This window comes from Marinovum algicola (assembly GCF_900109145.1).
Taxonomy (GTDB): domain Bacteria; phylum Pseudomonadota; class Alphaproteobacteria; order Rhodobacterales; family Rhodobacteraceae; genus Marinovum; species Marinovum algicola.
This window is the reverse complement of record NZ_FNYY01000013.1, coordinates 57,672-113,915: the sequence shown is the minus strand read 5'-3', so window position 1 is coordinate 113,915 and position 56,244 is coordinate 57,672. Positions and strand designations below refer to the sequence as shown.

At 63.8% G+C, this 56,244-nt stretch carries 54 protein-coding genes and 1 pseudogene (2 of these 55 running past the window's edge); 21 read left to right on the top strand and 34 right to left on the bottom strand.

What is annotated here, in order from left to right:
• The 6 genes from BMW90_RS17055 to BMW90_RS17030 form a co-directional block, all read right to left on the bottom strand.
• A protein-coding gene (locus BMW90_RS17055; RefSeq protein WP_074837612.1) for a hypothetical protein crosses the window boundary here: on the bottom strand, nt 1–90 show its beginning. It extends 204 nt beyond the left edge of the window; the window shows 90 of its 294 coding nt (coding positions 1–90); it begins with the start codon at nt 88–90; the stop codon falls past the left edge of the window.
• Complete coding sequence (locus BMW90_RS17050) at nt 87–404, bottom strand: hypothetical protein (RefSeq protein WP_074837611.1); 318 nt, start codon at nt 402–404, stop codon at nt 87–89. The genes BMW90_RS17055 and BMW90_RS17050 overlap by 4 nt, the downstream gene beginning before the upstream one ends.
• A gap of 10 nt (nt 405–414) precedes the next feature.
• Entirely contained in the window at nt 415–702 is a 288-nt protein-coding gene (locus tag BMW90_RS17045; protein WP_074837610.1) for a hypothetical protein, read from the bottom strand.
• Between the two features lie 4 nt (nt 703–706).
• A complete protein-coding gene (locus BMW90_RS17040; RefSeq protein WP_074837609.1) occupies nt 707–1,960 on the bottom strand; it encodes an NADH-quinone oxidoreductase subunit B family protein in 1,254 nt (417 codons plus the stop codon).
• Nucleotides 1,961–2,033: 73 nt separating this feature from the next.
• On the bottom strand, nt 2,034–2,453 hold the full coding sequence (locus BMW90_RS17035; protein ID WP_074837608.1) for a MerR family transcriptional regulator: 420 nt from the start codon (nt 2,451–2,453) through the stop codon (nt 2,034–2,036).
• 7 nt (nt 2,454–2,460) lie between these two features.
• Nucleotides 2,461–3,288, bottom strand: a complete 828-nt coding sequence (locus BMW90_RS17030) for an ATP-binding protein (protein ID WP_074837607.1) — start codon at nt 3,286–3,288, stop codon at nt 2,461–2,463.
• Between the two features lie 176 nt (nt 3,289–3,464).
• Between BMW90_RS17030 and BMW90_RS17025 the strand changes: the two genes are divergently transcribed.
• The 3 genes from BMW90_RS17025 (at nt 3,465) to BMW90_RS17015 (ending at nt 5,848) form a co-directional block, all read left to right on the top strand.
• The gene (locus BMW90_RS17025; protein WP_211568922.1) at nt 3,465–3,680 is read left to right on the top strand and encodes a substrate-binding domain-containing protein; all 216 of its coding nucleotides are present in this window, start codon (nt 3,465–3,467) and stop codon (nt 3,678–3,680) included.
• Between the two features lie 99 nt (nt 3,681–3,779).
• Entirely contained in the window at nt 3,780–5,075 is a 1,296-nt protein-coding gene (locus BMW90_RS17020; RefSeq protein WP_074837605.1) for a sulfite oxidase, read from the top strand.
• Nucleotides 5,076–5,131: 56 nt separating this feature from the next.
• Nucleotides 5,132–5,848, top strand: a complete 717-nt coding sequence (locus BMW90_RS17015) for a c-type cytochrome (RefSeq protein WP_074837604.1) — start codon at nt 5,132–5,134, stop codon at nt 5,846–5,848.
• 495 nt (nt 5,849–6,343) lie between these two features.
• On the opposite strand, the pseudogene BMW90_RS17010 reads toward BMW90_RS17015, so the two are convergent.
• Nucleotides 6,344–7,201, bottom strand: a pseudogene (locus BMW90_RS17010) (IS701 family transposase); the annotation flags it as partial.
• Between the two features lie 70 nt (nt 7,202–7,271).
• On the opposite strand from BMW90_RS17010, the gene BMW90_RS17005 reads away from it, so the two are divergent.
• From BMW90_RS17005 to BMW90_RS26745, 4 genes are read left to right on the top strand one after another with little or no spacing between them, the layout of a single operon-like run.
• Nucleotides 7,272–8,243 (top strand): IS1595 family transposase, encoded by a 972-nt coding sequence (locus BMW90_RS17005; RefSeq protein ID WP_074837603.1) that lies wholly within the window; start codon nt 7,272–7,274, stop codon nt 8,241–8,243.
• Nucleotides 8,240–8,914, top strand: coding sequence for a DUF433 domain-containing protein (locus BMW90_RS17000; protein ID WP_139211434.1), 675 nt, complete (start codon nt 8,240–8,242; stop codon nt 8,912–8,914). The genes BMW90_RS17005 and BMW90_RS17000 overlap by 4 nt, the downstream gene beginning before the upstream one ends.
• Nucleotides 8,911–9,369, top strand: a complete 459-nt coding sequence (locus BMW90_RS26430) for a DUF5615 family PIN-like protein (protein ID WP_139211432.1) — start codon at nt 8,911–8,913, stop codon at nt 9,367–9,369. Before BMW90_RS17000 ends, BMW90_RS26430 begins: the two co-directional genes overlap by 4 nt.
• Nucleotides 9,323–9,496: a hypothetical protein gene (locus BMW90_RS26745; RefSeq protein ID WP_170850573.1), complete on the top strand. Its 174-nt coding sequence runs from the start codon at nt 9,323–9,325 to the stop codon at nt 9,494–9,496. The genes BMW90_RS26430 and BMW90_RS26745 overlap by 47 nt, the downstream gene beginning before the upstream one ends.
• A gap of 145 nt (nt 9,497–9,641) precedes the next feature.
• On the opposite strand, the gene BMW90_RS16995 is transcribed toward BMW90_RS26745, so the two are convergent.
• The 6 genes from BMW90_RS16995 to BMW90_RS16970 form a co-directional block, all read right to left on the bottom strand.
• Nucleotides 9,642–9,905: a hypothetical protein gene (locus BMW90_RS16995; RefSeq protein ID WP_074837601.1), complete on the bottom strand. Its 264-nt coding sequence runs from the start codon at nt 9,903–9,905 to the stop codon at nt 9,642–9,644.
• 334 nt (nt 9,906–10,239) lie between these two features.
• A complete protein-coding gene (locus BMW90_RS16990) occupies nt 10,240–11,703 on the bottom strand; it encodes an amidase (RefSeq protein WP_074837600.1) in 1,464 nt (487 codons plus the stop codon).
• Between the two features lie 117 nt (nt 11,704–11,820).
• The gene (locus BMW90_RS16985; RefSeq protein ID WP_048534439.1) at nt 11,821–13,137 is read right to left on the bottom strand and encodes a short-chain fatty acid transporter; all 1,317 of its coding nucleotides are present in this window, start codon (nt 13,135–13,137) and stop codon (nt 11,821–11,823) included.
• Nucleotides 13,138–13,171: 34 nt separating this feature from the next.
• Nucleotides 13,172–14,632 carry an amidase gene (locus tag BMW90_RS16980; protein ID WP_074837599.1) on the bottom strand — a complete coding sequence of 487 codons (1,461 nt, stop codon included), beginning with the start codon at nt 14,630–14,632 and terminating at the stop codon, nt 13,172–13,174.
• Nucleotides 14,633–14,692: 60 nt separating this feature from the next.
• The gene (locus BMW90_RS16975; protein WP_074837598.1) at nt 14,693–16,213 is read right to left on the bottom strand and encodes a malonate--CoA ligase; all 1,521 of its coding nucleotides are present in this window, start codon (nt 16,211–16,213) and stop codon (nt 14,693–14,695) included.
• A gap of 38 nt (nt 16,214–16,251) precedes the next feature.
• Nucleotides 16,252–17,580 (bottom strand): malonyl-CoA decarboxylase, encoded by a 1,329-nt coding sequence (locus BMW90_RS16970; protein WP_074837597.1) that lies wholly within the window; start codon nt 17,578–17,580, stop codon nt 16,252–16,254.
• A 132-nt stretch (nt 17,581–17,712) separates the two neighbouring features.
• Here BMW90_RS16970 and BMW90_RS16965 point away from each other — a divergent pair, with 132 nt between their 5' ends.
• The gene (locus tag BMW90_RS16965; RefSeq protein WP_048534444.1) at nt 17,713–18,390 is read left to right on the top strand and encodes a GntR family transcriptional regulator; all 678 of its coding nucleotides are present in this window, start codon (nt 17,713–17,715) and stop codon (nt 18,388–18,390) included.
• Nucleotides 18,391–18,596: 206 nt separating this feature from the next.
• Here BMW90_RS16965 and BMW90_RS16960 read toward each other — a convergent pair whose 3' ends face one another.
• Together BMW90_RS16960 and BMW90_RS26170 are read right to left on the bottom strand one after the other, a co-directional pair.
• Entirely contained in the window at nt 18,597–20,093 is a 1,497-nt protein-coding gene (locus tag BMW90_RS16960; RefSeq protein WP_048534445.1) for a tripartite tricarboxylate transporter permease, read from the bottom strand.
• A 1-nt stretch (nt 20,094) separates the two neighbouring features.
• Nucleotides 20,095–20,370: a tripartite tricarboxylate transporter TctB family protein gene (locus tag BMW90_RS26170; RefSeq protein ID WP_074837596.1), complete on the bottom strand. Its 276-nt coding sequence runs from the start codon at nt 20,368–20,370 to the stop codon at nt 20,095–20,097.
• Between BMW90_RS26170 and BMW90_RS27020 the strand changes: the two genes are divergently transcribed.
• Nucleotides 20,369–20,638 carry a DUF2798 domain-containing protein gene (locus BMW90_RS27020; protein WP_074837595.1) on the top strand — a complete coding sequence of 90 codons (270 nt, stop codon included), beginning with the start codon at nt 20,369–20,371 and terminating at the stop codon, nt 20,636–20,638. The genes BMW90_RS26170 and BMW90_RS27020 overlap by 2 nt on opposite strands.
• Here the strand turns inward: BMW90_RS27020 and BMW90_RS16945 are convergent.
• Both BMW90_RS16945 and BMW90_RS16940 read right to left on the bottom strand, forming a co-directional pair.
• On the bottom strand, nt 20,604–20,858 hold the full coding sequence (locus tag BMW90_RS16945; protein ID WP_244526538.1) for a hypothetical protein: 255 nt from the start codon (nt 20,856–20,858) through the stop codon (nt 20,604–20,606). The genes BMW90_RS27020 and BMW90_RS16945 overlap by 35 nt on opposite strands.
• Nucleotides 20,859–21,221: 363 nt before the next feature.
• Nucleotides 21,222–21,917 carry a GntR family transcriptional regulator gene (locus BMW90_RS16940; protein ID WP_074837593.1) on the bottom strand — a complete coding sequence of 232 codons (696 nt, stop codon included), beginning with the start codon at nt 21,915–21,917 and terminating at the stop codon, nt 21,222–21,224.
• A 208-nt stretch (nt 21,918–22,125) separates the two neighbouring features.
• Between BMW90_RS16940 and BMW90_RS16935 the strand changes: the two genes are divergently transcribed.
• From BMW90_RS16935 to BMW90_RS16910, 7 genes are all read left to right on the top strand, one after another.
• A complete protein-coding gene (locus tag BMW90_RS16935; RefSeq protein WP_048534456.1) occupies nt 22,126–23,139 on the top strand; it encodes a transporter substrate-binding domain-containing protein in 1,014 nt (337 codons plus the stop codon).
• A 67-nt stretch (nt 23,140–23,206) separates the two neighbouring features.
• Nucleotides 23,207–24,376, top strand: coding sequence for an amino acid ABC transporter permease (locus tag BMW90_RS16930; RefSeq protein ID WP_083416096.1), 1,170 nt, complete (start codon nt 23,207–23,209; stop codon nt 24,374–24,376).
• A gap of 3 nt (nt 24,377–24,379) precedes the next feature.
• Nucleotides 24,380–25,450, top strand: a complete 1,071-nt coding sequence (locus BMW90_RS26420; protein ID WP_085851828.1) for an amino acid ABC transporter permease — start codon at nt 24,380–24,382, stop codon at nt 25,448–25,450.
• A gap of 12 nt (nt 25,451–25,462) precedes the next feature.
• Nucleotides 25,463–26,209, top strand: a complete 747-nt coding sequence (locus BMW90_RS26415; protein WP_048534462.1) for an amino acid ABC transporter ATP-binding protein — start codon at nt 25,463–25,465, stop codon at nt 26,207–26,209.
• A 1-nt stretch (nt 26,210) separates the two neighbouring features.
• Nucleotides 26,211–27,140: an aminotransferase class IV gene (locus tag BMW90_RS16920; protein WP_074837592.1), complete on the top strand. Its 930-nt coding sequence runs from the start codon at nt 26,211–26,213 to the stop codon at nt 27,138–27,140.
• A 32-nt stretch (nt 27,141–27,172) separates the two neighbouring features.
• A complete protein-coding gene (locus BMW90_RS26410; RefSeq protein WP_139211430.1) occupies nt 27,173–27,607 on the top strand; it encodes a hypothetical protein in 435 nt (144 codons plus the stop codon).
• A 4-nt stretch (nt 27,608–27,611) separates the two neighbouring features.
• Nucleotides 27,612–28,883 (top strand): NAD(P)/FAD-dependent oxidoreductase, encoded by a 1,272-nt coding sequence (locus BMW90_RS16910; RefSeq protein WP_085851829.1) that lies wholly within the window; start codon nt 27,612–27,614, stop codon nt 28,881–28,883.
• Between the two features lie 323 nt (nt 28,884–29,206).
• Here the strand turns inward: BMW90_RS16910 and BMW90_RS16905 are convergent, their stop codons facing one another.
• The 10 genes from BMW90_RS16905 to BMW90_RS16860 form a co-directional block, all read right to left on the bottom strand.
• A complete protein-coding gene (locus BMW90_RS16905; protein ID WP_074837590.1) occupies nt 29,207–30,157 on the bottom strand; it encodes an ABC transporter substrate-binding protein in 951 nt (316 codons plus the stop codon).
• Nucleotides 30,158–30,186: 29 nt separating this feature from the next.
• Nucleotides 30,187–31,188 (bottom strand): ABC transporter permease, encoded by a 1,002-nt coding sequence (locus tag BMW90_RS16900; RefSeq protein WP_074837589.1) that lies wholly within the window; start codon nt 31,186–31,188, stop codon nt 30,187–30,189.
• Nucleotides 31,188–32,702, bottom strand: coding sequence for a sugar ABC transporter ATP-binding protein (locus BMW90_RS16895; RefSeq protein ID WP_074837588.1), 1,515 nt, complete (start codon nt 32,700–32,702; stop codon nt 31,188–31,190). The genes BMW90_RS16900 and BMW90_RS16895 overlap by 1 nt, the downstream gene beginning before the upstream one ends.
• On the bottom strand, nt 32,699–33,841 hold the full coding sequence (locus BMW90_RS16890) for a Gfo/Idh/MocA family protein (RefSeq protein WP_048534471.1): 1,143 nt from the start codon (nt 33,839–33,841) through the stop codon (nt 32,699–32,701). Before BMW90_RS16890 ends, BMW90_RS16895 begins: the two co-directional genes overlap by 4 nt.
• A complete protein-coding gene (locus BMW90_RS16885; protein WP_048534473.1) occupies nt 33,841–34,893 on the bottom strand; it encodes a sugar phosphate isomerase/epimerase family protein in 1,053 nt (350 codons plus the stop codon). Before BMW90_RS16885 ends, BMW90_RS16890 begins: the two co-directional genes overlap by 1 nt.
• Nucleotides 34,894–34,909: 16 nt before the next feature.
• Nucleotides 34,910–36,205: a xylose isomerase gene (xylA, locus tag BMW90_RS16880; protein ID WP_074837587.1), complete on the bottom strand. Its 1,296-nt coding sequence runs from the start codon at nt 36,203–36,205 to the stop codon at nt 34,910–34,912.
• Nucleotides 36,198–37,268, bottom strand: coding sequence for a LacI family DNA-binding transcriptional regulator (locus BMW90_RS16875; protein WP_074837586.1), 1,071 nt, complete (start codon nt 37,266–37,268; stop codon nt 36,198–36,200). Before BMW90_RS16875 ends, xylA begins: the two co-directional genes overlap by 8 nt.
• 178 nt (nt 37,269–37,446) lie before the next feature.
• Entirely contained in the window at nt 37,447–38,124 is a 678-nt protein-coding gene (locus tag BMW90_RS16870; protein ID WP_074837585.1) for a GntR family transcriptional regulator, read from the bottom strand.
• Nucleotides 38,121–39,155, bottom strand: a complete 1,035-nt coding sequence (locus tag BMW90_RS16865; protein ID WP_074837584.1) for a Gfo/Idh/MocA family protein — start codon at nt 39,153–39,155, stop codon at nt 38,121–38,123. The genes BMW90_RS16870 and BMW90_RS16865 overlap by 4 nt, the downstream gene beginning before the upstream one ends.
• Nucleotides 39,152–40,252, bottom strand: coding sequence for an isocitrate/isopropylmalate dehydrogenase family protein (locus tag BMW90_RS16860; RefSeq protein WP_074837583.1), 1,101 nt, complete (start codon nt 40,250–40,252; stop codon nt 39,152–39,154). Before BMW90_RS16860 ends, BMW90_RS16865 begins: the two co-directional genes overlap by 4 nt.
• Before the next feature lie 129 nt (nt 40,253–40,381).
• Here BMW90_RS16860 and BMW90_RS16855 point away from each other — a divergent pair, with 129 nt between their 5' ends.
• From BMW90_RS16855 to BMW90_RS16835, 5 genes are all read left to right on the top strand, one after another.
• On the top strand, nt 40,382–41,389 hold the full coding sequence (locus BMW90_RS16855; protein WP_074837582.1) for a Bug family tripartite tricarboxylate transporter substrate binding protein: 1,008 nt from the start codon (nt 40,382–40,384) through the stop codon (nt 41,387–41,389).
• 80 nt (nt 41,390–41,469) lie between these two features.
• Nucleotides 41,470–42,234, top strand: coding sequence for a hypothetical protein (locus BMW90_RS16850; protein WP_074837581.1), 765 nt, complete (start codon nt 41,470–41,472; stop codon nt 42,232–42,234).
• A 1-nt stretch (nt 42,235) separates the two neighbouring features.
• Nucleotides 42,236–43,747 carry a tripartite tricarboxylate transporter permease gene (locus BMW90_RS16845; protein WP_074837580.1) on the top strand — a complete coding sequence of 504 codons (1,512 nt, stop codon included), beginning with the start codon at nt 42,236–42,238 and terminating at the stop codon, nt 43,745–43,747.
• Nucleotides 43,747–44,031 (top strand): putative quinol monooxygenase, encoded by a 285-nt coding sequence (locus tag BMW90_RS16840; protein WP_074837579.1) that lies wholly within the window; start codon nt 43,747–43,749, stop codon nt 44,029–44,031. Before BMW90_RS16845 ends, BMW90_RS16840 begins: the two co-directional genes overlap by 1 nt.
• Nucleotides 44,028–44,843, top strand: coding sequence for an N-acyl homoserine lactonase family protein (locus BMW90_RS16835; protein ID WP_074837578.1), 816 nt, complete (start codon nt 44,028–44,030; stop codon nt 44,841–44,843). The genes BMW90_RS16840 and BMW90_RS16835 overlap by 4 nt, the downstream gene beginning before the upstream one ends.
• Nucleotides 44,844–44,909: 66 nt before the next feature.
• Here the strand turns inward: BMW90_RS16835 and BMW90_RS16830 are convergent, their stop codons facing one another.
• From BMW90_RS16830 to BMW90_RS16800, 7 genes are all read right to left on the bottom strand, one after another.
• On the bottom strand, nt 44,910–47,240 hold the full coding sequence (locus tag BMW90_RS16830) for a Tex family protein (protein WP_074837577.1): 2,331 nt from the start codon (nt 47,238–47,240) through the stop codon (nt 44,910–44,912).
• A gap of 258 nt (nt 47,241–47,498) precedes the next feature.
• On the bottom strand, nt 47,499–48,830 hold the full coding sequence (locus tag BMW90_RS16825; RefSeq protein ID WP_074837576.1) for an esterase-like activity of phytase family protein: 1,332 nt from the start codon (nt 48,828–48,830) through the stop codon (nt 47,499–47,501).
• A 98-nt stretch (nt 48,831–48,928) separates the two neighbouring features.
• The gene (locus BMW90_RS16820; protein ID WP_074837642.1) at nt 48,929–50,806 is read right to left on the bottom strand and encodes a DUF2264 domain-containing protein; all 1,878 of its coding nucleotides are present in this window, start codon (nt 50,804–50,806) and stop codon (nt 48,929–48,931) included.
• On the bottom strand, nt 50,806–52,476 hold the full coding sequence (locus tag BMW90_RS16815; RefSeq protein WP_083416095.1) for a dipeptide ABC transporter ATP-binding protein: 1,671 nt from the start codon (nt 52,474–52,476) through the stop codon (nt 50,806–50,808). The genes BMW90_RS16820 and BMW90_RS16815 overlap by 1 nt, the downstream gene beginning before the upstream one ends.
• Nucleotides 52,477–52,486: 10 nt before the next feature.
• A complete protein-coding gene (locus BMW90_RS16810; RefSeq protein WP_083416094.1) occupies nt 52,487–53,677 on the bottom strand; it encodes an ABC transporter permease in 1,191 nt (396 codons plus the stop codon).
• On the bottom strand, nt 53,677–54,675 hold the full coding sequence (locus BMW90_RS16805; protein WP_048534496.1) for an ABC transporter permease: 999 nt from the start codon (nt 54,673–54,675) through the stop codon (nt 53,677–53,679). The genes BMW90_RS16810 and BMW90_RS16805 overlap by 1 nt, the downstream gene beginning before the upstream one ends.
• 66 nt (nt 54,676–54,741) lie before the next feature.
• Nucleotides 54,742–56,244, bottom strand: the 3' portion of a protein-coding gene (locus BMW90_RS16800; protein ID WP_074837574.1) for an ABC transporter substrate-binding protein. Its footprint extends 387 nt past the window's final position; the window shows 1,503 of its 1,890 coding nt (coding positions 388–1,890); its start codon lies off the right edge, out of view; it ends in the stop codon at nt 54,742–54,744.

Sequence of the window (56,244 nt, the reverse complement as noted above, 5' to 3'; positions counted from 1 at the left end):
CAGGCCGCTGATGCGCACCAGAGCAACGGCGACAACCGCCAGAAACAGCAGCGCGGCAAGCGCGGTCAGCGATGTGAGCAGGGTCGTCATGTGGCCCCCCTGTCCCCGGCGAGGATGCATTGCGGACAGCCCGGGCAGGTTTCGGCATGATCGCGAAGCGCCTCGGCCTCTTGCAGGATACCACCTGCCCTGCCCCGGATTGCCTGCACCGCCTCGAGCGTCCGGTAGAGCAGCGCGATATGGATGGTGTTGTTGGCCACCTGCTGGCCACGGGTCCAGACCAGCGCGGCGCCGTCGCGGATGTCGCGGGCGGTGCCGACCACCAGCGCCAGCAGGATCGCCACGACAATCGTCACTGCCAGAGCCGCGCCGATCGCGATCCACCAGAGCGTGATGTGGTCCATTGCTTCCTCCTCAGGCCGCGTCTTCATTTTCAGCGTCATGCGTGACAGCCTCGCGGATCGCGCGCGCGTTGGCCTCGATCGCGGCGGCGCCATCGAGAAGCGCGCCCGCAGTCCTGTTGATCTTCGCCACGCGCCAGACCGACCGCGTGTTGGCATCAATCTCGCCGACAATCTCCGCGGCGGTTGATGCAAGTCTGCGGATTCGCCGCGCCTGCCAAAGGATGGCCAGCAGCAGCACCGCCACCACGACGACAACCGCTGCCGCCACGCCGAAACCGAGAGCCCACCAGATGTTCATCGCGTCACCTCTCCACCTCGTGGTCATGCGGGGACTTGCGGATATAGGCATGGGAGGGGTTCTGGTAGGCGCGCTGCCGGTGCGAGCCCGCGGCCGAAAACCCCGTCCGCCGCCGCTTCAGGAATTCGTAGACGCCGCCCACCATCCGCTCGGCGGGATTGAGGCCGCCGTCCACTTTGGCCCAGCCACTGGGCACCGCGTTGTCGCGTTTCCACCGGCGGGTCCGGTTGCGGCTCTTTAGCGTGAACTGGCGCAGGTAGTCGACAAAACTGCCGGTCGTCCGGCTGAGCGTGGTCGACATCAGTGAGCCCGGAGGGCGTTTGTAAAAAGGCGCGAAGGCATCGGGAAACCCGGGCATGGTGCAGCCGATGCAGATGCCGCCGGTGTTCATGCAGCCCCCCATGTGGCCATTGGCACCACGCGACACGATATTGCATTGCACCACCGGCCCCCAGCAGCCCAATTCAACCAGGCATTTGCGCTCGCCGTAGCTTTCGGCGAACTTTCCCTCTTCGTAATTGCCCGCCAGCACGCAACGGCGGTGCACCGTCTCGCCGAACAGCCAGGCCGGCCGGCCCAACTCGTCGAATTCGGGCAGCGGCCCGAATCCGGCCAGGAACATCAGCACCGCGGCGATGGTCTCGGTGGTATTGTCGCCGACAGGGGCGCATCCGGGAATGTTGATCGGCGGCAGACCCAGCGCGCTGAGATATTCCTCGCCGAGAAAGTCCATCACCGACATCGCGCCCGTGACGTTGCCGATTGCCGCGGGGATGCCGCCCCAGGTCGCGCAGGTGCCCACCGCGATCACCGCCGCCGCGCCGGGAGCGAGATCGTGCAGCCATTGCGCCGTGGGAATGGGCTGCTTGCCGGCACCTTCGCGCTCGTCGGCGCCCATGGCCGACCAATAGCCGCCGAATTCGCCGGCAATGCGCTCATCGGGCACCGAACCTTCGAACAGCACCACATAGGGCGCGCCCAGCTTGCCGGCCTTGGCGGCATGGTGCGCCTGCATGAAATCCTTGCCGGCGGTGACGGAAAGCACCGGGTGATGCAGCACGATCCGCGGCAATCCCGGCAGGCGCGCGTTCAAGAGTTGTTCGACCGAAGGATTCTGCGCCCCGGCGGCCGAGATCGTGCAGCCATCGCAACTCATCCCGGCGAGCCAGAAGGCATGAACTTCATCGAGCGGCCCTTCATCCAGCGTGAAGGTCGGGCGATAGGCCTCTTGACGTGTGGTTTCGGCGGTCTCGGTCATCCATCTGGTCTCCCGATTCAGCCCATGCTAGCAGATTGCCCCAAGGGAAAGGTCAAGGAGATTCCGTCGCCGGTTACCGATTTCTGCTGTTCTTACAATCACAAGGCGCGAGAAGCGCAGCGCAGATGCAATCGCCGTCACGCTCGCGCGGGGTGCCGATCAATGCGTCGAAACGGGCCCGCAATTCGTCATGCTCGCCCTGCAATCGCGCGATACTCAACTCGCGATCCCGGATCTGTTCGTCCAGCCGTCCGAGCAGCCGCTGGCGCAGGCTGCGCCCGTCATCGGTGGTCAGCAGGTCACCGATCTCATCCAGAGACAGGCCGAGCTTGCGCAGATTCACGATCAATTGCGCGCGGCGCGCGGCGCTCGGACCAAAGAACCGATAGCCGTTCGACGCGCGCTCGGGCGGGTGTATCAGCCCGATCTTCTCGTAGTGGCGAAGCGTCTTGGGTGTCACCCCCAGAAGCTCGGCCAGTTCGCCAATCAGCATCCGTGCCTCAAGCGTTCCGCGTTGCGTCGGCCCCGGCCCCCGGCGCTGCGTGAGCGATCCGCGCGATGGCCTCGATCCGGCCGGCAATGTCGCGGATCGCGGCGACACCCGGAGCCCCGGCCGCATGGTCAATCGGGGCGCTTCCCTGGCGTTCGGCCTCCATCATTGCCTCCTCATAGGGAACGGTGCCGATGATCTCCATCCCATGCTTGTCGCAGAACGCCCGGATCGCGCTCATGTCGTCGTCGGAACGCACCTTGTTGGCAACAACCTTGACATGCGCAATGCCCAGCTCGACCGCCAGTTCGCAGGTCCGCATCGCCGCCTCGAGCGAACGGTAATAGGGTTCGGCCACCACCAGCATCATGTCGACATGCCGCGCGGTACCGCGCTTGAGATGTTCCAGCCCCGCTTCCATGTCGGTGATCGTGTGCTCGCCAATCGATGTCAGTTCGGCGATCAGCCCGCGCACCGCCCGATGCGAGGCACACATGCAGCCCGAGCCGGCGCTGCCATGAGCCGGCTTGCCCATCACGATCAGATCGAGGTTGCTGGCCGCCGGGATGGCGTATCGCGCCATGATATCCTCGCGCGGGATCGCCGGCTCCATCATGATGACGCCGTCAACCTCGGGCCCGCGGCGCATGACGTTGGCGGGAATATACCCGATGCGATCCGCCTCGTCTGGCGTCATCCCCAGCACCAGCGCCAGGTTGGGATTGGGATCGCCGTCGATGGCGAGAATCTTCCGTCCCTCTCCGGCAAAAATTCGTGCCAACGTTCCGGCGATGGTCGTCTTGCCCGACCCGCCCTTTCCGACCGTCGCGATCTTCATCCTCGCCTCCCGTCAAAAAAACCAATGCGAAAATAGTAGCTTACCCCAGGTAATCGTGCAATGACACGCATTCATTGCCCCGAGGGAAAGGTTAGTCGTGCCAACCGACAGTTTCCGGCAACCCGCTGGGCATCGAAGACTTCGGTGATCTTTTGGCCGACGGCGTGCGGGTTGTCGTGACCGGTGATGCGGACGCATGGATCACCTGGCCCAACTGGCCGATCACCAAAGACGGTCTCGACATGGTCGAACTGACCGAGGATCGGGTAATCTATCGCGACATCAACGTGGTGCTGTCGCCGGATGCCGACCCCGAAGCGAAAGCCTTCCTCGACTTCCTCGTGACGGAGGAGGCGCCGGAAATCCCGGCGACCGAGGGCTGGCAGCGATAATTTTTAGCGCGCCCGGGAATAATTCCGGAGCGCCACACGTCTCTTTGTTGAATGACGGTGTGCGACTGTGCACCGCTCTAGCAGCCAAGGGAGGAGACTATGGCGCTCGACGAGGACAAGAAACGCTCGGTTCAGGAGTTTTTCGCAGATGATCCGGAGAAAGCGGACAAGGAATTTTTCGGACGGGTCGCAAACCCCGACCGGCGCGGTTTCCTGAAGCGCACCGGCTTGGCGACGATGGCCGCGATGGTTGGCACATCGATCCCGTTCCACCGCAACATGCCGATTGGCTTTGTGCCCGCTGCAATGGCGCAGGAAAACGTGCTGTTCGGCAAAGAAGGGCTGACCCTGCTCAACGACCGCCCGGTCAATGCCGAGACGCCGCCCGAGCTTCTGGACGATGCAATCACGCCGACCAGCAGGCATTTCATCCGCAACAACGGCATCCCGCCTGAAGACGTGGACCCGTCCACCTGGACGCTGACCATCGACGGGTTCGTCGACAACCCGATGGAACTGACCATCGCCGATCTGCGCGAGCAGTTCGAGGTTGTGACCATGGCGCTCACGCTGGAATGCGGTGGCAATGGGCGCGGTTTCTTCAACCCGCCCGCCAAGGGCAACCAGTGGACCTATGGCGCGGTGGCCTGTTCGGAATGGACGGGCGTTCGCCTCAAGGACGTGCTGGAAAAGGCGGGGGTGCAGTCCAACGTCGTCTACACGGCGCATTACGGGGCCGACGGACACCTGTCGGGCGATCCCGACAAGCTGCCGATTTCGCGCGGCGTGCCAATCGAAAAGGCGATGACGGACAACATCCTGATCGCCTTCGAAATGAACGGCGAGGCGCTACATCCGATGAACGGCGCCCCCTTGCGCCTTGTTGTGCCCGGTTGGCCGGCCTCGACCGCGCAAAAGTGGCTGACACGGATCGAGCTGCGCGACCAGGTGCATGACGGCCCGAAGATGACCGGCACGTCTTATCGCGTGCCCGCCTATCCCGTGGCACCGGGACAGGATGTGCCGGACGAGGATTTCGTCATCATCGAACGGATGCCGGTCAAGTCGCTCGTGACCTTCCCCGCCAACGGCGCCGACACCGGTATGGGCACGCAGGTGCGCGGCCACGCCTGGTCCGGCGACCGGTCGATCGACAAGGTCGAGATCTCGACCGATTTCGGGTCAACCTGGAGGGACGCCGAACTGGACGCACCGGTCAATGACGGTGCTTGGCAGAACTGGCGGGCCGACGTGACCTTCCCGCAGGCCGGCTACTACGAGGTTTGGGCCCGCGCCACCGACAGCGCGGGCGTCATGCAGCCCTTTGCCATCGACTGGAACCCGAAAGGTTATCTGAACAACACCATGCATCGCGTGGGTGTTCGCGCAAGCTAACCAATACCGGGGCGGCCTGGAGCCGCCCCTCAACACTTCCGGACTGGAGTTACCTCATGTGCTTCGCAACTCTGCGAAATCTCTCTCTTTTTGCGCTCGGCTTCGGCCTTGGCTCGCCCGCCTTGGCGGATCTTGACGCGGCCCTCGCGGCAGCCGATGCGTCCAAGGGAGAACGCGTCTTCAAGAAATGCGCCGCCTGCCACACTGTCGAACAAGGCGACAAGAACAAAGTCGGCCCCAACCTTTATGGTATCGTAGACGGGCCGGTCGCCGCGGTTGACGGCTTCAAGTATTCAAACGCCCTGACCGAATACGGTGACGAATGGACTCCTGAACGTCTTGATGCGTTCCTCACCAAGCCCCGGGCCGAGGTCAAGGGCACCAAGATGAGCTTTGCCGGGCTCAAGAAAGAGGAAGACCGCGCGAACCTGATTGCCTATCTGAACACCTTCTCCGACAACCCGCTTGCGTTCGGCGCGACCGAGGCCGCCGCACCGGCGACAGACAGCGCTGCCGAGGAGTACGAATTCGGCATCCTGTTCGATGCACCGGGCGTAGAGGCCACGTATTACGCCTGCACCGCCTGCCATTCCGAGATGATCGTCGCCCAGCAGGGCCTGACCCGCGACGAGTGGGACGAGATGTTCGAGTGGATGGTCGAAGAACAGGGTATGTCCGAAATCGAAGAGCCCGACAGGACCGAGATTCTCGACTACCTGGCGGCCCACTACAACACCGACCGTCCAAACTTTCCTCGCCCCCTCGGGAATTAAGGTGCTGCGGTCGGGAATGGGCCGATTTGTCCCGGCCCATCACCTGGCTCGTCCGCTTCACTGAGGAGCCTTTGACGTCATGTTGGGAGGGGCGGCTATCCGTTGCGCCTCCGTCCGGTCATGGCCGATCGTCGGGATACATCGCGATCATGACATTCGGGTATCGGTGGAGGTGTCCTGCTCAGCCCACTCTTTGTGATCGCAGGCTGGACGGAGGCAAGACGGACGGCCGGCATCGCCGCCGTCTTCGTCTTGTTCATCCGCGGGCAACCTCGCCAAACTGAGCAGCGTCCCGGCACATTTTGAGGTGCCCCTAGCACTACAGTTGCGTATTTGATCGGGCTTTTCGGTGGGCGATGGCGGCGGCGACTTGGTGCCCCCTTCGCCATCGTGACCAATCCCAGATGAAGGTGGCGGTGTGGACCGGGCGATGCAGCAGTCGCGTGCAGAGGCGACGGATTTCCGGCGTGGTCAGGGTTTGCCGGAGGCGCGCGATCATGCAGCCGGGCGTTTCGGACTCGTTTCGTTCTGTTTCCCATAGGCCGCGCGGCGCTGGTCGGCGCCGATCCGGGCGAGAAACGCGGCGGCGGCCATCACCAGACTCATGTGCCGATGCCAGCCGTGCCAGGACCGCGCTTCGCAGTGGTCAAGACCCAGGTCGTCCTTGGCACGGAGAAAACATTCCTCGATGGCCCAGCGCAGCCCGGCCGCCGCAGCGAGGTCTTCCAGCGTGGCGTCAGAAGGCGCGTAGGCGAAATAATAGGCGATGGCGCCGGGATCACGCAGACTCCGCCGCGCCAGAAACCAGAGGGAAAATCCCTGTCCGGCCTGATACTTGAGAGGCAGGCGCGCCCAGTGATAGAGCCGAGGCCCCTTGGCGCCTTCGCCGGCGCTGAGCGGCGTCCAGGTCTCGGCAGGCAGGTCGGCGATCATCGTCCCAGGGTCGGTCTGCACCAGCGACCAGTCTTCCAGGAACCGCAGCGTGTGATTGGAGCGTACCGCCAGCACATAGGCCTGGCCGCGGGCTTCAAGCATGCGCCGGAAGCTGTGATCGGAGCCGTAGACCGCGTCGGCGAGCACGAAGGCGCAAGGCGTGCCCTCGTCCAGCAGGCGCGCGATCATCTCGCAGGCCATCGCAGGCTTGGTGGCAAAGGCCACCTCATCAGGCACCTGCGCGCTATCGCGGCGCGCCGGATCGCCGGCCCAGGATTTCGGCAGATAGAGTTGCCGGTCGATCAGCGCCTGGCCCCAGCGGCTGGCATAGGCGGCAAAGACCCCGACCTGGCAGTTCTCGATCCGCCCCGCCGTGCCGGAATATTGCCGCGCGACACCGACCGAATGGGTGCCTTTCTTAGGCGATTGTATACTTGACAAACCACACTGGATTCCGATATAACTAACATAGAGTTAGAGGAAGCCTTCCATGTCTGTTCTGTCCGCCAAATACATGCACGACGAAGCCGCCGCATTTGAGCATGTGGAGGCGATGATCTGGGGCGACGAACCGATCTGCCCGCACTGCGGCACCGTGGGCAACGCTGGCAAGCTGGAAGGCGTCCGCACCAAGCCGAGCAAGAAGAACCCGGAAGGCAAAGAACGTCATGGCCTGTGGAAATGCCGTGAGTGCCGCAAACAGTTCACCGTGCGCAAGGGCACCATCTTCGAAGAAAGCCACATCCCGCTGCACCTGTGGCTGCAAGCCATTCACCTGATGGTGTCCAGCAAGAAGGGCATCAGCAGCCACCAGCTTCACCGCGTTCTGGGCATCACCTATAAGAGCGCGTGGTTCCTGACCCACCGCATTCGCGAGTGTATGCGTGATGGCGCGCTTGCCCCGATGGGCGGCAACGGCGGCGCTGTTGAGGTTGACGAAACCTTTATCGGTCAAAACCCTGACAAGCCCAAGAAGAAGGGCGCGCGTGGCTATGCCCACAAGAACGCCATGCTGACCCTTGTGGATCGCGATACCAAGCGCGCCAAATCCATCGTCGTTGACGATATTCGGAAGCACACGCTGGTGCCGATCCTGCGCGAGAACATCGCCAAGGAAGCCGTGGTCTACACCGATGAAGCAAAGCAGTACGGCAAGCTGTCCGATGATTTTGCTGACCATGACTTCACCACGCACAGCAAAGGTGAGTACGTGAAGCGCGAGAAGCCGCAGGTTCACACCAACACCGTCGAAGGCTTCTACAGCATCTTCAAGCGCGGCATGAAGGGCGTGTACCAGCACTGCGGCAAGCAGCATCTGCACCGCTACGCTGCGGAGTTCGATTTCCGCTACAACAATCGGATTGCGAACGGCATAGACGATTCACAGCGGGCTGGATTGGTGCTAGAATCGACCTATGGTCGTCGTTTGACCTACTCGGACTCATCAACGGTGCGCGCGTGACGAAGCATGACCCTCTTCTTTCCGGCTTTTTCAGTATAGCTGACGCCGCGCACCTACTGGGAGCATCGCAGCAAAGCCTGCGAGGGTGGCTTAATGGCTATCCTAATAGCGCAAAAGGCCCGGTAATTGACCGGGACTTCACTGGCAGCCGGGCTGTCAGTTTTCTCGATCTGATGGAGTTGCGGTTTATCGCATTCTTTCGGAATCAGGGCGTTGCCATGCCGACGTTAAGGAAAGCCGCTGATCGCGCACGGGTTGATTGGAGTGTCCAGCACCCGCTCGCATTGGCGAGTTCTAAATACGTCACGGACAGGAAAAAGGTGATAGCAACGTCCGCCGAAGAAACCGGCGATGAACGCGCTTGGGACATGGCCACGGGTCAGCACGAGATGTGGGTGACTATCGAGCAGTCTATTGAAAAAGGCGTAGAGTTTGATCCTAATACGTATCTGGCGAAACTCTGGGCTCCTAGGCCAGGGGAATTTCCAGATGTGCTAATCGACCCAAGAATTGCGTTTGGGCGGCCTTATGTGAAGGGTACTTCTGTACCAACCCGGACACTGTATAGGCAATGGCAAGCGGAAGGCCATAAAGCAAAAGTCGCGGCTTGGTTTGACGTGCCGGAAGAAGCAGTAGAGACAGCAGTTTCCTATGAGTTGAGAGCCGCTTGAAGATCCGTTGTGATGAACATGTATCGCCTCAAATTATCACGATTGTACGTGAGCTTGCGCTGAGTCCAAACTGGGAGATTTCTTCGGTAAGGGAGGCTGGACATTGCGGCGATGCAGACGTGCACTGGATAACGAAATTTTCCGAAGAAGGTGGCAACGCTATCCTGACTGCCGACAAAGACTTCACCACGCTCGAGCCGCAGGTAAACGCCGTGTTTGATACGGGGTTAAGGGTTATCCAGATGCCCAGCAAGTGGGGTCATGCTAGGGGGCATCTCCAAGCTGCGCACACGCTGCTATGGTGGCCGTGCATCGAGAAGACCATCTCCGAAATGAACCAGCGGGAATGCTATAGACCCGATTGGAATATCAAGCAGGCAGCCGACATGGCGCTAAAGAAGGTGACGATTGACTTCCAAAAAGCCCAGAAGAAGCGCCGAAAAGCCCGGAAATAAATCCCAGCTTGAACGCTTCAAGGAAGCCGCCCGCCAGCTAGAGACGGACGACGATGAAGAGCGGTTCAACGAGCGCTTGAAGGAGCTGGCGAAGCAGAAGCCGGAGAAGGGCAAGCCGGACGACTGATATTGCTCTACGGTTCGTAATGTTATATCATATCTTCCATGAAAATCGCCCTGATACATACCTTGGCCCGAGTCCTAGGCGTTCTGGTTCACATTGACGGCCTGCCGTATGGTCGGCGTGGTAATGTTGGCCAGCTAGATCGCGGCTAGAAGAACCGAGAGAGCCAGTTGTTGGTGCCTTGGAACGCCTTGGTGAAGGCCGGCTTCTTGCTGAATTCAATAACCATCAGCTTGTCGTCTTCATCAATGTACCCCGCCAAGTGGTCCTTGACCTCAATGGTCGAATTGTCGGCGCTCAGTAGCCAATGGGAAAGTTGCACCTTGACCGTATCAAGTTCCTTTAGTCGATCAGTCAGGCGATCATAGTCTTTCTCTGCAACAAGGTCGTAGGTGATACTGAACAACGCCATTCTCGAATCTCCACAAATCAATGTGGAGCCACGCTAACTACCGTGGGTTGATTCGACAATGGGTTTGTCAAGTATACAATCGCCAAGCCTTGGCTCGCCATTTCAGGAACGTCCCATTTCCAAGTGTCACCGCGCCGCTTGATTGCGGCTGCTGGGTATCCAAGGTTCTAAACAATTAAAGCCCAAACTGAAGTCGATTGTGGCCTTATTTTCCTGAATCCTCGGTCGAATTGCCTTACTATCAAGGAAAATCTGACCGGTTCTCCCTTGATGACGAGTCGGTTCGGGAAAATCGGTGATCACGCGCCACTGGCGAGCTGTCTGGTCGGACGACTTACCAGGGCCGGCGCGTAAATTCGGGGCCTGCCGCGCGTTCATAGGCGCGCGCGATCCGCAGCAAGTCGAGGTCTCCCCTGTGCCGCCCGATCAGTTGCAGGCCCATCGGCAAGCCGGATGTGTTGAAGCCCGCCGGGATCGAAATGACCGGATGGCCTGACAGCGACCCGGGGATCACCACTTCCATCCAGCGGTGATAGGTGTCCATCCCGCGCCCTGCGATCTCCTGTGGCCAGCTCTGCTCGATCGCAAAGGGAAAGACCTGCGCGGTTGGCAAGGCCACGACGTCGTAGCGCTCGAGCAGGCGGGTCAACGCGGCCTGCCAGGCTGTGCGGCTGACGTTGGCGGCGTGAATGTCGCGCCCGGTGAGCGACAGCGCGCCTTCGACTTCCCATTGCGCTTCCGGCTTCAGCATCTCGCGCTTCTCGGGGTCGTCATAAAACGCGCCGATGCTACCCGCCACACCCCAATGGCGCAGGGTCAGCCAGCAGCGCCAGAGCCGGTCGGGATCGAAGTCGGGCAATGCCGCGTCAACCTCGGCCCCCAGATCCCGGAATGTTGCGAGCGCCTGTTCGCAGAGCGGCAGGATGCCGGGCTCCATCGGCAAGTGACCATTCCAGTCGCCCATCCAGGCAATGCGCAGCCCGTTGATATCGCGGTCGAGCGGCGCGGTGAACATCGCCGGATCTTCGTCGAGCGACAGGGGCACGCGGGGATCGGCACCGGCCTGCGTGGCAAGCAGGCGGGCAAGATCGGGCACGGTGCGCGCCATGGGGCCTTCGGTCACCAGTTGCTGGCCAAAAACCTCGGGCGCCGGGCCAAAGGGGACGCGGCCGAACGACGGGCGAAACCCGTAGACATTGTTGAAGGCGGCCGGGTTGCGCAGCGACCCCATCATGTCACTGCCGTCGGCCACCGGCAGCATGCGCAGCGCCAGCGCCACGGCCGCACCGCCCGAAGAGCCCCCGGCGCAGAGGTCAGGGTCATAGGCGTTGCCGGTGGCCCCGAACACAGGGTTGTAGGAATGAGAGCCGAGGCCGAATTCCGGCACGTTGGTCTTGCCGATCACGATGGCACCGTCGCGCTTCATCCGCTCAACGACGATGGAATCGGTTTGTGGCACGTTGTCGGCCAGAAGGGGCGAGCCAAAGGTGGTGCGCAGCCCTGCCGTCATCGCAAGATCCTTGATCGCCTGCGGAATGCCATGCAGCCAGCCACGCGAAACTCCGCGCGCAAGCTCGGCGTCGCGGGCATCGGCCTCGTGCAACAGGGCGTCGCCGTCACGCAACGAGACGATGGCGTTGACCCGAGGATTGACCGCTTCGATATGACCGAGATAGGTGGTCATGACCTCGCAACACGAAATGTCGCGGGCATGGATGGCGCGCGACAGGGACATGGCATCCCAGGTGCAGGGAGTGGGCACATCATCGCTGTTAAGGGACGGGCGTGTGTCTGTCATGGCGCTCTCTTCGGGTGTGGTCGGGCAGGCAAGGTACGGCGCAGCCGACACTGGTGATGCGCACCGCCCTTTTCAATGATATCCGGACCGCACGTGGCGCGCGGTCCGGCAGGCAGGCTACGGCAGGAAGGTCAGCCCGCCGCCGATGATCACACCGGTCACGACAAGGACGATCAGGCAGAAGCCCATGATGTCCTTGGCCGAGAGCCCGGCAATGGCAAGGATCGGCAGCGCCCAGAACGGCTGGATCAGGTTGGTCCAGGTGTCGCCCCAGGCTACGGCCAGTGCTGCGCGGGCCGGAGATACGCCAAGCGCCGCCGCCGCATCCAGAACGATCGGGGCCTGCACCGCCCATTGCCCGCCACCCGACGGCACGAAGATATTGACGATTCCCGCCGACAGGAAGGTAAAGAGCGGAAAGGTCTGTTCGGTCGAGATCGCCACGAAACCGCTCGACAGCGTGACCGCCAGACCGGACCCCACCATCATGCCCATGATGCCCGCATAGAAGGGAAACTGGATCACGATGCCGCCGGCCCCTTCGATGGCCTTTTTCATCGCCGCGAGGAACAGGGTCGGACGTCCGTGCAGCAAGATCCCGGCAAAGAGCAACGTGAAGTTCATGATGTTCAGGTTCAGCCCGCCATCCGCCGCAAGGAAATAATGCGCGACGTAGAGCAGCCCAAGCCCCCCCGCGAGGATCGAAATCAGGCGACTGTCATCCATGCCATTCGCCAGGGTCGTGCTGTCCGCGCCGTCGTCTTCGGTCTCGGCCAGCCGCGCGGGATCGACGGTCACGGTCTCTTCCGGCGAGGGCATGATCAGGCGGTTGACCAGCGGGATCGCCAGCAGCAGCCCGAGCAGGATGCCAAGGTTCAGGGTCGAAAACAGGGTTTCACTTGTCGGGATGATACCGATCAGCTCCTGCGCAAAATGCCCCTCGGTCGCGATCACCAGTGGGATCGACCCGGACAGGCCGCCATGCCAGATCATGAAGCCACTGTAGGCGCTGGCGATGGCAAGACGGTAGTCAAGCCCTTCCACCTGACGGCCCAATTCACGGGCAAAGAAAGCGCCGATCACCAGTCCGAAACCCCAGTTGATCCAGGCCGCGACCAGCGAGACAAGTGTCACCAGAATGATGGCCTGCCCCGGCGTGCGCGGCAGGCGCGCCAGCGCCCGCAACAGCTTGCGGAACGGCGGCGTGCTGGCCACGACGAAACCGGTCACGAGGATCAGCACCATCTGCATTGAAAACGCCAGTAGGTTCCAGAACCCCTCTCCCCAGTAGGTCATCATTGCGATGGGGCTCTGGCCTTCGACCAGCATCCCGGCGGCAAAGACCACCAGTGTCAGCATCAGCACCAGAACAAATGCGTCCGGCAGATATCGTTCGACCATGCGCACCGACGCGCGCGTTGCACCCTTGAACATGAGGTTTCTCCTCCCTCGTTGTGATGGATTGATCTCAGCTGCGCGGCAGGATCGGCATCTGTTTGGCCAGACCGAGCGCATCCTCCAAAAGATGTGCCGAGGACAAGAGATCGAAGTCGCCGCGCGGCTTGCCGATCAGTTGCAGGCCCACGGGCAGACCGTCTTTCGTCGTGCCGCAGGGGATCGAGATCGCCGGGCAGCCGGTCAGCGTGATGACGAAGGTCAGGAACATCCAGTCGATGTAGGATGTCAGCGTCTGACCGCCGATCTCGGTCGGGAACCGCTGATCGACCTTGTAGGGCGGCACGGTCACCGTCGGGCAGGCCAGCAGATCGTGGGTCTCGAAGAAGCGGGTCATTTCGTGGAAGATGCGGGCGCGGACCCGCTCGGCGCTCAGCACCTCGTCGGCGGTAATGTTCTGGCCCTTCTCGATGTTCCAGATGATCTCCGGCGCGACACGCTCGCGGTCGGTTTCCAGCAGGTCGCCGCGCAGCGTGGCCACGAGCACCGCCCGAAGCGTCTGGAAGGCGTCGATGCCGCCGCCGAGATCAGGGCAGGTCTCTTCGACCGTCGTGCCCATATCGGCAAATCCCTGTGCGCCCTTGCGGCAAATCTCGGCCACCTCGGGATCGACCAGCGACAGGCCGAGATCGGGGCTGTAGGCCACGCGCTTGGGAGGACTTGCGTTTTTCACGGCTTGGACAAAGGGTTTTTCGGGCCGCGGAATGGCCAGCGGATCGCGAGGATGCGCATGGGCCAGCGAGTCGAGCATAAGCGCACAATCGGCCACATTGCGGGCCATCGGACCTTCGACCCAGAGCGGATCGAACGGCAAAAGCCCCTTGCCACGCGGCACCCGGCCCACACTGGGGCGCAGCCCGACGATGCCGCAATAGCTGGCGGGAATGCGCAGGCTGCCGCCGAGGTCGTTGCCGGTGGCAAGCCAGGCCTCGCCCGTCGCAAGCGCGCAGGCCGAGCCGCCCGACGAGCCGCCAACAGTGCGCGTCAGATCCCAAGGGTTGCGGGTGGCGCCGAAGACCGGGTTGAAGGTATTGGCACCGGCGATCTCCGGCACGTTCGATTTCGCCATCGGGATGCCGCCGCTTTCCTCAAGCGTGACCACGGTATAGTCGGACTCTTCCACCCGGTTCTCGGCAAAGATCGGCGAGCCGTAGGTGGTGATCTGTCCGGCGACGTCGTTGTAATCCTTCACCGCGACCGGCAGACCGGCGAGCCAGCCGGGACGGCCGGCGCCCGGATGGTCCTTTTGCGCCGCAAACGCCTTGGCGGCGTCGCGCGCTTCGTCGAAGAAACGGATCGGCAGGGCATTGATCTGCGGCTCGACGGCCTCGATGCGCGCGGCGGCGGCGTCGACCAGCTCAAGCGGCGTGACCTCGCCCTTTTTCAAGAGGCCAACCACCTCGGTCGCGGTCATCTCGACCAGTTCATTGGTGCTGCTCGCTTGCGAGGCAATATCGTTTTGTTGCGAGTTCATGCGGGTTCCTCCCCCTGACTGAGTTTTCAAATTATCTGTCGGCCCGGCGCGCAAAGCGCGTCAGTTGGCCGTTTGGTAGAGATCCTTGTAGCGCGTGCGCAGCTCGGCCTTTTGCACCTTGCCCATGACGTTGCGGGGCAGTTCCTCGATACAAAGCACGCGCTTGGGCTGCTTGTAGCGTGCCAATACGCTGGAAAGCCCGTTTTGCAGGGCTGCCTCGTCGACCGCTTCGCCGGGGCGCGGGACAACGATGGCGGTCACAGCTTCGCCGAAATCGGGGTGCGGCAGGCCGATCACGGCGGATTCCGAAACTCCCGGAAGGTCGTCGATCAGCGCCTCGATTTCCTTGGGATAGACGTTGTAGCCACCGGTGATCACCAGATCCTTGTCGCGCCCGACAATGCGCAGATAGCCGTCACCGTCGATCCTCCCGAGGTCGCCGGTGATAAAGAATCCATCGGCGCGAAACTCGGACGCGGTCTTTTCCGGCATGCGCCAGTAACCCTGGAACACGTTCGGGCCGCGCACCTCGATGGCGCCGATGTCGCCCTGCGGCAGTTCGGCACCGGTCTCGCGTTCGGTTATACGGATCTCGACCCCCGGCAGCGGAAACCCGACGGCGCCGGGGCGTCGCGCACCGTCATAAGGGTTCGAGGCGATCATGCAGGTTTCGGTCATGCCGTAGCGTTCGAGGATCGCAAACCCCGTGCGTTGCTCAAAGGCGCGGTGATCCTCTTCCAGTAGCGGCGCAGAGCCGGACACAAAGAGCCGCATTCCGGCGGTGGTCACGGCGTCCAGCCGGGGCGATTTCAGCAACCGGGTGTAGAAAGTCGGCACGCCCATCAGCACCGTCGCATCCGCCATTTCCGCAATGATCTCGTCAGGATCGAAGCGGGTCAGGAAAATCATCGTGGCCCCGGCGGCCAGCGCCATGTTGCAGGCCACGAACAGCCCGTGGGTGTGGAAGATCGGCAGCGCATGGATCAGCCGATCCTCGGTGGTAAAGTGCCAGGCATCGAGTAGCGCGGCACAATTCGACGCCAGGTTGCCATGGGTCAGCACCGCCCCCTTGGAGCGGCCGGTCGTGCCAGAGGTATAGAGGATCGCCGCCGGATCATCAGCGCTGCGCGCCACCGGGGTTTCGATCGGTGTGACGCGGCGGGCGCGTTCGGCAAGCGTACCCTCTCCTGCCCCGCCAAGGCTTTCGACAGTCAGCCGATCTGAGGCGCGAGCCGCGTGCTGGCTCAGGGTTTCAGGGCGGCAGACAAAGAGCGCGGGCTCGGAATCGCCGAGGAAATAGTCGATCTCAGCCCCGGTATAAGCGGTGTTGAGCGGCAGGAAGACCGCCCCCCGGTGCAGCGTGGCGAGATACAGCAGCACCGCTTCGGGGCTTTTGTCCACCTGCGCCGCTACGCGGTCGCCCGGTTGAACGCCGATCTCCTCCAGCACGCCGGCAAAAGCCGTGACCTGGGTCATCGCCTCGGCAAAGGAAATGTCCGGCTCACCGGGCCGTTCGAACAGCACCGTGGCGCCGTTGGCGTCGCAATTCCGGGCAAAGAGGTCGAGAAGTGTCTTGAACATGAAGGTTTCCCTTTCCGGTCTGAAGGTCGGATCAGATGTCATTCGGCTGTCGCCTTCTGGCTGCGCAGCGCGCGTTTCAGATCTGGGCCGCAAGTGACGGTGCCATCGGTGACAAAGGCTTCGTGCTGCGCCTCGATCCGCTCGGGTTCGTAGAGATAGTTGATCATCACCCCATGCGCGCGGCTCAGCGCCCCTGCGGCGAGGTCGGCGGGCCAGTTGACCCGATGGGCCGACGCGCCATTGCCGAGATGGAAGCGCGCAACCGGGTCGACGGGCGCGCCAGAGGCGGTTTTGCCTTGGGTGAAGTAGCGTGCGGCCCAATGATGAACCTGCGGCGCAAGGCGTTGGATCGCCGCGTCGTCACTCTGCCAACCGCCTTCGGCCAGTTCTTTGGAGAGGCTCTGTGCCGCAGGATCGGTCTGTTTGGACAGCCAGCCCGAGAATTCGGGCGCAGGCGACAGCGTCACGAAATTTTTCAGCCCCGGCAACTGGCTGGACAGATCCCGCACCACCTGCTTGATCAGGAAGTTGCCGAAGGACACGCCCTTCAGTCCCGGCTGGCAATTGCTGATAGAATAGAAAACCGCAGAGTCCGCCTCGTCTTCTTCGACATCGTGCGCATCTGAGAGCAGCGGGCCGATGGCGTCGGGAATACCCCGGCACAGCGCGACTTCGACAAAGATCAGCGGCTCGTCGCCGGTGGCGGGGTGAAAGAAGCCGTAACACCGGCGGTCGGCGGGATCGAGACGGCGGCGCAGATCATCCCAGTCACGGATTTCATGCACCGCTTCATAGGCGACAATCTTTTCCAGAATCGCGGCAGGCGTGTTCCAGTCGATGCGACGCATCACCAGGAAACCACGATTGAACCACGACGCGAGCAGGTGCCCGAAATCGGCGTCGAGCGGCCGAAGCTCCGGGGCTTCGCGGATCAGGCCAAGCAGGTCGGCGCGCATCCGAACAAGCTGAAGCGTGCCGCCGGGCGCGAAATTCAGACGCCGCAACAGGGTCTGGCGACGCGGCTCAACCGCTCGGAACAATGCCTCGAGGTCGGCTTCGTCCTGGGTCTTGTCCCAAGCGCCGAACGCGCTTCGGATTGCCGCAGGATCTGCGCTGTAGTTGGTCAGGAGGCTGCGGAAGAAATCCGCCTGCCCTGCCCGGTCGAGCTTGCCATAGGCGTCAAGCGCGTCTCTCGCCACGGCCACCTGCAAGGCTTCGCCAGCGTGCCGCATCAATTCGGTGCAAGCTTCCGCAAGGCGTTGATCGGCGGGCAGAGAGGACCGGCCTGTGCCTTCGGCCTTCACGCTGATGCGTGCGCCGATGCTGTGCAAAAGCTCGTTGAGGAAAGCGATGTTGGAGCCGGGCATGGTGAATCTCCTCTTGGTGGATGGCATCGTTATACACGAAATCGCTTCTGTTGTATATAACAAAGATTTCTGTGGATGCATGAGGTAAGATATTCTATTTTTCAAACCAGTTCACAACGGAGGCCCCCATCCATGAGCAACGTGTCGAACACGCTCCGCATTCGCGAATCTCTTGAAAACGCGATTGTTGACGGCCGATACGTGCCGGGCACCAAGCTCGATCCGATACAGCTGGCCGAAGAATTCGGATGTTCCCGCACGCCGATCCGCGAAGCCTTGCAGCAGCTCGAAGCCTCGGGCCTCGTGCGGATTCACGCAAAGCGCGGCACATTCGTATCGGAATGGAACGTCGAAGAGCTGGCCGAACGCTTCGAGGTGATGGCAGAACTCGAGTCCACCTGCGCAAGACTGGCCGCCCGCCGCATCACGAACGAGGAACTGGCCGAATTGGTGTCACTGCATGAAAGATGCCGCCGGATGGCGGAGGACGAGCGGTACGACGATTACTATGCCGAGAACTCGGCTTTTCACGCCTGTATTTACACCGCCACGCACAATAGCTTTCTCGCACAAGAGGCGCTGCGACTGCACGCCATGTTGCAACCCTATCGCCGCATCCAGCTTCGGGTCCGCAATCGGATGAAGCGCTCCTACAACGAACATGAGGCGGTGGTGTGCGCGATCCGAAATGGTGATGACAGCGCGGCATCAGAGGCGATGCGGGCGCATGTTCTGATCCAGGGCGACCGGTTCCACGATCTCGTCGCGGCTCTCAGAACCGAACCCTCCGTGCAACAGGCGATCGAGTGAAACCGATAGTCCGTCTGCCTGCTTTTGCGCCGCCGGGTGGCTGATTTTTCCACCGCCGTTGACATGCCAGGGCGCTGGTTCGCCCCCTGTCTCAGATTTGAGGGAAAGGTTATCGGATTGAACGGCGACGGGCGGACGTTGATTTCGTTGAGTTTCTCATCTCACAAATCAGCGGCCGCGCATTCCAGAGCAGAAAGATCCCCGGCTCACGCCGCCTTGGTGCCGCGACGACGGCGCATCGCCTTGGCGATGGGCCAGGCAATCACCAAAAGCGTCGCAAGAGCCAGCGCCGCGGAAATCGGGCGGGTCAAGAGTTCTGTTGCGTCACCGCGGCTGATCAGCAAGGCGCGGCGGACGCTCTGTTCGGCCATGGGGCCGAGGATCATCCCGAGGATGATCGGTGCCAGCGGCACGTTCACCTTCTCCAGGAAATACCCCGCGAGGCCGGCGGCGAGCATCACCCAGAGGTCGACCGGGCGGCCATTGATGACGTAGACGCCCACACACATCAGGATCAGGATCGAAGGCACCAGGAGCACGCCGGGCAGGCGCTGGAACTGGGCGAAGACGCGTGTGGCGACGGCGCCTCCGAGGGCGAAGATCAACACCGAGGTGAGCAGCATCTCCATCATGAAGCCGCCCACCAGGACCGGATTCTGGTGGAAGAGCTGCGGGCCGGGTTGCAGCCCGTGGATGGTCAGCGCGCTGAGCACCAGCGCCGCGACCACGTTGCCGGGGATGCCAAGCGACAGCGCCGGGATCATCGAGGCGGCATTGTCGGCATTGTTGCCGCATTCCGCCGCCGCCACGCCCTGCGGATTGCCCTTGCCGAAGCTCGACGGGTCATCCGAGGCATTCTTGGCCGCATTGTAACTGAGGAAGGCCGCGATATTGCCGCCCGCGCCGGGCAGGATGCCGACGCCGATGCCGATGCCGGATGCACGGATCCAGGTCGGGATCAGCCCGCGCACCTCGCCGGGCTTGAAGGGCACATTGGTCAGCTTGAGTTGCGCCGCCGACAGCCCCTTGAGATCGGTCTTTTCGGCCAGTTGCAGCACGGGTGGTAGTGCGTAGAGCCCCACCAGCACCACGATCAGGTCGAGCCCGCCCAGAAGCCAGGTCTGGCCAAACGTGAACCGCGCCTGCCCCGAGAGGTTGTCGATCCCCAAGGTGCCGATCAAGAGCCCCAGCACCGCGGCCATGATGCCCTTGACCGGGTCGGAGCCGACCATGACGCCGACCGAGGCCATGCCGAAGATCGCGATCCAAAAGTACTCGGCAGGACCGAAGAACAGCGTCACGCGTGCCAGAAGCGGTCCGACGGTCATCAGGGCGATGGCGCTGGCGATGCCGCCCACGGCCGACGACCAGCTGGCGATCTTCAGGGCCTTGGCGGCTTCGCCCTTGTCGGCCATCGGGAAGCCGTCGAAGGTGGTGGCGATCGAGGCGGGCGTGCCGGGAATGCGCAGCAGGATCGCCGGGATCGCGCCGCCATACATCGATCCGTTGTAGATGCCCGCCACCATGGCGAGCGCCACCAGCGGGTCCATCGAATAGGTCAGCGGCAGCAGAAGCGCGATGGCCATCACCGGGTTCAGCCCCGGCAGCGCGCCGATGAAGACACCCAGCAGCGTGGCGCCGATCATCGCCGTCAGCGGCCCGAAGGACAGGACGTGGGCAAGCGCGTTGGTATAGAATTCCATATCAGGCTCCGGCGGCGAAGAGGGACAAAAGAGCCTCGCGCGGCAGCGGCTTTTCCAACAGCACCGAGAAGACGAGGTAGATCAGCACCATGAAAACCAGCGCCACGATCAGCGCATAGACCAGCTGGCGGAAGCCCAGCGCCATGGGCAGCGCCAGCATCAGCAGGAAAGAGGCGGTGTAGAAACCCAAGGGCACAACCAGCGCCACATAGATTGTCGCGATCACCGCGGCGATGATCATCTGGGCGGTGCTGATGCCGAATGCCATGATACTCATGGCGCTTCTGGGCAAACTGGCCGAACGGCGCTTTCCCGAGATCGCGCCACTCAAGCGCAACATCGCCCTTGGGCTTGTCACGTCGGTGATCATGCAGTCTCTTGTGGCGGCCATATCGGCGGGCACCGTGGTCGGCTTTGCGGATGGCGATCTGTTCCGGCAGGCATGGGCCACTGCCTTCGTCACCGCCTTCCCGGTCGGGCTGGCTTTGGCCTTGTTGCTGACCACGCTGATCAAGCCCGGGCTTGAAAGTTTTTTGCGCCGCTGAGCCCCGCGAGCGTCCCACCGATCGATAAGGGCGAGAAGACAGAAACCACGCCATGCCCACCCGCAAACCGGTGTCTGCAATCGTCTTCGACGTCAATGAAACACTGCGCGACATCGCCGCCGTCATGCACCTCGGATTGCTCGCGCGCGACCTCGATGGGAAAGGAGTCGCCGACCCAGATCTGGCCGTGCGGATGCGAGTTGGAACAGTCCTTTACCACGCCCTTGTTTTCGAAGATCGCCACCCAGTCGTGATCCTCGAGGAATGGGGCATGCAAAGCGCCGCGCTGCCGGAGATCACCATCAAACTGCCGGCCAGCAAGCGATGAGGTGCGGTACGATCTTGACGGCAGCTCATATCAACGAAGCACCGACGCAAAACAAACGGTCGTGCACAGGCGGAATTTGGAAGCCTGGTCCCTCAGCTTCGTCTAATTCCGCTCAATTGAGCCCCGCTTCCAGCCAGGCCGGTGGCGTGGCGCTGGTTCGACCCGTCTGCGCGGCCTCGGCACATTGCGCGAGCGCGCCGAAACGCACGGCCCGTCTGGACAGGGGCCCGGTCTGTGTCAACTGCGCGTCCAGTCTCACGCGCCGTCCTCTCCGAGGCCCGGTTGTTCGAGATATGTCACCTTCATGAAGTCAGCGATCCGGTCTTCGAACACGCGGGTGTGGTTGTGGGCCAGCCGGTCGGCCTCGGCCTCGTCTTGCGCCGCGATTGCAGAGACCATCAGGTGATGTTCGGGGCTGAGCGGGAATTCGGAGCCGCTCTTTCGCACATGGGCAAAGTGAAAGTGCAGGATGCGGCGGCCTTCGTCGAGCATCCGTTCGTAGCTTTGCGCGAGGTAGCGGTTGCCGCCGGCGTTGGCGATGGACATGTGAAAAACCTTGTTGGCCTCGGACAGCGCCAGCGCCTGGCCTGTGGGGCAGAGCACATCGTAATCATGGGCCGCCCGCGACATTACGGCGATATCAGCTTCGGTGCGGTGCCGGGCGGCCAGCCGCGCGGTGGCGCGTTGCAGGTAATCCACTGCCTCTACAAAGCGGGGCAGAGTGGCGATATCCAGCGGCGCGACGATAGTGGAGCGGTTGGGCAGCATCTGCACCAGCCCGACCGCCGAGAGCCGGATAAGCGCCTCACGGATCGGCGAGCGCGACATGCCGAACCGGGCGGCAAGCGCGGTCTCGTCCAGCGCCGTGCCGGGAGCGAGCTTGAGTTCTAGAATTTCGTCGCGCAGCGCGTCCAGCACATGCCTGGAGCCGCCTCCGCGTTTACGGGCCATCCTGGGTTCGCTGTCTGGTTCGGCGTTTCGCATCGCATTCGTCCAATTTTTTGAGCAGATGGCCCGGTATTCACAAAGATTATGGCCTCGTCAGGAACGGGCCCGACTCAAGTTTATTGACATGTCGACTTCGTGTCGACTAGCTTTCGGTTAACTCTTGTCGACAAACTGTCGGCACAACCAAGCCAACCAAAAGGGAGACCTTCCAATGAAATTTCTTCTGACAGCAGCCGCGGCGCTGGGCCTGATGGCGGGGGCGGCCTCGGCGCAGAGCCGGCTGGAGACTGTGCAGGAACGCGGCAAACTTCTTTGTAGCGGTCACAACGGCAGTTATCTGGGCTTTGCCGAAGTCGACGATCAAGGCAACTGGGAGGGTCTCGACATCGACCTGTGCCGGGGCTTGGCGGCGTCGCTCTTCGGCAAGGCCGAGGGCCATCTGGACATCGTACCGATCTCTTGGGCACAACGTTGGCCCGCGCTGCAATCGGGCGATATCGACGTGATCATCAAGCTCTCGGGCTGGTCGCAAAGCCGCGACACCGAACTGAACCTGGCTTTTTCCAACCCCTATTTCGTGGCCGGTTTCCACGTCATGACCAATGCCGACCTGGGCGTTGAATCCGTGGCCGGCCTCGACGGCGGCTCGATCTGCGTCTCGGCGGGCACCACCACTGAGCGCTTCCTGGCGGCCTATGTCGAGAAACTGGGCATCGACGTCGAGATTATCGTCTTCGAATCCGGCGACGAGGTGCGAACCGCCTATTTCAATGGCCGCTGCGATGGGTTGACCCTGCTGGCGCCGCCGCTGGCCGCTGCCCGGGCGACCTCGGAAAACCCTGAGGCGCATGTGATCCTGCCCGACGTGATCGCGCTGGAGCCGGAAGGCATTATCGTGCCCGAGGGCGATCCGAAATGGCTGGACGTGATGAACTGGATGTTGTCGTCGCTCTGGTTCGCCGAGCTGAACGGCATCACCAGCGAGAACGTGGACGAGATCAAGGCCAACCCGCCCTCGGCACAGATTGGCAAGTTTCTCGGCGTGACGCCGGGCTATGGTTCGCGGCTGGGGCTGTCGGATGACTGGGCCTACAACCTGATCACGGAAGTTGGCAACTACGCCGAGATCTATGACCGCAACATCGGCGTGCCCTATGCGTTGCCGCGCGCGAAGAACAACCTCTACACCAATGGCGGCCTGTTCTACCCGCTGATGGTCGACTGAAACCGTCGCGCCGGCGTCCGGGCTTCGGCCCGGGCGTCGGACCCTTCCGCGTCAACGGAGCCTCTCCATGATCTCGCTTCTCAGACAGAAATCCTTTCGCGATACCGCGTCTCAGGTGGGCTTCATCGGCGTGCTGATCTTGCTGGTGGTCACCTTCGCGCTGACCGCAAAGACCAATCTGGACGCGCAGGGCATGACTTCGGGCTTCGGCTTCCTGGAGCGCGCCACGGGCTGGGGCGTCAGCTTTTCACTGATCCCATTCGACACCAACGACACCTACGCCCGGGTGATCCTCGTCGGGCTGCTGAACTCACTGTTTCTCGGCGCGATTTCTTTGACGCTGGCGACCGTGATCGGCATCGGCATCGGCATCATGCGGGTGTCGGGCAACAAGATGGCCGAGCTGATTGGGACTGTCTATGTCGAGATCTTCCGCAACCTGCCATTGCTCTTGCAGGCCTTCTTCTGGTACGCGGTGCTGACCACGCTGCCCCGGCCTCGCGATGCGCTGGAGTTTGGTGGGGTGGCGTTTCTCAACGGACGCGGCGCCTACCTGCCTGGCCTGAATGTCACAGGCTTTTCGGTCTTTCTCGCGGCGATAGCGCTGGCGGTCACTGTTGGTCTCTGGCTCTGGCTCCGGTCGGCGCGGCGCTTTGCCCGGATGGCGCCGCACATCAAGAAGGCGTGGTCTCGCGGCCTCTGGCTGGGCTGGGCGGCGCTGGCCGTGGCCCTTTTGTGGGCCGGCCGCATCCCCGAAACGCCGCTTTTGAGCATACCCACCCTCAAGGGCCTGAACTTCCGCGGAGGCATCCGCGTCTCGCCCGAGCTTCTGACCTGCATCATCGCCATCTCGGTCTATGGCGGTGCCTATATCGGCGAGATCGTGCGCGCGGGCTTCAACGCCGTGGGCAAGGGCCAGAGTGAGGCCGGCCACGCGCTGGGCCTGAGCACCTGGCAGACCTTCACCCGCATCCGTCTGCCACTGGCGATCCGTGCTGTCATGCCGATGCTGATCAACCAGTACGTCTGGCTGTTCAAATCCACAACCATCGGCATCGCCGTGGGCTTCGTGGATTTCTTCATGGTGATCTCGACCTCGATCAACCAGTCGGGCCAGACGCTTGAACTGATTGCCATCCTGATGGGCGGGTTTCTTGTCATCAACTATTCCATGGCCTGGGTGCTCAATCGCGTGAACGACGCGATCAAGCTCAAGGGCACGCAGCTGAGGACCTGAGCGATGGACGCGACCTTGCCAAGACAGACCCGTCTTCGCGCGCTGCGCACCGACTACTTCTCGACCCGCCTCGACACGCTCGTCACGCTCGGCTTCGGCCTGCTGGCGGCCTGGGTGCTGTGGTCGCTCTTTGACTGGGGCGTGCTGCACGCGGTCTGGAGCGCCGAGAATCGCGAGGCTTGCGGCCACGGAGCCGAGGGCGCCTGCTGGGCCGTGATCGATGCGCGTTGGCGGCTGATCTTATTCGGGCTCTACCCGTTCGAAGAACAATGGCGTTCCGCCCTGGCCTGCGCGGTGATCGTGCTGACCGGCGGGGCCTCTTGCGCGCCATGGTTCTGGACGGCGCGGCGGTTGGCAGCTCTGTGGGTGGCAGGGTTCGTGACCTTCTACGTTCTGATGCGTGGCGGGGTCTTCGGGCTGACCGAAGTGTCCGAGCAGAACTGGGGCGGGCTGTCGCTGACCATCTTCATCTTTGCCAGCGTGACGCTGCTGGGGATGCCGCTGGCCATCGTCTTTGCGCTTCTCCGCCGGTCGCAACTGCCCTGGATCGCGCGCACAATGGGCGTAATCATCGACGCCATCCGCTCGCTCCCGCTTCTGTCGATCATGTTCACCTTTGCCATCGTCCTGCCCTTCGTGCTGCCCGGCTGGATGATCGGCGACAAGCTGCACCGGGTGATCGCGGGCTACGCGCTGTTCTTTGCCTGCTACCAGGCCGAGATCATCCGCGGCGGCATCCAGTCGCTGCCCGGCGGCCAGGAAGAGGCAGCACAGGCGCTGGGCCTGGGCTACTGGCACCGGATCGGACATATCATCCTGCCGCAGGCGTTCCGCAATGCGCTGCCCGCGACGATCAACCAGCTGGTGATCACCTTCAAGGAAACCTCGCTGGTTGTCATCATAGGCTTTTTCGAGATCCTCGCCTCGGGCAATGCTGCCTATGGCAACTCGGAATGGAATTTCGCCCATGTCGAGGTCTATGCCTTCGTCGGTCTGATCTACTTCGTCTTCGTCTTCGCGCTGTCCCGCTACGGCGCTTACCTTGAACGCCGCATGGCCGTTGCCGAGCGCTAGGAGGATTTGACCATGCCCATTTCGCAAACCGCTGTCCGCATCAGCCAGATGGACAAGTACTACGGCACATTCCATGCCCTGAAGGGCATCAACCTGGAGGTGGCCAAGGGTGAAAAGATCGTCGTCTGCGGCCCCTCCGGGTCGGGCAAGTCGACGCTCATCCGCTGTATCAACCGGCTGGAGGAACACCAGTCCGGCACCATCACGGTGCTGGGCACCGAACTGGATGACAACCTTGACAACATCGACGAAATCCGCCGCGAGACCGGCATGGTGTTCCAGCATTTCAACCTGTTTCCGCACATGACGATCCTGGAAAACTGCATCCTCGCGCCCAAATTGGTGCGCAAGCAGTCCCGCGCCGAGGCGGAAGAGGTGGCGATGGAATATCTCACCCGCGTCAAGATCCCCGAGCAGGCCGACAAGTATCCTGGCCAGCTCTCCGGCGGCCAGCAACAGCGGGTGGCGATTGCCCGCGCGCTCTGTATGAAGCCCGAGATCATGCTGTTCGACGAACCCACCTCGGCGCTGGACCCGGAGATGATCTCCGAGGTGCTCGATGTCATGGTGGGCCTCGCACAGGACGGGATGACGATGATCTGCGTCACCCACGAGATGGGCTTTGCCCGCCAGGTCGCCGACCGGGTGATCTTCATGGCCGACGGCGAGATCGTCGAAGAGGCCGCCCCCGAAACCTTCTTCACCACTCCGAAACACGAACGCACACAGGCCTTTCTCGGCCAGATACTGGGACACTGACATGACGACGATTGATCTCGACAAGAAGACCACCCACGACGCAGAGCACGATCCGCGCAACGACAATATCCTGATCTACGTCAACGGCGAGCTGAAGCCCAAGGCCGAGGCGGTGGTCTCGGTCTATGACGCCGGTTTCATGCTGGGCGACGGCATGTGGGAGGGCATGCGGCTCTACAACGGCAAATGGGCCTTCTTCGACGAGCACATGGACCGGATGTTCAATTCGCTCAAAGCGGTCTCCATCGACCTCGAGATCGGGCCGGACGACATCCTCGAGATCCTCAACAAGACCGCCGAGGCCAATGGCATGAACACCGACGCGCATTGCCGCCTGATGGTGACTCGCGGCCGCAAGGCCAAGCCGTTCCAGCACCCGGGTCTCAGCCGCTGGGGCGCCACCATCGTCGCGATCATCGAGCATTCGAAGCCGGTGGACCGGCTGCAATCCAAGGGCATCCGCCTGGCCACCGTGCCGCAGGTCCGCGGTTTGCCGATGAGCCAGGACGCGAAGTTCAACAGCCATTCCAAATTGAATTGCGTGATCGCCTGCATCCAGGCGGAACAGGCCGGCGCCGACGAAGGGCTGATGCTTGATCCGCATGGTTTCGTGAACACCACCAACGCCTGCAACTTTTTCATTGTGCGCCGCGGCGAGGTCTGGACCTCGACCGGCGATTACTGCATGAACGGCGTCACCCGGCAGAAGGTGATCGACCTGTGCCGCGACAATGGCATCCCGGTCTTCGAGAAGAACTATTCGCTGTTTGAAGCCTACGGCGCCGAAGAGGCCTTCCTGACGGGCACCTTCGGCGCCCAGACCCCCGTGGCAGAGATCGACGGCAAAGCCATTGGCACCGGCGACCGACCCATTACCAGGCGCATCCGGGAACTTTACAAGGAGCTCGTGGCGCGGAACACCGCCGCATGAACCTGTAGGCGATCAACAAACGCGGCCTTGTCATGATCGGCTCCGACTTATTGAACCTGGCGCTGCTTGCGGGCTGGTTCGCCGCCGGTGTCAGGCGCGAGGCAGTGACAATGAGCGACCCCGCCGCAGGCGCCGGCGGTTCTGGTCATAGACGTCAAGCCGCCGGCGCCGGATCAGCTCATGCCGTCGCTGGCGGAGTATGGCGCCGGCGAGCCCATCATTGTCACTGTCGCGACCGACGCGCCGGTCGGCTATTGCAAGGGGTATTTGGGCGCCGGGATACCGATCGTACGCAACATGCCAAACCTGCCCGCCTCGGTCAGCCACGCGGCGACGGCAATAGTGGCGCAACCGGGGCCAAGGAATTCGTTGGCGCCCGCAAGAAAACGCAGTTGATCGACAATCTGGGCTACCTGCCGGAGATGCGGCGCGGCGACAGCTTGTTCGGCAGGCGCCACGACAAATGACGGTGTGTCGCAGGACACAGCCTTCAAAAACTTGCCGAAGTCATGTGAGGATACCGGGACACTTGGCCCTTTCCGGCCGGGTGTCCCCGAAGGGAGAGACCGAAGGACTGCGGGCCCTCCCCGTCACCCAAATGACCAGCGGCTTGCGCCAAGGACCCTCCGCCGCCGGCCCGCCTTGAAAGGAAATACCCCCATGTCCAAACGCATCGCCATCATCGGCGGCGGCTACATCGGCGCCGAACTCGCGAAATCGCTCGACAATACCGCTGAGGTCACCCTGATCGAGCCGCGCAGCCATTTCGTTCATGCACCCGCAATGATCCGCGCCGTCGTCGATCCTGCGTTGCTCGACCGCGCCCTGATCCCCTACGACCGCCTATTGAAGAACGGACGGGTTCTGCGCGCCCGTGCGAACGGCATCGATGCCGACGGCGTGACGCTGGACGACGGCCAAAGAGTCGCGGCCGATTATATCGTCGTCGCCACTGGCTCATCCAATGCCACGCCCTTCAAACCTGTCGGTGACGACATCGACGGGCTGCGGCAGGCCAACCAGCGCGTTCACGACCAGCTCAACGCGGCCCGGAGGATCGGAATCGTCGGCGCGGGGGCCGTCGGCACCGAGCTGGCGGGGGAGATAGCCCATGCCATGCCGGACAAGGAGATCACGCTGATCTCGGATACAGGCCGCCTGTTTCCCACCATGCCGGAGAAGCTCGGCACGGCGTTGGCCAGCAAGCTGCGCGACGCCGGCGTGACCCTGGTACTCGGCAAAAGGGCCGAGAACCTGCAAAGCCTGACCGAGCCTTACGCGGGCCGCCTGAAGCTGTCGGACGGGTCGGAGCTGGAGTTCGACCTGATCTTCCCCGTCCTCGGCTCACGCGCCAGTTCCGAGTTGCTCGACGGCCTGCCGGACACGCAGAAGAGCACCGCGAACCGGGTCAAGGTGGATCGGTGGCTGCGCCCGTCGTCGCTGCCCAACGTCTTGGCCGCCGGAGACCTGGCCGATGCGGGGGACGGCATGACCATCGTCGCGACCAGCCGTCAGCTGCCCTGGCTCAAGGCAACGCTCAAAGGGTTCATTTCGGGCAAGCCGCTCGAACAGATGAAACCCTACAAGCCATGGGGCCCCAAGGCGCCGATCCTTGTGCCGCTCGGGCCGAAGCGCGGCAATTCTTTCCTCGGCCTGTTCACGGCAGGGGACCTTCTGACGCGCAAGATGAAAGGCGAGAACCTGTTCGTGAGAAAATACAGCAAGCTGCTGAACCGCGCGTGAGCGGCTGCGGACAGGGGATGTCCAGACGCGTTCGACAGCATAGCGCGGGCCTGCGATGGCAGCCACCAACAACGGCTTTGCCTTTGGCTCGCTGCCGTGACTGGAGGCGTTGCGCCCTTTGCTCGTCGACCGTCACCAGGGTCGCTCAGGTGCGGCCCGTCGTTCTTAACCGCCGACGCAATCGCCAAATCGCAGAGCCGACGCCGCCGCCAACCCGTTCGTTGTCCATGAAAGGGGTGAAGGCCGGGTTTGCCACGAATGCGCAGGAACCAGTGTAAGGGGAGCATCCCCCGCAGCGCTGCGGGGGATCCGTGGCAGCGCGATCAGAACGGGCTGTCGGGATAATAGAATTGTTCCGCGTTCTCCGGCGTGATCAGCACCGAACCGATGGTGAAGGTGCCCGAGACCGGCGCGGTCGAGGTCATGCCCACCGCCGTCAGTTCGATCGCAGTGGCGATCATCGACGGCGGATAGGTCACGTCGGCCGGGATCATGGTGTCGCCGTCCATGACGCGCTTGACCATCTCCTTCATGCCGGCGCCGCCCAGCACGAATTGCACGTCGTCGCGGCCCGCCGCATCGATCGCTGCCAGAACGCCCACCGCCATGTCATCATCCGAAGCCCAGACCGCATCGATCTGCTCGTGCTTGGACAGGAAATCCTGCATCACGTTGAAGCTGTCGTCGCGGTTCCAGTTGCCGTGCTCCATGTCGATGATCTCGATGCCCGAGCCTTCGATGGCGCTTTCAAAGCCCGCCACGCGCTCGTTGTCGATGGTCGTCGGGATGCCGCGCAGCACGACGATCTTGCCGCCGTCGGGCATTTTCGAGGCCATGTATTCGCCCGAAACCCGGCCGAAGCCCGGGTTGTCGCCAGCGACATAGAGATCCTCGATCCCCTCGACCGAAAGACCGCGATCGACCACCGTCACCCAGGCGCCGCCTTCGGCCACCGCCTGCACCGGCGAGGTCAGCGGCTCGCTCTCGAACGGCAGCACCACCAGCGCGCTGATGTTGCGGGTCGCCACCATGTCCTCGATGTCATTGACCTGCTTGCCCGGATCCGAGGCCGTGGCCAGCACGAAATCGAGCTCGGGATAGACCTCTTCCAGCCGTTTCACCGCCTCCTGCGCGTGAAAGTTCATGCCCCCGGCCCAGCCGTGGGTGGCGGCGGGGATCGAGACGCCAATCACCTTGGCGTCCTGCGCCATGGCCATGCCGGCGGTGACCGCCGCGGCGACCAGCCCGGTTGCGAATGTCTTCAAATATGTCATTGCTTTCCTCCCTTGGAACGGCGGGGCTTTCAGCCCTTCGCCTTGGCTTCGCGCTGCAAAATGACAGCGAGAATGATGATGACCCCCTGGATCGCGCCGTTGAGATAGGGCGACACCAGGTCAGTCAGATTGAGAATGTTGTCGATCAGGCTCAGGATCAGAACGCCGATCACCGTGCCCCAGACCCGGCCGAAACCGCCCTTGAGCACGGTTCCGCCGATGATTACCGCCGCAATCGCCTCGAGTTCCCAGAGCACGCCGGTCGAGGCCGAGGCCGAGCCCAGCCGCGGCACATACATGATGGTGGCCACCCCCACCAGCACACCGAGCATGGCATAGGTGGCAAGCCGGGTGCGGTTCACGTTGACGTTGGAATAATGCGCAACGTGCTCGCTCGATCCGGTGGCGGCACAATGCCGGCCGAAACGGGCCCGGCTCATGACCACTTCGCCGATGATCACCACCAGCGCAAAGACGATGATCGGCCAGGACACCCCGAGGATGCCGTCGAAATAGACCGGGCGATAGAAGGTGCGCAGCCCGAAATCCAGGCTCAGCGTGCCGCCGTCGGCCAACCAGGTGACGAGGCTGCGATAGATGCCCATGGTGCCGAGAGTGACGATGAAGGCCTCGATCCCCAGCGTGGTGATCAGAAAGCCGTTCAAGAGCCCGGCCAGCAGCCCGGCAATCAGCGCCGTCGCCATCCCCAGCAGAATGATCGGCACGCCCACCCCCAGCACCGGCAGCGCGGCGTTCATCACCAGGATCATCAACCCGGCAATAAAGGCCGCCATCGACCCCACCGAGAGATCCAGCCCGCCGGCGGTGATCACGAAGGTCATGCCCACCGCGATGATCCCGATAAAGGCCGAGCGCGCCAGCACGTTGGTGATATTGCCCGCACCGAGGAAATTCGGGTTCATCATCGCCCCGATCGCCACCAGCACCAGAAGCGCGATGACAGGCCCCAGCACCGACATCGACGGCAGTTTGCGCCGACGCTCCGGCATGTTCACGGTCTCGCTTGCCATCAGGCTGCCCTTTCCTTGGGATCGGCGCCGACACCCACGGCGTGGCGCACGATGGCTTCTTCGGTGATCGCCTCTCCGGCAAGTTCCCCGGCGATCCGACCTTGCCGCATCACCAGAACGCGATTGGCCAGGCCGATGATCTCTTGCATCTCGGATGAAATCACGACGATGCCATGGCCCGAAGCCGCAAGATCGCTCAGGAAGGCATAGATCTGTTGCTTGGTGCCGATGTCGATACCGCGGGTCGGCTCGTCAACGATCAGGATCTGCGGCTCGCTCTGCATGACCTTGGCCAGAAGCAGCTTCTGCTGGTTGCCGCCCGAGAGGTTGCCGACCCGCACGTCGCGCCGCCCGGCGCGAATGTCGAATTCGCGAATGGCCCGGGTCAGGGCCGCATCCTCGGCCTTTTGGTCGATCAGCAGGCCGCCAAATCTGGCGAGCGCCTGCAAGGTCAGGTTCTCGCGCATGCCCTTGTCCAGCAGCAGACCCCGCAGCTTGCGATCCTCGGTCAGGTAACACAGCCGGTGCCTGAGCGCATCCGAGGGTTTGCGGATCTGCACGCTTTGCCCTGCGATCTCGGTTCGGTCCGCCCGGGCGATGCGCAGCCCGCAGAGCCCCTCCATCGCCTCGGTCCGGCCCGAGCCGACAAGCCCCGCGATCCCGAGGATTTCGCCGGCGCGCAACGCAAAGCTCACGCCTTCGGCAAAGCCCGGCACATCCAGCCCGTCGACGCGCAGCAGCACCGGAGCATCCGCCGCTACTTCAGCCTTGGCGGGATAGAGATCGGAGACGTCGCGCCCGACCATCGCCGTCGCCATCTGGTCTTCGCTCATGTCCTGTACGGGCGCGGTCTGCACCACCATGCCATCGCGCATTACGCTGACCCGGTCGGCAATCTGCTTTACCTCGCCCAGCTTGTGCGAGGTAAAGACGATCGCCGTGCCCGTGGCGCGCAGGGCCTCGACCTGTTCGAACAGGATGGCAGCCTCGGCATTGGTCAGAACCGCTGTCGGCTCATCCATGATCAGCACGCGGGCGTCGCGGCCCAGCGCCTTGGCGATCTCGACCATCTGCTTGTCGGAGTTCGACAATTTCGACACCGGCGTATCCGGGTCCACCCGGCATTTCACCCGTGCCAGGTACTCGCGTGAGCGCCGCCGCATCTCGGCCTTGTCGAGCAGGAGCCCCCTGCGCAGCTCGCGCCCGAGGAAAATGTTCTGTTCCACCGTCAGCTGCTCGGCGAGGTTGAATTCCTGGTGGATCAGCACGATCCCCGCCGCCTCGCCCTCATGCAGCGAGGCAAAACTCACCTCTTCCCCGTCGAGCAGAATCCGCCCCGACGAGGCAGGTTGATAACCGGCGAGACATTTCATCGCCGTCGATTTGCCCGCCCCGTTCTCGCCGATCAGCGCCAGCACCTCGCCGGCGCGGATATCCAGATCGACACCGTGCAGAACCTCGACCGGGCCGAAGCTCTTGTGCACGTTGCGCAGCGACAGGACGGGCTCGGTCACAGCGTCACCCAGGCGGTATTGTCCTGCGACGACCGCACGCAGGCGCCGATGAAGGCCATGCCGTCCAGCCCGGCGCCGATCCCCGGCAGCAGCCCAAGCGCCGCGTCACGGTCGGCACCGCTCTGGACCGCACGGATCGCATCGGCGGCGCCGCCGTAGATATTGGCGAAGCCTTCCAGATAGCCTTCGGGGTGGCCCGGCGGCACACGGCTTACCGCATTGGCGGCGTCCGATGCGCCGGCCCCCATCCGCGTGATCCGCCGCGTGGCCTCTCCATGCGGCGTGAACCAGAGCTCGTTGGGGTTTTCCTGCGCCCATTCCAGCCCGCCTTTGGTGCCAAAGACCCTGAGCCGCAGCGCGTTTTCGCAGCCCGGCGCCACCTGCGAACACCACAACATCCCCCGCGCACCGCCATCGAAGCGCAGCATCACATGGGCGTTGTCGTCAAGCTTGCGCCCGGTCCCGAAGCTGTGCAGGTCGGCCGCCAGCTCCGCCCCCTTCAGCCCGGTCACGAAACAGGCGAGGTTGTAGGCATGGGTGCCGATGTCGCCGATCGACCCGCCAGCGCCCGAACGCGCCGGATCGGTGCGCCATTCCGCCTGTTTGACGCCGGCGGCTTCGACCGCATCGGTCATCCAGTCCTGCGGATATTCCGCCTGCACGACGCGGATCTCGCCCAGATCGCCCTGTGCCACCATCTCGCGCGCCTGACGCACCAGCGGATAGCCGGTGTAATTATGCGTCAGCACGAACACCGCCTTGCTGTCGGCCACTGCATGGCGCAGCGCCTCGGCATCCTCTTGCGTCGCGGTCAGCGGCTTGTCGCAGATCACATGGATGCCACGCTCGAGAAACGCCCGGGCGGCGGCGGCATGCACATGGTTCGGTGTGACGATGCTGACCGCCTCGATCCCGTCGTCGCGGCCGGCCTCGCGTTCGGCCATCTCCTCGAAGGTGCCATAAGAGCGATCTTCCGCCAGCCCCAGCGCCGCGCCGCTGGTGCGCGCCTTCTCGGGGGTTGAACTCAAGGCGCCGGCCACCAGTTCGAAGCGGTCGTCAATGCGGCTGGCGATGCGGTGCACCGCGCCGATAAAGGCGTCCGTGCCGCCGCCCACCATGCCCAGTCTGATACGGTCCATCAGTCGATCCCCAATAGCTTGCGGTTCATGTCCTCGTCGGCGCCGCCGGCGAAATCGTCAAAGGCATGCGGCGTGACCCGGATGATGTGATCCTTGACGAAGGCCGCGCCCTCGCGCGCGCCGTCTTCGGGATGTTTCAGGCAGCATTCCCATTCGACCACGGCCCAGCCGTCGAAATCATGTGCCGCCATCTTGGAAAAGATCGCCCCGAAATCAACCTGCCCGTCACCCAGGCTGCGGAACCGCCCGGCCCGCTTTTCCCAGGGCTGGAACCCGCCGTAGACGCCCTTGCGCCCGGTCGGGTTGAACTCGGCATCCTTGACGTGAAACATCTTGATGCGATCGGCGTAGATGTCGATATTATCAAGGTAATCAAGGCATTGCAGAACATAGTGGCTGGGATCGTAGAGCATGTTGCAGCGCGCATGCCCGTCCAGCCTTTCGAGGAACATCTCGAAGGTGTCGCCGTCGTGCAGATCCTCCATCGGGTGAATTTCGTAGCAGACGTCTACGCCGCAGTCGTCGGCATGGTCGAGGATCGGCCGCCAGCGCCGGGCCAACTCGTCAAACGCCGTCTCGACCATGCCTTCGGGGCGCTGGGGAAAGGGATAGACAAACGGCCAGCACAGCCCGCCGGAAAAAGTCACATGCTGCCCGATGCCCAGGTTCCTGGACGCGGTCAGCGCCTTTTTCACCTGTTCAATGGCCCAGTCGGTGCGTTCCTTGGGCTTGCCCTGCACCTCGGGCGCGGCAAAGCCATCGACCCAGGCGTCATAGGCGGGGTGCACCGCCACAAGCTGGCCGATGATATGGGTCGACAAATCCGTCACCTCGACGCCATTGGCGCGCGCCTGGCCGACCCATTCGTCGCAATAGTCCTTCGACGTCGCCAGCTTGTCGAGATCGACCAGCCGCGCGTCCCAGACCGGCACCTGCACCCCCTTGTAACCGCAGTCCGCCGCCCATTTTGTGATGCCGTCCCAGGAATTGAACGGCGCCGCGTCGCCGGCGAATTGCGCCAGGAACAGGCCGGGCCCCTTGATCGTCTTCATTGCAAATACCTCCCTGTCAAACGTAGCGATTGACGATGTTCTCGAGTATCTCCTGCCGCCCGGAAATCGGCTCGGGCGTGATCTCTCCGGCCTCGACCGGGGCCGCTACCGTGGCCAGATCGGCCCCCAGCATGGCCTGGGCCGCCGCGCTCTCCCAGCCGGCGTAGCGCGCCCGCCGGGGCGTCTCCAGGGCGTCATCCTCCAGCATCCGCGCCGCTGCCTTGAGCCCGCGGGCACAGACATCCATCGCCCCGACATGCGCCGCCACCAGATCCACCGGATCGAGCGACTGCCGCCGCAGCTTGGCGTCGAAATTGGTGCCGCCCCGGCCCAGCCCGCCGGCCTTGAGGATCTCGTAATAGGCCAGTGCCACCTCGGGCACATTGTTGGGAAACTGGTCGGTGTCCCAGCCCGACTGGTAATCGTTGCGGTTCATGTCGATCGAGCCGAGGATGCCCAACTCGCGCGCCAGCGCCAATTCGTGTTCGAACGAATGCCCGGCCAGGATCGCATGCCCCTGCTCGATATTGACCTTCACGTCCTTCTCGAGCCCGAAGCGCTGCAAGAAACCGTACACCGTCGCCACATCGTAGTCATACTGATGTTTGGTCGGCTCCTGCGGTTTGGGTTCGATCAGGATTTGCCCCTCGAACCCGATCTTGTGCTTGTAGTCCACCACCATGCTCAGGAAGCGGCCCATCCGTTCCATCTCCTGACCGAGATCGGTGTTGAGCAGTGTTTCATAGCCCTCGCGCCCGCCCCAGAGCACATAGTTCTGCCCCTTGAGCCTGTGGGTCGCATCGAGACAGGTCTTTACCGTCGCCGCCGACCAGGCATAGACATCCGGATCGGGGTTGGTCGCCGCGCCGGACATGAAACGGCGATGCGAAAACAGGTTTGCCGTGCCCCAGAGCAGCTTGACCTTCGCGTGCTCCATCTTTTCTTCGAACAGATCGATGATGGCATCGAAATTCGACCGGCTTTCGGCAAAACTCGCGCCCTCGGGCCGGATATCGGCATCATGCCAGCAGAAATACGGCACCCCGAGCAGGTCGAAGAGTTCGAAGGCCACATCCGCCTTGAGCCGCGCCGCAGCCATTTCGTCGCCGAACCAGGGCCGGTCAAAGGTCTGGCCGCCAAAGGGATCGCCACCGGGCCAGGCAAAGCTGTGCCAATAGGCGACGGCAAACCGCAGGTGATCCTCCAACCGCTTGCCCATGACCGTCTCGTCAGGATCATAGTGGCGAAAGGCCAGCCCCTCGGCCTCGGGGTCGAAACGCACCGGCGCAAGATCGCCAAAGAAATCACTCATGAACGGGGTCTCCAAATTGGGATGCCTCTGCCGCTGGGGGCAGGTTTTCACGCAGGTAGATCGCCGGCACGATCGGCGCCGGCGCAGCCAGATCGCGCCGGTCGGCCATCGCGCGCAAACATTCGAGCGCGGTCTGAATTTCATCTTCGGGCCGTTGATCGATCACCACGTCCACCAGACCGGTCTCGAGCGCCTGGCGCGAATGCGCCACCAACTCATGCAGAACCACGATCGGCCGGCCTTCGGCGCGCCGCGCCAGCACTCGCACCAGCCCGGCATTGCCCGCGCCGGCGCTGTAGATCGCGGTGATCTCGGGGTCTTCGGCCAGCCGCCGGTGCAATTCGGCCTCGACAATGTCATGCCGGTCGCGGCCTTCGATCAGCGGCGCCGAGGTCACCCGCCCGCCAGCTTCGGCCAGGGTGTCCTGCATGCCGGCCAGCCGCTCGGCGTGGTCATGCGCCGTGGCGACCCCGACAATCGGCAGCACCCGCCCGCCCCGGTCGCCATGCGCCAGCAGCAGCAACCGCCCGGCGGTGCGCCCGGCAATCGTGTTGTCGATCCCGACATAGCCATCCGGCCGGGCGCCCTGGACATCGGCCACCAGCGTCAGCACCGCCATTCCCTGCGCCCGCAGCGCATCGATGGCGGCACAGACCCGGGCATCATCGGTGCCCACCAGCGCGACGCCGTCCACCTTGTCTTCGGCCAGCCGTTCGAGACAGCCGACAAGCGCCGCCGCATCAAAGGCCGCGACGCTTTCCACCATCAGCGCGACCCGCGACACCAGCATCTCGGGCCGGGCCGTTTCCAGGATGTTGCGCAACCGCCGAAAGAAACTGTTCGGCCCTTCGGGAATGACAAAGGCAAAGCGATAGGTCCGCTTCTGCGCCAGGTTGGCGGCGGCGACATTGCGCACATAGCCCAGATCTTCGATGGCGGCCCGCACCCGGCGCACCGATTTTTCGGCCACGCCACCACGATTGTTGATCACGCGGTCCGCGGTGGCATAGCTCACCCCAGCCCGGCGCGCCACATCGCTCAAGGTTGGCGTCTGCCTGTCCATCGATTCCTCCCTCGGGCAACAGAGCAGTGAAAAAGATAGACGTCAATCATTTTTTGATAGGCGTCTATCTTTTTGCTCCCGCCCGGCGCGGACACACCGAATTTCACGCTGGTGCGTTGAGGGGATGGAACTAACCAGTAGCCGGATCAGGCATCGCGGCGATGCCTGGCGCGCCGGGTCACAGGGTCCGAAGCCGCATGCGGTCGAGCAGTTCGGTCAGCACGTCCCGCGCATGGCGGCGGTGGTCGCGGTGGACGCGGCGGGCCTTGGCGGGATCGCCGGCAAGGATGGCGGCATAGACCTGGCGATGATCTTCGTTCGACTGCACCGGCAGCGGGCGGACAAACAGCGTCGACGCCTTGGCCCGCCGGACCTGATCGCCCATCATCGCAACAATCATCTGGACCCGCGAATTGCCACCCAAACGCACCAGCTCAACGTGAAACCTCTCATCCGCCTCCGCCCAGGCCTCGAGATCCTCATCCGCGATGGCCCCGTCCATATCGTCAATCGCCGCAGCCAGTTCCGTGAGCTGTGGCTCCGAATAGCCGGCTTCGGCGGCCCGCTCGGCAGCCAGGCTTTCGAGCTCGGTCAACACATCGTAGATCTCGCGCATGTCCGTGGCCGAAACCGGCAGAATGCGCACGCCCTTGCGCGGCCGCATCTCCACCAGCCCCTGACTTTCGAGCAGGAGCGCCGCCTCGCGCACCGGCGTGCGCGACATGCCCAGCCGTTCGGCCAGTTCGGTTTCCAGATGATCGGAGCCGGCCGGCAACTCGCCCGAGAAAACCATTTCGCGCAGTTGCTGCACCGCACGTTGAGCGTTGGAGACGGGCTTCGCAGTCTTGCTTGTCACGTCGTTGCTCCGCCAAGCTGAATTTTTTGCCCCGCGGCGGCTGAGGCATAGATGGCCTGTTCGATCTCGATCACCGTCAGATAGTCGCGCGCTGTGTTTTCCAACGCCCCGCCATCCAAAAGACCTGAAATCACGTGGCTCTGCAAGCTATGTACGCAATCGCCGCCGAAGCCGTCCCATCGGTCGGGCGGCAAAAGCACCTCCTGCCCGGTGTCGCCGTGGCGGCGCAGATGCACCGCGCCGTCACCCCGGAGGTCCAGCACCCCTTCGGTGCCCTCGAACAACGCCTCGCCCATGGTGCGGCGCAGGTTGTCGGCGGCATGGTCGAGATGGCGGTTGCCGTCAAACAGCGCCCGAACCCCGCCAGGATGATCGAACAGCACAAAACCCGCATCCTCGCCGCGGATTGCCGGGTTGAGGCGGCGCAGATCGGCGTAGACATGCGAGGGGTCGCCGAGCAGCCAGCGAAAGGTGTCAACCCAATGAACGGCAGTTTCATGGATCAGAAAGCGTTCCATCCGCTGAAAATAGGGCTGTCGGTCGAGATAGGCCCGCGGCCCCTGCCCGTCGCCGGGACGCAGGCGAAAGGTGACCTGTTGCAAGGTGCCCACCGCATCCCGGGCCAGCGCCGTTTTCACAGCCCGATACCAGGGCTGGAAACGGAAATTCTCATGCACCACGATCACGGCGCCCCGGGCCTCGGCCTCGGCGGTGATGGCCCGGGCCTCGTCGAGACTGGCGCAGAACGGCTTCTGACAGATCATCCGTGTCACCCCCGCCGCAAGCGCCATCCGGATCGTCGCCGCATGGGCTTCGGGCGGCAGGATGATGTCGAGCAGGTCGGGCTTTGCCTCGGCCAGCATCCGCGCCGGATCGTCAAACGCCGGCAATCCGGTGGCGCGGGCTCTGGCGAGATCGCGATCGCAGGCGGCGACAGCGCGGGCGCGCGGCATGCGCGCCCAGCTGCCATAATGGAACTGGCTGAAATAGCCTGCCCCGACGCAGGCCACCCGCAACGGCGCAGCGCTCATGCGGCACGCGCCGTCCGAAGCACCCGCTGCACCGCTCCGGCGGCCGCATCGGTGCCGGCGGTCCCGCCGAGATCGCGGGTCAGGCAATCGCCGCTTGCGATCACCGCCTCGACCGCCTCGCGCAGACGCACGCCATCGGTGCGCAGCGCGGCGTTGTCATGCTTGAGGCCCAGCCAGTCGAGCATCATCGCCGCCGAGAGGATCATCGCATGCGGATTGGCCACGCCCTGACCGGCGATATCGGGGGCCGAGCCATGGCAGGGTTGGAACACCGCCTGTTTCAGCCCGATGTCGGCCGAAGGCGCGAGGCCAAGCCCACCCATCAGCCCGGCACCGAGATCGGAGAGAATGTCGCCAAACATGTTTTCCGTCACCAGCACGTCGAAATCCCAGGGCTTTTGTACCATCCAGAGCGCGGTGGCGTCGACATAGGCATGTTCGGCCGCGAGATCGGGGTATTCCGTCGCGATCTCGTCAAAGATGCCGCGGAAAAAGGCGAAGGCCCGAAACACATTGGCCTTGTCGACGCAGGTTACCCGGCCCGGCCCGCGCCCGGCCTGCCTGCGGCTTCGGGCCAGATCGAAGGAGAAGCGGAACAGTTTCTCCGAAATCTCGCGGGTGATGCGCAGGGTCTCGCGCGCCTCGGTCTCGCTGACCACGCCAGTGCCCATGGAATAGAACAGCCCCTCGGTGCTCTCGCGCACCAACACGAAGTCAATCTCGCGCCCCTCGGGCAGGGTCAGCGGCCCGGCCTGGCCCTGCCGCACGCTCACCGGACGGATGCCGGCAAAGAGATCGAAGGCCATGCGCAGCTCGATTTGCGGCGAAATCTCGGTGCCGTCGGGATAGCGCACATCCGGCAGGCCCATGGCCGAGAGCAGGATCGCATCCGCCGCCGCAGCGACCCGCAGTGACTCGGCGGGCAAGGATTCGCCGGTCCGGGCGTAATGCCCCGCCCCGGCGGGCAAAGTGACAAATCTCAGGTCATATCCGGTCGAGGCAGCGGCCAGTTGTTTCAGCAGGGCAATTGTGGGGGTGGTGATTTCCGGCCCGATACCATCGCCTTCGAATACGGCAATCTCATATGTTTCGGTCATGTCTGGCTTTGCCTTCTCGGTGGTTGCGGGTGCGCCGGGCATTCAGCGAACGGCGTTGACAGCGCGCCTTTTAATGCATACACAAAAAAACGCAATAAGCAACGCAAAACCTTTGGGAGGAATTGGCGGATGAAGATTTCGATCACCAGAACGTTGGCGGCGCTGGCGCTGACCGGCGGGATTGCCGGCGTCGCAGCAGCCCAGGACTATCCTTATCGCGACATCACCACCGCCGTGGTCTGGGGCGCCGGCGGCGGCACCGACACGATCAACCGGATGATCATGGCCGAGATGGAGAAACACCTGCCGGTATCCATCAACGTCATCAACCAGACCGGCGGCGTCGCCGGATCGAACGGTATGGTTTATGCCGCCAACCAGCCGGACGACGGCTATACGCTGGTCGGCCTCTCGGAATCGAATGTCACCGCGGCCGTCCAGGGCGGCTGGGACAAGAAATTCGACTATTGGTATCCTTTCATCGTCGGCGGCTCGCCCGATCTGATCTCGGTGCCGGCCGACAGCCCGCACGACAGCCTGAGCGATCTGATCGAGGCCGCCATGGCCGAACCCGGTTCGATCCCGGCCGCCGCCGGCGGCGCCGGGTCGATCCACCACCTGAACCTCCTGGCCTTGGAACAGGGCTCCGGCGCACGGTTCAAATTCGTGCCATACAAGGGCTCCGCACCCGGCCAGGAAGCGGCGATTGCCGGCGAAGTGGCGTTGGTCGTGACCTCGCTGGCGGAACAGGCCGCGCTGATCGAGGGCGGCCAGCTCAAGCCCCTGGCAATGCTGACCCCCGACAGCGTCGAGATCGCCGGCCAGACCGTGCCCTCGGCCTTTGACAGCTATGCCGGCCTGTCCGAGGTGCTGCCGCTGAAACAGGCGATCGGCTTTGCGGTGCACGACTCGGCGCCGGAAAACGTCAAGGCGACGCTGGCCGGGGCCTTTGAAAAGGCAATGGCCTCGGATACCGTTGCGACGTGGGCCGAGGTCAACAAATACGACATCGGCGGTCAGTATGGTGAAGCGGCCCAGGCGCTGTTCTCGACCCTGGAGAGCACCTTTGCCTATACGCTCAAGGATCTGGGAGCAGCCAAGGTCATGCCCGAAGACCTCGGCATCGAGAAACCGTAAGTCCAGAGCGCCCCGGCCGCACCGGGGCGTTGCATCCGGCGGGTGCCCCGGCACCCGCCCCTGCCGTTGGGAGGCCCGCCTTGGACAATTCACCCGATACCGCGGCACAAGACATTGCCCGCCTGCGTGCCCGTGATTTCTGGAGTGCGCTGGCGCTCATCGTGTTGGCGTTGTTCTTTTTGTGGAAGACGCTCGACATCCCGCTCGGCGGCGGCAACGGCGCGGGCGTGAACAACGCCGACTGGTACACTTCGGCCGCCATCGTGCCGCTGGGCCTCTTCGGCGCGCTGCTGGTGCTGGCTCTGGTGCTGCTCGCGATCTCGATCCGCTCGGGCGGCGCGGCACAGGCGCTGAGCGCCGCCGGCCTTGGCTGGTCGGCCTCCGAGGTCTGGCGCTTTGTCGCCGTGGCACTGATGCTGCTTGCCTATATTGCCGGGCTGGTGCCCAGGGTCGACTTCATCCTCGCTTCGGCGCTGCTGATCACCGCACTGATCGCCAGTTTCCACGGCCGGCCAGAGCCGCGCCCGCTGCTGCCGCTGCTTGCCATCGCCGGCGCCGCACTGGTAGCGCTGACGATGCATTTCCCGCGCGCCGAATGGGCCCGGCACGGCGACGATTGGGTGGCGCTGGCGCTGCTCGTCGCGCTGACGCTCTGGCATCAGGCAACCGGCCCAAGGGGAACCGCCCTGCGGCTGACCCCGGTGCTGGCCATCGGCGTGCCGCTGCTGCTGATCTGTGCCATGGCCTTCGGGTTTCGCCAGAACGTGCCGAACCGCGGCGGGCTGATCTTTGCCAAGATCGAATACGGCTATTACGTGCATCTGCGCCCGATCTGGAGGTCCTGAGATGGAATTCATCTTCGGACAACTGGCAGGATTCGGCATGGCCTTCGCCACGCTGGTCAGCGACCCCTGGACCTATGTCTATCTGATCACATCGGTGTTTCTCGGCATCACCTTCGGCGCGCTGCCGGGGCTGACGGCGACGCTGGCGGTGACGATCCTGACCGGCTTTTTCGGCAACAAGATCCCGCTGGATTACGCGCTGATCGCCTTGCTCGGCGCCTATGTCGGTGCGATCTACGGCGGATCCTATCCGTCGATTCTGCTCAACATCCCCGGCACGGCCGCCAGCGCCGCAACCGCGATGGACGGCTATCCGCTGGCCAAACAGGGCCGCGGTGCCGAAGCGCTTGGCCTGACCACCACCGCCAGTTTCATCGGCACGCTGGTGGGCACCGTGGCATTGCTGATCTTCGTCTGGGTGCTGCTTTTGATTTCCAAGAACATCGCCAGCCCGGAAAAGGCCTTGCTGGCGCTCTTCGGTATCCTGCTGTCGGGCACCTTGATGAGCGCGGATCTCGCGATCAAGGGCTGGATCGCGGGGCTGATCGGCCTGGCACTGGCCATGGTCGGGATGGATCCGATCCTGAGCGAGGCGCGCTACACCTTCGGCTGGTCCTATCTGCTCTCGGGAATCGCCGTGGTGCCGGTGCTGATGGGCGCCTTTGCCGTGCCGCAGATCATCGAAGGCATGCGCCACGTCAGAGCCGGCCGGGTGGCCGAGCTGAACGGTCGCATCCTGCCCAACATGACCGCCATGCGCCGTTACCTGCCCACCATCGGGCGTTCGGGCGTGATCGGCACCGGTGTCGGCGCCTTGCCCGGCGTTGGAGAGGATGTGGCAGGCTGGGTCAGCTACGGTGTCGGCAAGAGCGTCTCCGAAGAGGGCGACAGCTTCGGCAAAGGGTCGCTCGAGGGGCTGCTGTGTTCCGAAACCGCCAACAATGCCTGCATCGGCGGCGCGCTGATCCCGCTGCTGGTGCTGGGCATCCCGGGCTCGCCGCCGGCGGCGGCGCTGATGGGCGCCTTCAAGATCAACAATGTGATCCCCGGCCCCACCATCGACCCCGAGATCATCCTGCGGGTTGTCGCCATCATGGTGCTGGCCAGTTTCACCATGTTTGTCTTGGGGCTGTTCACCGCCCGCATCTTCATCAAGGTGCTGCGCATTCCGCAGACCGTCTTTCTGCCGCTGGTCATGGTGCTGACCACAATCGGATCGTTCAGTGTCGGCGGCGGGCTCAACGATCTCTACCTGATGCTGGGCGTGGGGCTGGTGGCCTATGTGATGAACCTGCTGTGCTATCCGATCGCGCCACTGGTGATCGGCGTGATCCTCGGCGGCATGTTCGACGAAACCTTCCGCCGCTCGTTGCTGCTCTCGGACGGGGACCTCTCGGTCTTTGTCTCACGGCCCGGCGCGGCACTTCTTCTGACCCTGATTATTGCCCTGATCCTCGGCCAGATGCCGGGGGCGAAACGGGCCATCCGACGCCTGAAAGGACGCACAACCTGATGTATGCCGTGACTGTGAGTTTCACCCTGCGCCCCGGTGCGCGGGCCGACTTTCTGCCGCTGATGGCCGAAAACGCGCGGCTGTCGCTGCAACGCGAAGCCGGATGCCGGCAGTTCGACGTCTGCACCGACGGAGGCGAGGAGATCTTTCTTTACGAGATCTACGACAGTGCCCAGGCGTTCGAGACGCATCTGAAAAGCCCGCATTTCCAAAGCTTCGATGCTGCCGTCGCAGGCATGATCGCCGACAAATCGGTCACCACCTTTGCCGAGGTGCTGCGATGAGCGCCTGGGAGGTTCACGCCGTCAAATACGCCGCGCGCAATGCCCGCAGCCGCGCCGACAGTTTCCTCTTCGACGACAACCACGACGCGCCACATGCCATGGACTATTACATCTGGGTGCTGCGGCGGGGGGACGAGGTGCTCCTCGTCGACACCGGCTATGACGACGCCGAAGCGCAGGCGCGGGGCCGACCGATCGAGCTCGACCCGCGCGCGGCGCTGAAGCCACTGGGCCTTGCGCCCGAGGCAGTGTCGCAGGTGATCGTCACCCATCTGCACTACGACCATGCCGGCGGGCTCCACCTGTTCCCCAATGCCAAGCTGCACATGCAGGCCGCCGAAATGCAATTCGCCACCGGCCCCTGCATGTGCCACGACACCCTGCGCGCGCCATTTTCGGCGCCGCATGTCTGCGAGGCGGTGACCCGGCTGTATTCCGGCAAGGTGGTGTTTCACGACGGCGACGCCGAGATCGCCGAAGGCGTGACGGTACATTGCATCGGCGGCCATTCGCGCGGGCTGCAATGCGTCCGGGTGCGCACGGCAGCAGGCTGGATGGTGCTGGCCTCCGACGCGGCGCATTACTACGAGAATGTCTTTGCCCGAAAACCCTTCCCGATCGTCGTCGATCTGCAAGATATGTTCGATGGGTTCACCCGGCTCGAGGCGCTGGCCTCCGATCGCCGGCTGATCGTGCCGGGTCACGATCCGCAGGTGCGGCGGCTTTACCCCCAAGGCGTGGCGCCCCATATCTTCCGGCTCGATCATGGGCCCGAAGGCGATCCGACCGAGAGCGGGTTGCGCCCCTCGTAACACAACGGCGGTCCCGCCGGCGCGGGGCCGAAAGCCCCGCCCTGCGCCCACGGTTGGCCGCCGTGATCAGCGTTTCTTCATCGCATCGAGCAGGGCCGCCCCCAGCGCGCCCTGGCCGCTGTCTTGCGGCTTGGCGGGTTTGGACGTCTTGCGCGCCGGGCCGCCCTGACGGCCCTTGGGTGCCGGACGCTCGCCGCGCTTGCCGCCGCCCTGGGCCGCGCCGCCCTCCTTGCGCATGGTCAGGCCAATGCGCTTGCGCGGGACGTCAACCTCGGTCACCCGCACCCGCACCACATCGCCGGCTTTCACCACCTCATGCGGATCCTTGACGAAACGGTCGGCGAGCTGGCTGACATGCACCAGCCCGTCCTGATGCACGCCGATGTCGACAAAGGCGCCGAAGGCCGCGACGTTGGTGACGGTGCCTTCGAGCGACATGCCGGGCTTGAGATCGGTGATCGACTCGATCCCCTCGGCAAAGCTCGCGGTCTTGAAGCTGGGGCGCGGGTCACGGCCGGGTTTCTGCAATTCGGCGAGGATGTCCTGCACCGTCGGCAGGCCGAAACTGGCGTCGGTAAAATCCTCGGCGCGCAGCCCCTTGAGCAGGCTTTCCTGCCCCATGATCTGGCGGATGTCGCGGCCGCAGGCCTTCACGATACGCCGCGCCACGTCATAGGCCTCGGGATGGACCGAAGAGGCATCGAGCGGCTCGTCGCCACCGTTGATGCGCAGGAAGCCCGCAGCCTGTTCGAAGGCCTTGGGCCCGATGCCCGAAACTTTGAGCAGCGAGCGGCGCGAGGCAAAGGCGCCCTGAGCATCGCGATGCGTCACGATGGCCTGCGCCAGCGAGGGGCCAAGCCCGGCGACATGTGCCAGAAGCGGCGCCGAGGCGGTATTGAGATCGACCCCGACAGCGTTCACCGCATCCTCGACCACCGCTTCCAGTGCCTTCGACAACTGACGCTGGTCGACATCGTGCTGGTACTGGCCGACGCCGATGCTTTCGGGCGTGATCTTGACCAGTTCAGCCAGCGGATCCTGCAAGCGCCGCGCAATCGAGACAGCGCCACGCAGGCTCACGTCCAGCTCGGGAAATTCCCGCGCTGCCAGTTCCGAGGCGGAATAGACCGAAGCGCCGGCCTCGGAGACCACCACCTTGGTGGGGGCCGGTCCCGCCGGCAGCCTCTTGAGCGTTTCGCCGACGAATTTCTCGGTCTCGCGGCTGGCGGTGCCATTGCCGATGGCGATCAGCTCGATGCCGTGTTTGCGCACAAGATGCAGCAGGGTCTCTTCCGATCCGCGGATGTCACGTTTCGGCGGGAAGGGATAGATCGTGGCGGTGTCCAGAAGCTTGCCGGTGGCGTCCACCACCGCCACCTTGACGCCGGTGCGGATGCCCGGATCGAGGCCCAGCGTGCACTTGGCACCGGCCGGGGCGGCCAGCAGAAGATCCTTGAGATTTCTGGAAAATACCCGGATCGCCTCGTCATGGGCGCGGCGGCGCAGCTCGGTCAGCAGATCCATGTACATCGACAGGCTGAGCTTGACCCGCCAGGTCCAGCCCGCCGCCTCGCGCAGCCAGCTGTCGCCGGGCGCATCCCCGGGAATGCCGATGGCGCGGGCGACGATACCGGTGGCGCGTTCGGTGCCGGCCTCGGGCTCGGGCTCGATGTCGAGGGTCAGGATGCCCTCCTTGGAGGCGCGCAGCACGGCAAGCGCCCGGTGGGCCGGCATGTCGGCCCATTTCTCGACATGGTCGAAATAATCCGAGAACTTGGCGCCGGCCTCTTCCTTGCCGGGCTGGACACGCGCGACCACCCGCGCCTCGGCTTTCATGAATTCGCGCAGCCGGCCCAGCAGATCGGCATTCTCGGAAAGCTCTTCGGCCAGGATGTCGCGGGCGCCGTCAAGCGCGGCCTTCACCGTCTCGACGTTTTCGCTCATGTACCCTTCCGCCAAAGCCTGGGGCGCAGCGCTGCGATCTTCCTGGATGGCGCGCAGCAGCGGCTCGAGCCCGTTTTCACGCGCGATCATCGCCTTGGTGCGCCGCTTGGGCTTGAACGGCAGATAGATGTCTTCCAGCGTCGCCTTGCTCTCGGCCCCGGCGATCTTTTTCGCCAGCGCATCGGTCAGTTTGCCCTGGCCCTTGATCGTCTCGAGGATGGCGGCGCGCCTGGCCTCCATCTCGCGCAGATAGGTCAGCCGGTCGCCCAGGGTGCGCAGCTGGGTGTCGTCGAGCCCGCCGGTCGCCTCCTTGCGGTAACGGGCGATGAAAGGCACGGTGGCGCCTTCGTCAAGCAGCGCGGTGGCGGCCTCCACCTGCCGCGGGTTGGCTGCGATCTCGCCAGCAATGGTGCGGGCGATGCGTTCGGCGGTCAAAGCGGGAATCTGGCTCAAGGACGGCTCCTGTCGTTCGGGAGCAAAGTCATACCGACCCCGCCCCCGTCACGCCAGTCAAAAGGATCCGGGCCGCGGCGCCAGGTGACGCCACGGGCGGCGAAACTGGCAAAGGCGCGGGCGAGAATGCAAATGGCAGTGGATGAGGAGCCGATAGCCCGGCCAGGGCGGGATACGGCTACGGCGCGCAAATCGTCGCGCGCCGGCCGTCCTGGGGGCGGTTGGAGGGAGGAGCCTGCCGGCCCCTCCCGTCCTTGTTCAGCTTCCGGCGCGGGCCTGAAGGAATTCGCCGACCTCGAGCAGGATCAGTTCGTTGTCGTCACGCGCACCAAGCGCGCGGCCGACCGAGAACGGAAAGTTGTTGTCGTTGCCGACGATGATGTGGCTTTCGTCCACCCGGTCAACATCCTCGATGGTGACAAAAGGAAAGGTGAACCGCCCGTCTTCGCGCTGGCCCTGGCGGGCGAGGCCCTCGGGGTCCTGCATGTCGAGCAGGTCGATATAGGCCACCTTCTGCACCGGCTGGCCGGCTTCGACACCGGCGAAATCGATCATGTAGACGCGCTTGAACATCGCGGGTTTCGAGAAACACTCGTCGGTGGCGCCATCCTTGCAGGCCAGTTCCGCATCGCCCTGCCCACCGTCACGTTCGATCACCAGCCCGCGGGTCTCGTCGATCATGTTAAAATCGCCGATCGCGTGGGTCTCGCCTTCCAGCGGGTAGAACCAGGAGGTGCCCGTCCAGTCGCGGGTCGCGGCGTCCATCTCGAGGATGCGCAGCGCGGTGCGGCCGTCTTCGACCGTCTCATAGGCCGCGCCGGTCCAGAGCGGACCTTCGAGCATCGGGTAAAGCGTCGTGCCATCGACCGAGGCCGCGAACCCCTCGTAGCCCCGCGAGCGCTTGGCGGTATGGCCGGGCTTTGCGGCGTCGGGGTTGCCGAGGCGCAGGAAGGGGTTGTCGGGCGACATCACGATCTCGCCGTCGACGAGGGTTTCGTGGAACTCCTTCATCACCCCGGTCTCGCGGTCAAAGACCATGACGAAGGGGCCGAATTCGTCACCGATGACAATGTCATCGCCGACCATCTGAAAACCTTCGATGTCGAAATCCGCGCCGGTCAGGTAGCGGCTCTTGGTGCCTTCCATGGTGATCGGGAAGGGCACGATGCCCTCGGGATCGCTGAGGAAGGTGGTCTTGACCACCTCGACCGCGCCACTGGCGAAATCAGGCCGCACCACCGAAAAGAACAGCATCGCGTCGGGCGAATTGACCTTGGAGCCGAAACCGTTGTCGGTCAGCACGTAGAAGCTGCCGTCGCCCACGGTCTTGATGCCGGAAAAGCCCTGAAGCGGCTGGCCGTTGAAGGGCAGCGCGGCGCCATCGGTCGGCGCGACGTCGGAGCGACGGTTGCCTTCGCCGGTGAACTTGCCCGAGGTTTGCAGCGTGGCCGGGGCGTCGGCGGGCGCGGCGATCAGGGTTTCGGCCGGAAGCACGGCATGGCCGGCGAGCCTGGCGTCGAACTTGACCGCTTCGGCGGTGGCGAATGTGGCGGTGCTGGCGAGAAGACCAGCCAAAAGAATGCGCGTCATGCGGCTCTCCTTGGTGAGTGTACCGCGCTGACCTAAGCGGCCGACATTGCATCCGCATGTCGCTTTGGTTGCAGTTCCGTGACGCTGCCGCCGGTGCCTCAGCCGGCCGGCAGATCCCAGACCCGGATCACCTCGCCGCCCGCGCGCATCGCCGCCAGATCGTCGGCGCTTGGCATAGCCATCGGCGCCTCGGGCGGCGCCTGGCCTTCCAGCCGCCCGGCATAGACCCAGGCGCCGAAACATGCCTCTCCGGGAACGAGCGTCGCGGTCAGCTGCGGCACCCAGCTGCGTGGGACCAGCACATTGGTATTGGGTTCCGGCATCACCACGCGGGGCGCGCGGCGCGTAACACCGGGAAAGGGCGCCGCGACATCGATGATGCAGCTTGCGTCCTGCGCCGTCACCATCCGCGCCATCCGGTCTGTCAGCTCAGGCTGCAACGCCGGCCCCGGCGTCGGGTCATCGCGGCGAAGGGCAAAGCCGCCCTCGACGGTCTGCACATGTCGCGCGGAACTGATCCGGTGGATGCGCAGGTGCCAGGGCGGGCGCGCCAGCAGCCAGGTTTCCACCGCGACCTCGGGCATCGGCGACCAGGCGGAATAAAGCCAGTCCGGCCCGATCCGCGCCATGCTCTCGCGGCAGCGCACCATGGCCAGATCGCCCTCTTCGGAAAACGCCAGCATGTTGTCGAACGGCCCGTTTCGGAACGCGCGTCCCTCGGTTTCCACGCTGAACCCGTAGCGGGTGGAATAGGCGAATTTGTTGTATTTCTCGGCCGTGCGGCCAAAGGTCGGCGAGCGCTGGCCGCCGGCCAGCACGGTCACGTCGCCCCGGTCTTCGAATTTCACCATGCCCGGCTCCGGCAGGCTGACGACCTGCGGGCGCTCTTTCGGCGCGGCCTCTTCCGCGGCCCAGAACGGATGATCGGCGGCCAGCGCCAGCGGCGCAAAGGCCTTCATCGCCCAATAGGGCGAACCGGGAGAATTGTAGCGCTCGGACATGCTAAGCTGAGGGTAGCCGTAGCCGATGCTCAGCGTCCCGCGCGGGTCGCAGATCGGCTTGTCCGACCACCAGCGCAGATTGCGCGCCCAGAAACCGCGGATGTCCCCCCAGGGCAGCACCTCTTCCCCGGCCAGCGCCAGCGTGCCCCAGAACCCCGCATGGGCAAAGCGGTAGGTTAGCGAGCGCCCATAGGGCAGCGCCGCGCCATCGGCGGCATACCAATGGGCGATTTGCGGCGCGAAACGCCGCGCCCGTTCGCGGAACCTCTCGCGGCGGGCGCCGTCGCCCTCGGGGCCGTATTGGGCATAGATCAGCCCGTAGAAATGCATGGCAAAGGGGATGTAGTGATCGGCCTGCCGGCTCGATCCGTCGCGATACCAGCCATTGCCCATGTCCCATCCCTCCAGCCGGTCGAGATTGCCCTCGATGATCGTCAGGTCATGGTCGATCCCCACGCGGCGCAGCCCCAGCGACACCAGAACATGAAAGAAATTCCAGTTGTTGGGCGCAGGCGTCTGATGCAGCGAGTTCAGCAGCCAGTCGCGCAGGCAGTCGCGGCCGCGCGGGCTCAGCCCGTCCCAGAACACATCCGGCGCCAGCGCCAGAGCGTAGCCGATGGCGGCGCTTTCGACCATGCGCTGATCGCGGTCGGTGACCGGGCCCCAGTATTCGGGATGCGCCGGATCGGCGCCATTGTTCAGCCCGTCGACAAATTTCTCGATGCCGTAGAACCGCCCGCCGCCCGCCAGAAGCGGCGCCAGCCCCCAGAAGGGCCGCACCAGCCCCTCGAGATCGGCCGCCGCGGCATGAAAATGCGCCCCGGTCGCGCCGAGGGTGACCCGCGCACAGCCGGGCGAAAAGGCCTCGAGCAGCGGCGCGGTGAGATCGACCACCGCCTGTTGCGCGTCGGCGCGGGTGGCAAAGGAATTGCCGGCCATCGGGTTGCCCATGGCCTGGTTCGTGAGGTCTTTCATCATGCCACCAGATGTCGTTTGCGCGGGTCCGGGATCGGCACCGCCGAAATGAGACGTTGGGTATAGGGCGCCTGCGGGGCATCGCAGATCTGCACGGCCGGGCCGGTCTCGACCACGCGGCCCTTGTGCATCACCGCCACACGGTCGCAGAAATAGCGCACCACGCCGATGTCATGGGCGATGAACAGGATCGCCAGGTCGAGCTCGTCGCGCAGGTCGAGCAGCAGATCGAGGATCTGCGCCCGGATCGAGCCGTCGAGCGCCGAGGTCGCCTCGTCGGCGATGATCACCCGCGGATCGAGCGCGATGGCCCGGGCGATGCCGATGCGCTGGCGCTGGCCGCCCGAGAAGGCATGCGGATAGCGCTCCATCGCAGAGGCCGGCAGGCCGACACGTTCCAGCAGTTCCCCCACACGCTTGCGCAACGCCGCGCCCTTGAGCAGCCCGCCCACCAGCAGCGGTTCGCCGATGATCTGTTCGACCGTCATGCGGGGGTTGAGCGAGCCGTATGGATCCTGAAAGATCATCCGCATCTCGCGGTACACCTGCCCGTCGCGAAAGCTCGCCCTGTCGGTCAGATCCCTGGTGCCGCCGTCGCGCAGGTGATAGACCGCCCGGCCCTGTTGCGGCTGAAACCGCCCCATGAGCACCCGCGCCAGCGTGGTCTTGCCGGAACCGCTCTCACCGACGATGCCGAGGATCTCGCCGCGCCGCAGCGCGATCGACACGTCCTCCAGCGCCTGCACCCCGCCGGAAAGCTTGCGTAGCAGCTTCTTCTTGCTTGGAAAGGCCAGTGACAGGCCCTGCGTCTCGATCAGCACCTCGTCCGAGGCCGGGGTGCCGCGCCCGTGGGGGGCCTCGTCGAGCCCCATCGAGGCTTTCAGCAGCTTCCTGGTGTAGGCATGTGCCGGGGCGTGAAACACCTGATCCACCGGCCCGGTCTCGACCACCGCACCATGCAGCATGACGACCACATGATCGGCGATCTCGGCCACCACGCCCATGTCATGGGTGATGAACATCACCGCCATGTCGCGACTATCCTGCAAACCTTTCAGAAGCTTGAGAATCTCCGCCTGGGTTGTCACATCCAGCGCGGTGGTCGGCTCGTCGGCAATCAGGATATCCGGCTCGCAGCCCAGCGCCATGGCGATCATCGCCCGCTGCCGCATGCCGCCGGAATATTCAAAGGGATATTTGTCGATCGCCGCTTCGGGGTCGGCGATCTGCACCGCCCGCAGGGCATCGATCGCCTTGGCCCGCGCCTCGGCCGGGGTCACGTCCTGATGCAGCAGGATCGCTTCGATGATCTGCTGGCCGATGGTGTGCACCGGGCTGAGCGAGGACATCGGCTCTTGAAAGATCATCGCGATGCGGGCGCCGCGCACCGCCCGGATCTCGGCGCCGTCGGGGTCGAGGCCCGAAAGCTCCACCCGCTGCCCCGCCGCCACATCGACAAGGTTGATCGCGCCGGATTTGATCACCGCCGGTTCGACAATGTTCAGCACCGCCCGCGCCGTCACCGATTTGCCGGAGCCGGATTCACCGACGAAACAGGTGGTCTCGCCGAGTTTCAGATCGAAACTGACGTCCGAAATCGCCACCGTCTCGCCCTTGCGGTGCGGAAAGGCCACCGAAAGGCCGCGGACTTCGAGAACGGTATCCTTCATGTCTGTCTCCTCACTTGGCATAGGGGTCGGCGGCGTCGCGCAGACCGTCACCGATGAAATTCATCGCCAAGACGGCGATCACGATGGCCGCACCGGGCAGAAGCAGCCAGGGCGCGGTGGCCAGCGTGCGGATATTCTGCGCCTCTTGCAGCAGCACGCCCCAGGAAATCACCGGCGCTTGCAGCCCGAGGCCCAGGAAGGAGAGCGCGGTTTCCGCCAGGATCATCGCCGGCACCGCCAGCGAAGCGGCCGTGATGATGTGGCTGGTGAAGGCGGGCACCATGTGGCGGAGGATCACCCGCAGATGCGAACAGCCGTCATAGCGCGCGGCGGCGACGTAATCCTCGCCATTGAGCGCCAGAAAGCGGCCGCGCACCACCCGCGCCAACTCGGTCCAGCCGAGGAAGGACAGGATCAGGGTAATGGCGAAATAGGTCTGCAAAGGCGACCAGTCCGACGGCATCGCCGCCGCCAGCCCCATCCAGAGCGGAATGGTGGGCAGCGAGCGTAAGAACTCGATGGCGCGTTGCGTGACGGCGTCGAACCAGCCGCCGAAATAGCCCGCCGCACCGCCGATGATGACCCCCAGCACCAGGCTCATGATCACGCCCACCAGCCCGACCGAGAGCGAGATCTGCGTGCCATAGACCAACCGCGAGAACATGTCGCGGCCCAGCCGGTCGGCCCCGAAGAGATAGAAGGGATCGCGGTTGCGCTCTGGCCCCAGCAGGTGGATGTCGGTCGGGATCAGACCGAACAGCTTGTACTCCCAGCTGCGCTTGAAGAAGCTGAGATAGATCTTCTTGTCCTCGTCGATGACAAAGGTGCGGCGCAGGGCTTCCGGCTCGATTTCCACCGAATAGCCGTAGACATAGGGCCGAATCGCCCAGCCGTCGTCTGCGCGATCAATGAAATGCAGCGCCTGCGGCGGCGCATAGGTGTATCGCGCCTTGACGTCGCCGGGATCGTTCGGGGCGACGAAGCCAGCGAACAGGGCAACAAAGACAAAGAGCGCCAACACCCAGAGGCTGATCACCGCCAGCCGGTGCTTGGCGAAACGGCGGCGGATCAGCTGCCACTGGCTTTCGGTGCCGTGCCTGGTGTCTATGCGGGGATCGACCTCGCCTATCGGGGCTTCGGGCGTGTCACTGACCGCGCCGATGCGGGTGTCTGGGGAATTTGCGGGGGTTGTGAGGGTCATCAATTGGCTCCCACCATGCCAAGCCGGATGCGCGGATCGATCCAGGCCAGCAGAAGATCGGAAATCAGGGTGCCCACAAGCGTCAGCAGCCCCATGAACATGATCAGCGCGCCGGCAAGGTACATGTCCTGGCTCAAGAGCGCGCGCAGCAGGATCGGCGAGAGCGTCGGCAGGTTCAGCACGATGGCGGTCACGAAGGACGACGAGATCACCGTCGGCAGCACCCAGCCGATGGTCGAGACCAGCGGATTCATCGCCACGCGCACCGGGTAGCGCCAAATCAGCCGCCGCCGGGTCAGCCCCTTGGCGCGGGCGGTCAGCACATAGGGTTTGTTCAACTCGTCGAGCAGGTTGGCGCGCAGCACCCGCACCAGTTGCGCCGCGCCGGCGGTGGAAATTACCAGGATCGGCGCCCAGACGTGGCTGGCGAAATCAAGGAAACGGTCAAGCGACCAGCGGGCGTTCATGTATTCTGGCGAAAACAGCCCGGTGATGGTCACGCCGAACCAGTTGTAACAGATGTACATCAAGACCAACGCAAACAGGAAGTTGGGGATGGCGAGGCCGAGAAAGCCAAGCACGGTGGCGACGTAATCGCCCAGAGAATACTGGTTGACCGCGGAATAGATGCCGATCGGGATCGACACCGCCCACATGACCACCACGGCGGTCAGTTCGACGGCCAGCGAAATGCCGATGCGCTGCGAGAAGATCTCGGACACCGGGGTCTGCATCTCGAAGCTGTAGCCGAAATCGCCGCGCAGCATTTCCGAGAACCAGGCCCAGTATTGCACCAGAACCGGCGAATCCAGCTTGTAGCGGTCGCGCAGCGCGGTGATCGTATCCTGATCGACGCTTTCGCCGGCGGCCGAAAGGCTGGCGATGTAGGATGTCACGAAATCGCCCGGCGGCAGTTGGATCACCACGAAGACGACAACCGACAAGGCCAGAAGCGTCAGGATCATCGTCACCAGCCTGCGGGCCAGATAGGTCAACATGCGCGTCTCCTCCCCTGGATATACGCAATGGTTCGGGCGCGGACGGTTGCCCGCGCCCGGTTGTGCTTACTTCTTGTAAAAGAGCTGCGCGGTTTCCATCGGACCGGGCTGCGGATACATCCAGGTATAGACCTGCCCCTCCGGCACGTTACCAAGCTGCGCATTGGCCACCACGTAGCCATCAGCCGGAAGCACGGTGCCCATCACATAGAACTGCTCTGCCGCGATTTGCAGGATCTCGTCGAACAGCTCTTTCTGCTTCGCCTTGTCCGCCGTGGCGATCAGCTCGATATAGAGGTCCATCTGCGTCTGGACCGCGGCCGGGGGAGCTTCGGCCAGCTTGCTGCCATCGTTCATGAAATACTGCGCCCATTTCTCGGCGAAGGCGGATTCAAGATTGAAGGGAAAGTAATAGCGCGGGTCGAGCAGCGCGTCGTTCAGCCCGCCATCGCCCCACCAGACATGCATGTCGTGGGTGTTGTTCTGGATCCGCTCGTAGACAAGGCTGCGCTCGGCGTTGCGGGCGTCCAGATCGATGCCGATTTCCTTCCAATGCTCGACAATCAGCTGGGCGATGTCGTTGAACTCGATCTGATCCGACGGCGAGAAAAGCTGAATGCGGATCGGTTCGCCGTCAAATCCCAGCCGGGTGCCGTCGCCGTCGCGCTCGGTCAGGCCCAGCCCGTCCAGCAAAGCGTTGGCAGCGTCGGGATCGTAGTCGGTGAACTGCTTGGCCAGCGTCTCGTTGTAGAATTGCGAGCTGGGGCGCGGCGCGGCCTGATAGGGCTCGCCCTGGCCGGCAAAGACCACATCGATGATCTCTTCGCGGTCCATCGCCATCGAGAGCGCGGCGCGAAAGTCCTTTTCGTTGTAGAGCTTGCGCTTTTCCGGGTCGTCATGGGTCAGGTTGAGCTGAAAGATTGCGTGGTTCATCCGCGCGTCGGTTGTGGCCTTCAGCGAATAGCCGCCGCCGTCCTGACCGTCATAGATCACCGGCTTGTTGGTCACGGTGGCGAAGTGACGATTGGAGAAATCGATCTCGCCATTGACCACCTTGAGCACGATGTCCTCGACGTTCTCGGTCTGGACCATCTGCACCTTGTCGATATAGGGCAGCTGCTGGCCCTCGGTGTCGACCTTGAAGAAATAGGGATTGCGCTCCCATTCGATCAATTGGTTCAGCCCGTCATAAGGCGTGACCTGGCGCCAGGCAAAGAGCAGCGGGCGCTCTTCGTCGACAAAGTTGAAGGAACAGCTTTGCTCGATGGCCTGGGACCAGCTGTCGAAGCCCGCCGCCTTGGCGGTCTCATTGGCATCGGGGCTGACATCGGGGAAATACTTGCCGCAATAATGCTTGGCCGCGTTGACGATGAACTGCCCCTCGACCGAGGCCATGCGCTCCAGAAACAGCCCGTTGGGATCACTCAAGGTCAGCTTGAAGGTCAGCGGATCGATGACCTCGCCGCGCATCTTGCTCCACTCGAAACCGTTGGCCTTGCGCCCGCCATAAGCCGGGCTCGACATCACATCGACGGCGAATTTCAGGTCTTCGGCGGTAAAGGGTTCGCC

What these genes read in the sequence shown, in the direction of transcription:
- BMW90_RS17035 (WP_074837608.1), bottom strand. Translation starts at nt 2,453, where the DNA reads ATGCTGATTGGCGAACTGGCCGAGCTTCTGGGGGTGACACCCAAGACG.
- BMW90_RS16855 (WP_074837582.1), top strand. Translation starts at nt 40,382, where the DNA reads ATGAAGATTTCGATCACCAGAACGTTGGCGGCGCTGGCGCTGACCGGC.
- BMW90_RS16960 (WP_048534445.1), bottom strand. Translation starts at nt 20,093, where the DNA reads ATGGAATTCTATACCAACGCGCTTGCCCACGTCCTGTCCTTCGGGCCG.
- BMW90_RS16825 (WP_074837576.1), bottom strand. Translation starts at nt 48,830, where the DNA reads ATGACGCGCATTCTTTTGGCTGGTCTTCTCGCCAGCACCGCCACATTC.
- BMW90_RS16905 (WP_074837590.1), bottom strand. Translation starts at nt 30,157, where the DNA reads ATGACATATTTGAAGACATTCGCAACCGGGCTGGTCGCCGCGGCGGTC.
- BMW90_RS16995 (WP_074837601.1), bottom strand. Translation starts at nt 9,905, where the DNA reads ATGGCGTTGTTCAGTATCACCTACGACCTTGTTGCAGAGAAAGACTAT.
- BMW90_RS26170 (WP_074837596.1), bottom strand. Translation starts at nt 20,370, where the DNA reads ATGAGTATCATGGCATTCGGCATCAGCACCGCCCAGATGATCATCGCC.
- BMW90_RS16875 (WP_074837586.1), bottom strand. Translation starts at nt 37,268, where the DNA reads ATGGACAGGCAGACGCCAACCTTGAGCGATGTGGCGCGCCGGGCTGGG.
- BMW90_RS16975 (WP_074837598.1), bottom strand. Translation starts at nt 16,213, where the DNA reads ATGTTCAAGACACTTCTCGACCTCTTTGCCCGGAATTGCGACGCCAAC.
- BMW90_RS16900 (WP_074837589.1), bottom strand. Translation starts at nt 31,188, where the DNA reads ATGGCAAGCGAGACCGTGAACATGCCGGAGCGTCGGCGCAAACTGCCG.
- BMW90_RS16845 (WP_074837580.1), top strand. Translation starts at nt 42,236, where the DNA reads ATGGAATTCATCTTCGGACAACTGGCAGGATTCGGCATGGCCTTCGCC.
- BMW90_RS16820 (WP_074837642.1), bottom strand. Translation starts at nt 50,806, where the DNA reads ATGAAAGACCTCACGAACCAGGCCATGGGCAACCCGATGGCCGGCAAT.
- BMW90_RS26420 (WP_085851828.1), top strand. Translation starts at nt 24,380, where the DNA reads ATGGACGCGACCTTGCCAAGACAGACCCGTCTTCGCGCGCTGCGCACC.
- BMW90_RS26415 (WP_048534462.1), top strand. Translation starts at nt 25,463, where the DNA reads ATGCCCATTTCGCAAACCGCTGTCCGCATCAGCCAGATGGACAAGTAC.
- BMW90_RS16865 (WP_074837584.1), bottom strand. Translation starts at nt 39,155, where the DNA reads ATGAGCGCTGCGCCGTTGCGGGTGGCCTGCGTCGGGGCAGGCTATTTC.
- BMW90_RS16940 (WP_074837593.1), bottom strand. Translation starts at nt 21,917, where the DNA reads ATGGCCCGTAAACGCGGAGGCGGCTCCAGGCATGTGCTGGACGCGCTG.
- BMW90_RS26410 (WP_139211430.1), top strand. Translation starts at nt 27,173, where the DNA reads ATGATCGGCTCCGACTTATTGAACCTGGCGCTGCTTGCGGGCTGGTTC.
- BMW90_RS16810 (WP_083416094.1), bottom strand. Translation starts at nt 53,677, where the DNA reads ATGACCCTCACAACCCCCGCAAATTCCCCAGACACCCGCATCGGCGCG.
- BMW90_RS17020 (WP_074837605.1), top strand. Translation starts at nt 3,780, where the DNA reads ATGGCGCTCGACGAGGACAAGAAACGCTCGGTTCAGGAGTTTTTCGCA.
- BMW90_RS17030 (WP_074837607.1), bottom strand. Translation starts at nt 3,288, where the DNA reads ATGAAGATCGCGACGGTCGGAAAGGGCGGGTCGGGCAAGACGACCATC.
- BMW90_RS16890 (WP_048534471.1), bottom strand. Translation starts at nt 33,841, where the DNA reads ATGGACCGTATCAGACTGGGCATGGTGGGCGGCGGCACGGACGCCTTT.
- BMW90_RS17045 (WP_074837610.1), bottom strand. Translation starts at nt 702, where the DNA reads ATGAACATCTGGTGGGCTCTCGGTTTCGGCGTGGCGGCAGCGGTTGTC.
- BMW90_RS16980 (WP_074837599.1), bottom strand. Translation starts at nt 14,632, where the DNA reads ATGAACTCGCAACAAAACGATATTGCCTCGCAAGCGAGCAGCACCAAT.
- BMW90_RS16935 (WP_048534456.1), top strand. Translation starts at nt 22,126, where the DNA reads ATGAAATTTCTTCTGACAGCAGCCGCGGCGCTGGGCCTGATGGCGGGG.
- BMW90_RS17005 (WP_074837603.1), top strand. Translation starts at nt 7,272, where the DNA reads ATGTCTGTTCTGTCCGCCAAATACATGCACGACGAAGCCGCCGCATTT.
- BMW90_RS16815 (WP_083416095.1), bottom strand. Translation starts at nt 52,476, where the DNA reads ATGAAGGATACCGTTCTCGAAGTCCGCGGCCTTTCGGTGGCCTTTCCG.
- BMW90_RS17050 (WP_074837611.1), bottom strand. Translation starts at nt 404, where the DNA reads ATGGACCACATCACGCTCTGGTGGATCGCGATCGGCGCGGCTCTGGCA.
- xylA (WP_074837587.1), bottom strand. Translation starts at nt 36,205, where the DNA reads ATGAGTGATTTCTTTGGCGATCTTGCGCCGGTGCGTTTCGACCCCGAG.
- BMW90_RS16965 (WP_048534444.1), top strand. Translation starts at nt 17,713, where the DNA reads ATGAGCAACGTGTCGAACACGCTCCGCATTCGCGAATCTCTTGAAAAC.
- BMW90_RS17015 (WP_074837604.1), top strand. Translation starts at nt 5,132, where the DNA reads ATGTGCTTCGCAACTCTGCGAAATCTCTCTCTTTTTGCGCTCGGCTTC.
- BMW90_RS16885 (WP_048534473.1), bottom strand. Translation starts at nt 34,893, where the DNA reads ATGAAGACGATCAAGGGGCCCGGCCTGTTCCTGGCGCAATTCGCCGGC.
- BMW90_RS16860 (WP_074837583.1), bottom strand. Translation starts at nt 40,252, where the DNA reads ATGACCGAAACATATGAGATTGCCGTATTCGAAGGCGATGGTATCGGG.
- BMW90_RS16930 (WP_083416096.1), top strand. Translation starts at nt 23,207, where the DNA reads ATGATCTCGCTTCTCAGACAGAAATCCTTTCGCGATACCGCGTCTCAG.
- BMW90_RS16805 (WP_048534496.1), bottom strand. Translation starts at nt 54,675, where the DNA reads ATGTTGACCTATCTGGCCCGCAGGCTGGTGACGATGATCCTGACGCTT.
- BMW90_RS16985 (WP_048534439.1), bottom strand. Translation starts at nt 13,137, where the DNA reads ATGTTCAAGGGTGCAACGCGCGCGTCGGTGCGCATGGTCGAACGATAT.
- BMW90_RS16835 (WP_074837578.1), top strand. Translation starts at nt 44,028, where the DNA reads ATGAGCGCCTGGGAGGTTCACGCCGTCAAATACGCCGCGCGCAATGCC.
- BMW90_RS16920 (WP_074837592.1), top strand. Translation starts at nt 26,211, where the DNA reads ATGACGACGATTGATCTCGACAAGAAGACCACCCACGACGCAGAGCAC.
- BMW90_RS16840 (WP_074837579.1), top strand. Translation starts at nt 43,747, where the DNA reads ATGTATGCCGTGACTGTGAGTTTCACCCTGCGCCCCGGTGCGCGGGCC.
- BMW90_RS16970 (WP_074837597.1), bottom strand. Translation starts at nt 17,580, where the DNA reads ATGCCCGGCTCCAACATCGCTTTCCTCAACGAGCTTTTGCACAGCATC.
- BMW90_RS16990 (WP_074837600.1), bottom strand. Translation starts at nt 11,703, where the DNA reads ATGACAGACACACGCCCGTCCCTTAACAGCGATGATGTGCCCACTCCC.
- BMW90_RS17040 (WP_074837609.1), bottom strand. Translation starts at nt 1,960, where the DNA reads ATGACCGAGACCGCCGAAACCACACGTCAAGAGGCCTATCGCCCGACC.
- BMW90_RS27020 (WP_074837595.1), top strand. Translation starts at nt 20,369, where the DNA reads ATGGCGCTTCTGGGCAAACTGGCCGAACGGCGCTTTCCCGAGATCGCG.